Origin of the sequence: Halomonas saccharevitans (assembly GCF_900116405.1) — a bacterium.
Lineage (GTDB): Bacteria > Pseudomonadota > Gammaproteobacteria > Pseudomonadales > Halomonadaceae > Halomonas > Halomonas saccharevitans.
Genome location: NZ_FPAQ01000003.1, coordinates 1 through 55,021, shown reverse-complemented (window position 1 = coordinate 55,021; position 55,021 = coordinate 1). Strand labels below are relative to the sequence as shown.

Here is a 55,021-nt window from a genome sequence, read left to right as displayed (position 1 = left end):
TGGCCGTCGACCACTTCCGCTACTTCGCCGGCTGCATCCGCGCCCAGGAAGGGACCGCCGCGGACATCGACGCCAACACCGTGGCCTACCACTTCCACGAGCCGCTGGGGGTGGTGGGGCAGATCATCCCCTGGAACTTCCCGCTGCTGATGGCCGTCTGGAAGCTGGCGCCGGCGCTGGCGGCGGGCAACTGCGTGGTGCTCAAGCCCGCCGAGCAGACCCCGGCCTCGATCCTCAAGCTGATGGAGCTGGTCGGCGACCTGCTGCCGCCCGGCGTGCTCAACGTCGTCAACGGCTACGGCGCCGAGGCCGGCCAGGCGCTGGCGACCAGCAAGCGCATCGCCAAGATCGCCTTCACCGGCTCCACACCGGTGGGCGCGCACATCCTCAAGTGCGCCGCCGAGAACATCATCCCCTCCACGGTGGAGCTGGGCGGCAAGTCGCCGAACATCTACTTCGCCGACATCATGAAGGCCGAGCCGGCCTTCATCGACAAGGCCGCCGAGGGTCTGGTGCTGGCCTTCTTCAACCAGGGCGAGGTGTGCACCTGCCCCTCTCGCGCCCTGATCCAGGAGAGCATGTACGACGACTTCATGGCCAAGGTCATGGAGAAGGTGGGGCAGATCAAGCGCGGCAACCCGCTGGATACCGACGTCCAGGTCGGCGCCCAGGCCTCCCAGGAGCAGTTCGACAAGATCATGTCCTACATGGACATCGCCCGCGAGGAGGGCGCCGAGTTCCTGACCGGCGGCAAGCCCGAGACCCTGGATCCGGCCATCAACAACGGCTATTACATCCAGCCGACCCTGCTCAAGGGCCACAACAGCATGCGCGTCTTCCAGGAGGAGATCTTCGGCCCGGTGGTAGCGGTGACCACCTTCAAGGACGAGGAAGAGGCGCTGGCCATCGCCAACGACACCGAGTTCGGCCTCGGCGCGGGCGTCTGGAGTCGCGACATGAACGTCGCCTTCCGCATGGGCCGCGGCATCCAGGCCGGCCGCGTCTGGACCAACTGCTATCACCAGTATCCCGCCCACGCCGCCTTCGGCGGCTACAAGAAGTCCGGCGTCGGCCGCGAGACCCATAAGGTGGCCCTCGAGCACTACCAGCAGACCAAGAACCTGCTGGTGAGCTACGACATTAATCCGCTGGGCTTCTTCTGATCGGCCTTTACTGATCGTCTGTACTGATGGCCTGTACGGATGATTTAAGCCTGGCAGAGGCCTCGGCGATAACCGAGCAGGTAGTTTGGCGCGACGCGAGTCGCGCCTTTTTTTCGTCGCTCGCTACACGCCCCGCCCGCTTTTGCGTCATCATCACTCGCCCCGCTTCCGACCGGACGATACGGCGATGACCGACCTCGAAGACTCCGATCTCCACCAGGCGCGCCTGCAGCGGGCGGCGTCGCTGATCCGGCAGAGCGGGGCGCGGCGGGTCCTCGATCTCGGCTGCGGCTCCGGGGGTCTGCTGCAGTACCTGCTGCGCGACGAGCAGTTCGAGCGGGTGGTCGGCCTGGAGCTCAGTGGCGAGCTGCTCGCCCAGGCCAAGCTGAGACTTTCGACCCTGCCGGCCGCCCGTGCGGGGCGCCTCGAGCTGATCTGCGGCTCCTATGCCGAGGCCCACCCGGCGCTGGTCGGCTTCGAGGCCGCGGCCATGGTCGAGACTATCGAGCACGTGCCTTCCGAGTCGCTCTCCCGGGTCGAGCGGGCGGTCTTCGCCGGCCTGCGCCCCAGGCTGCTGGTGATGACCACTCCCAATGGCGAGTACAACCCGCTTTACGGCCTGGCGCCCGGCGAGTTTCGCGATCCCGATCACAAGTTCGAGTGGGGCCGGGCGCGCTTTCGCGACTGGGGGCAGGGCGTCGCCCGTCGCAACGGCTACCGGGTGCGCTTCTCGGGGGTCGGCGAACTCGACCCCCACCTCGGCCAGCCGACCCAGGTGGCGCTGTTCACACGCACTCCGCCCCAGACCGAGTGAGCGCGGTCACCACTCACGGGCACTAGCCAGACCTCACTATAGCTATAGCGGCGAGGGGCGGGGCGCGCCGTGATCCGCCCAGGCGTCCTCGCTCTCCGCCGGCGCGCAAGCGGCGGCTTCCGGCTCGCCCTCGAGGTCGAGTTCCAGCTGCTCGGCCTCGTTGGCGGCCTCCTCGGCCCAGGTGGTGCCCAGCGCCGCGCTACCCGCCGGCATGGCGACATAGTGGCCGTGGGTCTCCGAGGCATGGCCCGGATAGCGCACCAGGCAGTAGAGGCCGACGGCGACAAGCAGGGCATGGATCGCCGCCATGTCCCACATGAAGCCGCCGGGGCCGAGCCACTCCATCAGCAGGCCGGTGCTGACCGGGCCGAGGGTGGCGCCGATGCCCAGCGCCAGCACCAGGCTGCTGCTGGCCGCGATCACCTGGCTCGAGGTCAGGTCGTCGTTGGCAGTCGCCAGGCACAGCGAGTAGAGGGTCAGGCTGGTGCCGCCCAGCGCCGCCCCCAGCAATATCCTCAGCAGCGGCGCGTCGGCGTCTACCGTCAGGCCGGCCAGCGCCAGCAGGGTGGCCAGCCCGGCCACCACCACGATCACCTTCTGGCGGTCGGTCTTGTCCGACAGCTTGCCCAGCGGCCACTGCAGGAGCGCCCCGCCGAGGATGAAGGCGCCCATGAAGGCGGCGACCTCGTCCACCGCCATGCCCGAGCGGGTGGCATAGACCGCGCCCATGCCGAACACGGTGCCGTTGGCGATGCCGGTGAGCAGGCAGCCGATGGTGCCCAGCGGCGAGAGGCGGCACAGCCGCAGCAAGCTCATGGACTCGGGCTGGCTGGTATCCGGCTGCGGGGTATGGCTCAAGAGTATCGGCACCAGCGCCAGCGACACCAGGATCGACACCAGCAGGAAGAGGATCACGCCGCTGGGATCGGCCAGGTTGAGCATCAGCTGCCCGCCGCCCATTCCGAGGTAGCTGATCACCATGTAGAAGGCCAGCAGGCGGCCGCGCAGCTGGTTGGAGGCGTAGCCGTTGAGCCAGCTCTCGGTCACCACATAGAGGCCGGCGTAGGCGAAGCCGGTCACCAGGCGCATGCCGGCCCAGATCCAGGGGTCGATGACCATCACATGGACCAGGATGGCGATCGAGGTGATCGAGGCCAGTGCGGCGAAGACGCGGATATGGCCGACCTCACGCAGCTTGCGCGGGGTCAGGGTCGAGCCCGCCAGGAAGCCCACGAAGTACGAGGACATGATGAAGCCGGTGGCGGTATTGCCGAAGGCCTCCTCGGCGGCGCGCATGCCCAGCAGGCTGCCCATCAGGCCGTTGCCGAGCATCAGCAGGCCGACGCCCAGCAGCAGCGCCCAGAGGCTCCAGGCGGCGGAGGCGGTAGTGGTGCCGGGGCGGGGGGCCGTGATCGCCATGGGTGGCTCCTGACGAAAGAAAAAGTGGGGCTTGTCGATTCGGCGCCTGACGCGGCGCAGGCAGGTAAAATAGGGCTCCAGTGCTATGCTGACAAACGCGATTTGCTACATCGATGCACAAGAAAAACTAAGGGTCATCCATGCGCCGACTCCCACCCCTCAACGGCCTTCGCGCCTTCGAGGCCGCCGCTCGCCACGAGAGCTTTGCCGCCGCCGGCACGGAGCTTCACGTCACCGCCTCGGCGGTCAGTCAGCAGGTCCGTGCCCTGGAGGCCTGGCTGGAGGTGGCGCTGTTCGCCCGTCACGCCCGCGGGCTCGAACTGACCGAGGCGGGTGAGCGCTACCTGCCGGAGCTCAGCGAGGCCTTCGATCGGCTGGAGCAGGCCACCCGCGTGCTGCAGAGTCGCGAGGCCGGCCAGGTGCTGACCCTCAACGTCACGCCGTCGCTGGGCACGCAATGGCTGGTGCCGCGGCTCTGGGAGTTCAACGCCCGCCATCCCGAGGTCGACGTGCGCATCGGCGCTACCGAGCGCAACGTCGACCTGCGCCGTGAAGACGTCGATCTCGCGGTGCGCCTGGGGCCGTCGCGGGAGGCGGGCGTAGTGTCTGAGCTGCTGCTGCGCGAGACCCTGGCGCCGGTGTGCGCGCCGGCCCTGCTCGAGGGCGAGGCGCCACTGACCGAGCCGGCCGACCTCGGCCGCCAGCGGCTGCTGCACATCTTCGACCCGCACCCCGGTCCCCGGGTGACCGGCTGGCGCGAGTGGCTGGCGATGGCCGGCGCACCCCAGGTGGACGCCCGCTCGGGGCCGCGCTTCAGCGTCTGGTACCTGGCGATCATGGAGGCGGTGGCCGGGCGGGGCGTGGCGCTGGGCCCCTTCAGCCTGGTCCGCGAGGAGCTCCGGGCGGGGCGGCTGGTGGCCCCCTTCGAGCCCTGGCTGCCGGCCGGCGTCGACTATTATCTGGCCTACCGGGCCGATGCCCTGGGCAATCCCGCCCTGGCGGCCTGTCGCGACTGGCTGCACGAGCTCTGTGCCCGGGAGTGAGCGGCTGGCCGCAGCCGGCCATCAACAGCGGCGCCCGGCACGAGGCCGGGCGCGATATCGGTGGGACGAGGCAGGTTCAGTCGTCGCAGGTAGGTTCAGTCGTTGAGAGACGCTCCCTGGCCGCTGCCCTTGCCGCCGTCGCGGCCATGTTTCTCCATGCCATGGCGACGGCGCGGTTCGATCGCCTCGCGCATCTCTGCGAGCTGCTCGTCGCTGAGGATTCGACTGAGCGCTTCCTGATGCGCCTCGCGCAGCTCGCGCATCGCCTCGCGACGCTCCTCACGTGAATCGAACTCGCGGGCGCGCAGCGCCTGCATGTCGGTATAGATCGCCTCGCGGACCTCGCGAAGCGTCTCGCGTTCGGTGTCCGAGAGCTGCCAAGTGTCGACCAGCGCGGTCAGGCGCTGCTGCATGGCCTCGCGATGCGCCTGGCGCCTTTCGTTACGCCACTCTTGACGCTGCTCTTCATAAAGTGCCTGGCGCGCCGTGGCCAGGGCCTCGCGCTGCTCGTCATCGAGGATCTCGTCTATGCGCTGGCGGTGCGTCTCACGCAGTTCACGAACCGCCTCGCGGTGCTCGGTGCGGGCGGCCTCCAGGGCCTCGCGGGTCTCGTCGTCGATGCCGGCGCGCTCGAAGAGGGCGCGGCGGTGGTCGTCAGGGTGACCGCGGTGGTGTCGGCCGTGATCGCCCGAGCGATGGCCTTCGAGATGGCTTCCGTGATGACCGTCGTGATGGTCGGCGTGAGGGGGGGCATGGTGCCCGCCCCGGTCGCCGGAGGAGGCGAGAGCCGAGGGCGAGACGGAGGCGACGGCCGTGACCAGGAGGGAAAGGGCCAGCAGCGAAGGGGCCAGCAGGGGACGGGTGGGCGAGCGTTTCATCATGGCAGGACTCCTTGGGGACCCGGGCGGGTCGGGATGACGGTGCCAGTCTCGTCGCTCGATGTGCAGCCGGCATGCAGCGACGGTGCAAAAGCCGTGAATCCGCCGGCTTCTCCATTCTAGCGTTCCTCCGGCGCTCTCTCCTCCAGCGCTCCTACTGCACTTCTCCTGCGCTCTACCCTGTAGCGCGCCTCCGGCGCTTACTCCTCCGGCTGATACTTGTAGCCCACGCCGTAGACCGAGCGGATCACCTCGCGTTCCGGCCAGGTCTCGGCGATCTTGCGGCGCAGCTTCTTGACGTGGCTGTCCACGGTGCGCTCGGAGACAATGCGGTGGTCGCGGTACATGTGATCCATCAGCTGCTCGCGGGCGAAGATGCGCCCGGGCGACTGCATCATCACCTTGAGCAGCTGGAACTCCACCGCGGTCAGCCCCAGGTCACGGCCGTCGGCCAGCGCCCGCCAGCCCTCCTCGTCGAGGACCAGGTCGCTGCCGGTGCCGGCGGCGGGATCCTGGGCCGCCCGGCTGCGCCGCAGCACGGCCTTGATCCGCGCCACGACCTCGCGGGGACTGAAGGGCTTGCAGATGTAGTCGTCGGCACCCAGCTCCAGGCCGAGCAGGCGGTCGACCTCCTCGACCCGCGCGGTGAGCATGACGATGGCGATGTCGGGCCAGCGCTGGCGCACCTCCCGGCACAGCGTCAGGCCGTCGGTGCCCGGCAGCATCAGGTCGAGCAGGATCAGCTCGGGGCGCGTCGCGCGGCCGTCGAGCCAGGGCAGCACGGCATCGCCGTGGGCCAGGTGGTGGCTGGTGAAGCCGCTGCCCTGGAGGTAGTCGGCGACCAGGCGGGCGATCTTGGGTTCGTCCTCGACGATCAGGATCTGAGCCGGATCGGCGTCATGGTTACTCATGCGGCGTCCTCCCTGGACGAATGGTCCTGGATGGCGGTGAAGGTCAGGGTCCAGCATAGCCCGCCGAGCGCGGAGGGCGAGGCCTCCATGTGGGCGCCGTGGGCGCGAGCCAGGGCGGTGGCGATCGAGAGCCCCAGGCCGCTGCCGCCGCTGGCGCGATTGCGCGACCCCTCGACTCGGTAGAGTCGCTCGGTGAGCCGCGGCAGGTCGGCCTCGGGCACCCCGGGAGCGCTGTCCTCCCAGGTCACTCGCACCTGGCCATCGCGACAGGCCAGGCGCACGCGCAGCCGCCCCGGCGAGCGGGTGTAGGCGCAGGTATTGTCGATCAGGTTGTTCCACAGCTGGCGCAGGCGCTGGACGTCGCCGCGGATCCAGGCCGGCCCGTCGACCTCGCGCTCCAGGCGGATGCCGCTGTCGTCGAGCCAGCCCGCGGCCTCATCGAGGCGCGAGGCGAGGCTCTCGGCCAGGTCCAGCGGGGCCAGCTGGACCTCCAGGGCGCCGGCATCGCTCTGGGAGAGCAACCGCAGATCGGCGACCAGGCGCTCGAGCTGGCCCACCTCCTGGGCCAGCGAGTGCAGGTTGTCGGCGTCCAGCGCGCGGATGCCGTCCTGCATCGCCTCGATCTCGCCGCGCAGCACGGCGAGCGGCGTGCGCAGCTCGTGGGCGATGTCCGAGACCCATCGGTTGCGCGCCTCACGGCTGGCCTCCAGGGTCGCCGCCAGGACGTTGAAGTCGTGGGCCAGGCTCGCCAGCTCGTCGCGGCCGTGTTCGGCCAGGCGGGTGCTGTAGTCGCCCTCGGTGAGGCGCCGGGTGGCCCGGGCCATGCCGCGGGTGCGCCGCCCCAGCCACCAGGAGAGGCCGCCGGCCAGCAGCAGCGAGGCCAGCCCCAGGGCGGCGACGATGATGCCCAGGTTGCGCTGCTGGCGGGAGAGGAAGATGCGATCCATGCGCGCCATCAGCTGCTGGGGCGGCCGGTAGCCGAGCATGCCGACCTCCTCGCCGTCGCTCTCGATGGGCAGCCAGCGAAGTTCCGCCGCCTCCTGGTCGCCGTCCGGGGGCAGGCCGATCACCGGCAGGCCGCCGGCGTCGTGGAGCACGAAGTCCTTGGGATCGCCCAGGCGCCGCTCGATGCCCTCCGGCGGCGGCGTGTCGCCGGGCCACAGCTGACGGCGCACCAGTCGGTGCCAGGCGCGCGGCGACTGGCGCAGCCACTGCCAGTCGTCGCGGCTCGCCCACTCCTCGGCGAGCCCCTCGGCCAGGGTCTCGGCGCGACGGGTCTGGGTCTTGTCGAGGTACTCGATGAAGCCCTGATCGAGGCTGCGCGAGACGGCCAGGAACACCAGCCCCGAAATGGCCACGTTGACCACCAGGATGATCGCGAACAGTTTGATGCCGAGTCGCGAGACGGCCGGGCGGGGGAGGCGAGGCGCGCGCATGGGCAGGCTCCGAAAGCGAGGGGCGGCGAGAGAGGCAGCGAGAGTATCGATCATTCTCGCCGCGCGGCGTGCAGCCTTCGTTCAGGCTCTGTGCAGCCAATGTGCAGGTTGTCGAAAGCCTCGCGCACGCGGCGGCAAGGCCGCCCGTGGCTCACAGCGTGAGCAAAAACAGGATCAGCGGTGGCGAGAGCAGCGAGAGGATGAAGCCCGAGACCACGGCCACCGGCACGCAGGCGACGCCGCCGTGCTGCTGGATCACCGGCAGGGTGAAGTCCATGGAGGTGGCGCCGCCGTAGCCGATGGCCAGCGCCGCGTGGCGGCGGATCACCAGCGGGATCAGCACGAAGGCGAGCAGCTCCCGGGCCAGGTCGTTGAAGAAGGCCACGCCGCCCAGCAGTGGGCCGAGCTGGTCGCCGATCAGGATGCCGGAGAGCGAGTACCAGCCGAAGCCGGCCGCCATGGCAAGGCCCTCGTTCCAGGCGAGATCCAGCAGCGGCGCGGCGAGCAGGCCGCCGAGCAGCGAGCTGGCGCCCAGGGTCAGGGCGATGGCCAGGCCGAAGCGGTTGAGCACGATCTGGCGCAAGGGCATGCCGGAGTTGCGCAGCTGGCAGCCGATCAGCGCCAGAAGCGCGTAGAGCACCCACTCCGCCAGGCGCTCGGCGAGCGCGAACAGGCCGCTGCCGGTCAGCCACTCCAGCAGCAGGCCGATCACCACGCCGGCTACCACCACTGCCACCAGCGCCAGCGAGCCTAGCATGGCGGCGAGCTTGCTGGTGGGCGCCCCGGCCACCACCGTGGAGGTGCCGGCGGTATGGCCCAGTCGACGCGACAGCCACCACAGGGCGGTCAGGTTGCAGGTCGAGATCACCGCGAACAGCAGCAGTGCCTGGCTCCCCAGGCGAGAGAGCTGGCCGCCCAGGTCGTCGAGCCCGGCGAGGCTCACGCCCATCAGCAGCAGGATCACGTAGATCGAGGCGTTGACGCCGTGATTGATCGGCGTCATCCATCGGGGATCGCGGACCCGGACCAGGTAGCCCAGCACCAGGGGCAACAGCACGATCAGCAGACCGCTCAGCATCGAGACTCCCTTCCCGTCGTGGTCGCCGGCGGCGACCGAAAGCCGCCCACTCTAGTCAATTTCCCTTCGGGGAGGAAGCGCGCTCAGCGCGGGGGCAGGTCGAGCTCGCTCAGCGACAGGCGGCTGCGCCGCTCGCCGTCGCGGTGATACTCCATGGCGAGCAGCAGGCCGGGCACGCCGGGGTGGAAGCTGAAGCGCAGTTGTCGATCCGGCTCGTCGGGCTCGATGACCTCTACTCGCACGGCCTCGAAGTTGCCGGCCGGCAGCGAGAGCGCGGTGCGCGGCAGCAGCCGGTACTCGACCAGGGTCTCGCGACCGCGATGGTCGAGGTAGCGAAGCCGGCAGGGGGCGGTGCACTCTGCGGCCGTGGCGCGTCGTGACAGCTCGAACAGCGCCGCCTGGCGGTCGGGCAGCCGGGCCAGAGCCTCGTGGTCGAGGGCGTAGCGCTTGCCGACGCCCAGCAGTGAATAGCCGCTGGCGTAGTGCAGCGAGCGCACGGTCTCGCCGGCGAGGAAGCGGCTGCGCTCGCGGCCCTGGGCCAGCGTGATGTCGGCACGCATATCGCTCAGCCACTGGGTCCCGTCGCGGGAGAGACGATGCTCGATGGTGGCGTTCGGCCAGCCGTCGACTTCCAGGTGATAGCGGGCCTCGAAGGGGCGCGGCTCGGCGGCGAGCACGCCGCCGCCGGCCAGCAACAGAAAGGGCAGCAGTACGAGCAGCAGGGCGCGGCGATATCGTGGCAGTGAGGACATGTTGACGCTCCAGGGCGCTCGGTCGGCAGGGATGAGAGTCCAGGCGAGCCGTGGGGTTCCCGAGGCGAGCGCCAATGCGCCTCGGCGGTGCCCGGCGGGGCTGCTAGGCTTGCGGTGAAGTGCGGCGTCTGTCGCATCACTGACCGCGAGCCCGCGTCCAGGGGCTCACCCCAACGAGGAGATTCCCATGGCCAGACTCTTGCTGATCGCCGGCGACTACGTCGAGGACTACGAGATCATGGTGCCCTTCCAGGCCCTGCAGGCCATGGGGCACACGGTCGATGCCGTCTGTCCCGACAAGCGCGAGGGCGACAAGGTGCGCACCGCCATCCACGACTTCGAGGGCGACCAGACCTACTCCGAGAAGCCCGGCCACGACTTCGTCCTCAACGCCACCTTCGCCGAGGTGAGCGCCGAGGACTACGACGGCCTGGTCGTGCCCGGCGGGCGCGCCCCGGAATACCTGCGTCTCGATGAGCGCGTGCTGGAGGTGGTTCGACACTTCTTCGAGAACGACAAGCCGACGGCGGCCATCTGCCATGGCGCCCAGCTGCTGGCGGCGGCGGTGCCGCTCGAGGGTTTTCGCGTCTCGGCCTACCCCGCCTGTGCGCCGGAGGTGCGCCTGGCCGGCGGCGACTTCGCCGAGATCGCCGTCGATCAGGCCGTCACCAGTGGTATGCTGGTCTCCGCACCGGCCTGGCCGGCCCACCCGGCCTGGCTGAAGCAGTTCGCCGCCCTGTTGGACTGACCGAATCCGGCGGGGTTTGACGCCACTAGACGACTGGTCTATTCTTTGCCGTATGAAGACGCAAGCCACCCGTGACAAGCTGATCCAGATCGGCGCCGAGCTGATCGCCGAGCAGGGCTTCAACGCCACCGGCATCAACGCGGTGCTGAGCCGGGCCGGAGTCCCCAAGGGCTCCTTCTACCATTACTTCTCGAGCAAGGAAGATTTCGGCCTGGCCGTGATCGACGCCTTCGCCGAGCAGTATGATGCCCGCCTGGTGGCCATCCTCCAGGCGCCGGATCAGCCGCCACTGGCGCGCCTACGCCGTTACTTCGAGGCCGGCCGGATCGACATGCACTCCTGCGATCACGCACGGGGCTGTCTGATCGGCAACCTCGGTCAGGAACTCTCCTCGCGCAGCGAGGCGTTTCGCGCGCGGCTCGATCAGGTGTTTCGCCAGTGGGAACGGCACCTGGTGGTGTGCCTCGAGGAGGCCCGCGCGGCCGGTGAGGTGGCCGAGGACCTCGATGCCGAGCGCCTTGCCGGCTTCATCCTGGCCGGCTGGCAGGGCGCCATGCTGCGCGCCAAGACCACCAAGTCGCTGGCGCCCATGGAGGCCTTCGAGCAGGTACTGTTCCACGAGCTGCTGGGCCGTGAGGTGGAACCTCGGAAGACGGCCGCCGGCGCGGCCCCCGAGACGCCCTAGCCCAGCGAGGTCGTCGTCCTGGCGCGCATCATGACGACGGCCTCTCGATCCAATCATTTACCCCGTTTCTAGTAGACTGGTCTATAAGACCTGTACCGCAGAACGAATGCACAGGAGTTGCATCGATGTCCGAGATTCAAGGCAAGGTCGTGATCATTACCGGGGCCAGCAGCGGCCTCGGCGAAGCCGCCGCGCATCGTCTGGCCAAGGCCGGTGCCAAGCTGGTGCTCGGCGCCCGCCGCGAGGAGCGCCTGCAGTCCTTGCGTGACGACATCGTCGAGCAGGGCGGCGAGGCGATTTACCGGGTCACCGACGTGACCGACCGCGAGCAGGTCGAGGCCCTGGCCGAGGCCGCCAAAGAGGCCTACGGCCGCATCGACGTGCTGATCAACAACGCCGGCCTGATGCCGCTGTCGCCGCTCGACCAGCTCAAGGTCGACGAGTGGGAGCAGATGGTCGACGTCAACATCAAGGGGGTGCTCTACGGCGTCGCCGCGGTGCTGCCGACCATGCGCGAGCAGCATGCCGGCCATATCATCAACCTCTCCTCGGTGGCCGGCCACGTGGTCTTCCCCTCCGCCGCTGTCTACTGCGCCACCAAGTACGCGGTCAAGGCGCTCTCCGAGGGCATCCGCCAGGAGGGCGGCGAGGAGATCCGCTCCACAAACATCTCGCCGGGTGCGGTGGCCACCGAGCTCACCTCTACCATCACCGATGACGAGACCGCCAAGGGTGTGAATGAGCTCTATGAGATGGCCATCGACGCCGATGCCATCGCCCGGGCGATCGTCTACGCCATCGAGCAGCCGGCCGATGTCGACGTCAACGAGCTGATCATCCGGCCGACCAAGCAGCCGCTCTAAGCGGTACGCTCGGCGGGCACGCCGCCCGCCGAACGATCGGCTTCATGAGCGATGTTAATGAGCCAGGGCACGGTGCGAAGCGCCGTGCCCTGGTTTTTTCGTGAGTGCCTTGTGTGAGTGCCTTGTGTGAGTATTTTGCGTCAGCGCTTTGCTTAAGTGCCTGGCGTGGGCTCGTCGATCTGATGCGTGGCGTGAGAAGGACGCTGTTATCCGGCCGGCCGTTCAGGAGCGCGACTGCAGGCGCTCGAGGCCCGGGCTCAGCATGACCGGGTAGTCGCTCTCGCCCGCCTCGAGGCGCCTGACGTCCGCGGAGAAGCGGGGCAGGGCGTCGGCGACCCGCTCCCGGGCCTCGTCGGCGCGGGCCATCTCGGCTTCGACCAGGCGGCCGGCCTTCACCAGAGGGCGCAGCAGCGGCTCGCCGGCCGCGACCGGCTCGTCGCGCAGGGCGATCATGTCGCCGAGGTAGTGGCCCTGCTCGTCCCGGCGGCGATAGAGCTGCTTGGGGCAGGGCAGGTTGATCTTGCCCGGCGAGTGCTTGATGCGCGGCTCGCCCGCGTAGGCCACCAGCTTGTAGGAAAGATCGATCACCGGCGCGTCCGCCGATACCCCCATCTGGGTGCCTACGCCAAAGGCGTCGATGGGCGCCCCCGCCTCGAGCAGCGCCTCAATCTGGACCTCGTCGAGGCCGCTACTGGCGACGATCTGCACCTCGTCATGGCCGGCGGCGTCGAGCAGTCGGCGCGCGCCCCGGGCCAGCTCGGCCAGGTCGCCGGAGTCGAGCCGGATGGCCTTCACCGCGAGTGCCGGCTCCTCGCCCATCAGCTCGATCACCTTCTGCACCCCTTCCAGGGTGTCGTGAGTATCGACCAACAGGGTGGTGCGGGGATAGTGGCGGGCGAAGGCGCGAAAGGCCTCCCGCTCGCTGTCGTGGGCCAGCACGTAGCTGTGGGCCATGGTGCCGTTGAGGGCCAGGTCGTGGCGCAGGCCGCCGAGCACGTTGCTGGTGCCGGCAAGCCCCGCGGTGCGGTAGGCGCGAACCCCACGCACCGCGGCATCGATGCCGTGCATGCGCCGCATGCCGAAATCCACCACCGGCCGGCCCCGCGCCGCCATCACGATGCGTACCGCCTTGGACGCCAGCACCGTCTCCAGCTGCACCAGGTTCATCGCCAGGCTCTCGAGAAGCTGGGCCTGGGCGATGGGCGCCTCCACCTCCATCAGCGGCTCTTTGGCGAACACCGGCGTGCCCTCGGGCAGGGTCCAGATATCCCCCTCGAAGCGCCAGTTGGCCAGCCAGTCGAGAAAACCGTCCTCGAAGAGCCCGGTGTCGGCCAGGCGCGAAAGGGCGGTGTCGCCGAAGCTCAGCCGGCTGAGCAGCGCGGCGGCGTGCTGCTGGCCACAGGCGAGCATGAAGCGACGCTCGGGGGGCAGCCGACGGAAGAACAGGCTGAAGGTAGCGACCCCGTCCATGGCCTCCTTCCAGTAGGCCTGGGTCATGGTCAGCTGGTAGAGGTCGGTGAGCAGGGCCAGCTCGTCCTCGCCTACCGTCAGCGGGAGCAGTTCGCTCATGGGCGCACCTCGACGCCGGCATCGATCAGCGCGTTGCGGGCGTCGTCCACGGCGTTAGGATCCACCGCGGCGCTGAGGGATTCGAGCAGGCACACGGCGAAGTCCGCCCGGCGGGCGTCTAGCGCCGTGGCCTTGACGCAGACGTCCAGCGCCAGGCCGCACACGATCACCCGCTCGATGCCCTTTTCGCGCAGATAGCCGGCCAGGCCCGTGCCGTCGAAGGCGGAGTAGGCGTCGGCATCGAAGGCCGTGGCCTTGCTGACGCGCACCGTCTCGGCGGGCAGGGCGAGGCCGGGATGGAAGGCTGCCCCTTCGGTGTCCTGCACGCAGTGCACCGGCCAGGGGCCGCCGCGATAGTCGAAGCTTACGTGATCGACGGGATGCCAGTCCCGCGAGGCAACGACCAGGGCGCCCGCCGCCTGGGCCGCCTCGATCTCGGCGTTGATGGCGGGAACCAGGGCCGCGCCGCCGTTCACGGCCAGGGCGCCGCCCTCGCAGAAGTCGTTCTGCATGTCCACGACGAGCAGCGCGTCGCGGGGATCATAGTGCTCGTTAACGCTCATCACGCACCTCCCGGGAGGTCGTTGGGTGTCCCTCCACAGGGTAGGGGCTGCGTCGCGGTTGTTGTAGGGCCGGTCGGCCCCGGCCCCGGCCCCATCAGCCACTCAATAGCCGGCCTGGGGGTCGACGGTATCGGTCGGCGCCCCGGCCTCGAAGGCACGCAGCGCCTCGGCCACTTGGTCGAGCGCCTCTGCGAGCGGCGTGGGGCCGGCCATGTGGGGGGTGATCCAGACGCGCGGGTGCGACCAGAGCGGGCTCGCCTCGGGAAGCGGTTCCTCGGGGAAGGCGTCGAGCAGCGCGCCGCGCAGTCGGCCCGTCACCCCGCCCTCACCGTCGTCTTCCCCCAGGGCATCGAGCAGCGCCGCCTCATCGATCAGGGTGCCGCGGCCTGGATTGATCAGGCTCGCCCCCTCGGGAAGCCGCGCCAGGGCGGCGGCATCGATGATGTGGTGCGTTGAGGGGGTGTCGGGCAGCAGCAGCACCAGGCTCTTGACCCGCTCGAGCAGCGCCTCGAGGCCGGCGTCGCCGTGGTGGCAGTGGATGCCGGGCAGCGACTTGGGCGAGCGACTCCAGCCATGCACCGGGAAGCCGTCGGCGGCCACCATGGCGGCCACCTTGGCGCCGATGGCGCCCAGCCCCAGCACGCCCACCGGCCAGTCGGCCTTGTCGACCACCGCGTGTTCCCGCCACTGGCGGCGTGCCTGCTGGTGGCGATAGCGGTCGAAGTCGCGCTGGAAGTGCAGCAGGCCGTAGCGCACGTAGTCGCCGATCAGCTCGGCCATGCCGGCATCGCGCAGCTTGACGATCGGCACGTCCCGGGGGAGTCCCGGGTTGTTCAGCAGGGCATCGACCCCGGCGCCGAGGTTGACGATGCCCTTGAGCGCTACCGGCTCGCCGAGCAGCTCGGCGGAGGGCTTCCACACGGCGAGATAGTCCGCGCGACGACGCTGCTCGGTCGGGGCCGCGCTGGTGATCACCTCGGCCTCGGGCAGCCTTGTAGCCAGGGCGTCTCGCCACTGCTCGGCGTCGTCGATATGGACCAGCACTCGCATAGTGACCTCCGGGGGAAGATGGACGTTGGCGTCCATCTTCCCGGTTTCGCCGGCGCGGGAAAAGCCCCTGTCAGGCCGGCGTCGCGCGGCGAGTGTGGTGGGCGTTCGTCGGGGGCGTGTCCGCATGAGTCGGGGTCGACGCCTTCTGCTCGCCGTGCGCCTCGTGCTGGGCGGCGACCCGGAAGCGGGCGACCCGCTCGGCAAGCTCGGCGGCCTGGGTCTCGAGGGTCGCCGCCGAGGCGTTGGTAGCCTGTACCAGGCCGGCGTTCTGCTGGGTGGTCGAATCGAGTTCGGCCACCGCCGTGCCGATCTGCGCCAGGCCATCTGACTGCTCGCGGGTGGCCGCCCCGATGCGCATCACCTCCTCGCCGAGGCGCTCGATGCTGTGGGTGGTCTCGGTCATGCTGACGCCGCTCTGCTCCACCTGGCGGGCGCACTCGCCGAGTTGGCGGCGCGTGCCCTCCAGCAGCTGGCGTATCTCGCTGGCGGCATCGGCGCTGCGGCTGGCCAGGGCCCGCACCTCGGTCGCCACCACGGCGAAGCCGCGTCCCTTCTCGCCGGCCCGTGCGGCCTCCACCGAGGCATTGAGCGCCAGGATGTTGGTCTGGAAGGCGATGGTGTCGATGGTCGCGATGATGGTGTCCATGCGCCCGGCATCGGCGACCACGGCCTGGATCAGCGATACGCTGCGAGTCACGCTGTCGCGGCTGTCCCGGGCCTGGGTCGTGGCGCTCTCGGCTAGGCCGTCAGCCTCGCGCGTGCTCTGCGCGTTCTGCGATACCGAACTGGTGATCTCCTCCATGCTGGCGGCGCTCTGCTGCAGGGCGCTGGCCTGCTGCTCGGTCCGCGCCGCCAGATCCTGGCCGCCCCGGGCGATCTCCTCGGCACTGCGGTGAACGGCGGCGCCGGTCTGGCGGATCGAGGCGACCAGACTGCCCAGTGAGTCGGTCATCTGGCGCAGTGCGCCGAGCAGGCGAGCGGTTTCGTCGCGCCCCTCGACCTCGATGGTCTCGCTGAGATCGCCCTTGGCGACTCGCTCGGTGACCGCCAGCGCCTGGCTCAGCGGGCGCACGATGCTTCGGGTGATCGATAGCGAGAGAGCGACGGCCATTGCCAGGGCCAGACCGGCGAAGACCAGCAAGCCGGTGAGGGCGCTGCGGTGGCGATCGACGATGCTGGTCTCGGCGTCGACCATCTGGGCCTCGGCGCGCTCGCCGATGGCGTTGGCGGTGTCCTTGAGGTCGTAGACCGCGGCCTTGTGGGCCGAAAAGGCGCGGTTGGCGGCGATGGTGGTGGCGAAGTCGCCTGACAGGAGTCGGCGATAGGTGTCATCGAAGCCGGCAGCGTATTTATCAAGAGCCTCTTCGGCCTTTCGATAGAGCTCGCCGAGTTCAGGGGTGGGAGCCAAGTCGATGCCGGCTTCCAGGGTGCCGGCGAGGTGCTCGCGCGCCCCGCGCCACTTGTCGTGGTACTCCGCGACCTTCTCGGCATCGCGCAGGTTGATGAAGGCGTCCTTCTCGTAGCGGCGCAGTTGCAGGGCAAGCCGCTGGACCCTCGAGGCGTTGAGGGCAATGGCGGTATCGACCTCAAGAGTCTCGACGGCGGTGGTCTTGACCTGTGACAGGCCGCGGATGCCGACGCCGACGGCGGCCAGCAGCAGTAGGACGATAAGCGCGAAGGCAAGGGCGAGCCGTGCGCCGATGGAGAAGCGTTGCAGCATGGGGCAGAACCTTGGATGACGGATGACGCCGCTTTATCGGCCGGCGCGCGTCGTTTCTTAAACCCATGTTTTCTAATGTTTTAACGGCTCCATCGGTGAAGGCGCACGTCATCGTTTGGGGAGGCGCGGGGGACTCGGTCACGCACGCCAACCCGGGCACGCTCGCAGCAGGTCTCCGGGAGGCCGCGGAGCGGAATCTTAGCCCCCGAAGAAATGCTTGACCGCCTACCATGGGTTGGCAGTAACCTGCTCTTAGATAAGCGATCGACTGCGCGGCGCGACCCCGGCCCGTGACCGGGATGGCCCTCGGCAGTGCGCGGCACCCCGGCCCGGCCTTCTCGACGCAGAGAGGGCCGATTTGTTGATGATGCGATGACGAGTGGATTCATGATTCAGGTTTCTCTGCCCTTCACTCGTGAAGAATATGCGACACGCCTGTGGAAGGTGCGCGCCGAGATGGCCAGCCGCGGTATCGACGTGCTGATCGTCAGCGACCCCTCCAACATGGCCTGGTTGACCGGCTATGACGGCTGGTCCTTCTATGTGCATCAGTGCGTGCTGGTCGGCCTGGAAGGGGAGCCGGTGTGGTATGGCCGACGGATGGATGCCAACGGGGCCCTGCGTACCTGCTGGATCGACCCGGACAACATCACCTACTACCCGGATTACTACGTCCAGAATCCGGACATGCACCCCATGGACTATCTCGCCCAGACCATCCTGCCCGACCGGGGCTGGCATGAGGGCGTGGTGGGCATGGAGATGGACAACTACTACTTCTCGGCCAAGGCCTACCAGAGTCTGCTGCGCGAGCTGCCTCATGCGCGCTTCATGGACGCCAACTCGCTGGTCAACTGGTGCCGGGCGATCAAGTCGCCCCAGGAGATCGAGTACATGCGGGTGGCCGCAAAGATCGTCGAGGGCATGCACACGCGCATCCTCGAGGTGATCGAGCCGGGCCTGCCCAAGAGCCAGCTGGTCTCGGAGATCTACCGGGTGGCCATCGAGGGCTGGCGCGACGACCAGGGCAAGATCTACGGCGGTGACTACCCCGCCATCGTGCCCATGCTGCCTACCGGCTCGGATGCCGCCGCCCCGCACCTGACCTGGGACGATTCGCCGTTCCGCGAGGGCGAAGGCACCTTCTTCGAGATCGCCGGGGTGTTCAAGCGCTATCACGCCCCGATGTCGCGCACCGTCTTCCTGGGCAAGCCGCCGAAGGAGTTCGTGCGCGCCGAGTCGGCGCTGCTCGAGGGCATCGAGAACGGCCTGGCGGTGGCCAGGCCCGGCAATCGCACCGCGGATATCGCCATGGCGCTGGGCTCGGCCATGGACAAATACGGCTTCGACCGCGGCGGCGCCCGCTGCGGCTATCCCATCGGCATCAGCTACCCGCCGGACTGGGGCGAGCGCACCATGAGTCTGCGCCCCTCGGACGAGACCATCCTGCAGCCGGGCATGACTTTCCACTTCATGCCGGGCCTGTGGGAGGACGACTGGGGCCTGGAGATTACCGAGAGCATCCTGATCACCGAGACCGGCTGCGAGACCCTGGCCGATTTCCCGCGCCAGCTGTTCGTGCGCTGAGTTCAACTTACCGCCCAAGGAGGGGCGCGGGGACAAACCGAAGAGGAGGTCTTTTGCCAGGGATGGCAAAAGTAGCGTACAGGGAGGTATCCACAGCGCCTCCTCGCAGGTTTGTCGCCGCAACGGCCCCGCGTCGAGGCTTCACCCAGAAGGGAATCTCGGCCAACCCCTAGAAGAAGATGGAGATCACCCTATGACCAAGCGCCCCAGCCCGATTTCCGCCACCGTCGACTTCGACGCGGATGGCGTGCAGCACGGCTTCCTGAAGCTGCCGATCTCCAACGACGAGTCGGCCTGGGGAGCGGTGATGATCCCGATCACCGTGGTCAAGAACGGCGAGGGTCCCACGGCGCTGCTGACCGGCGGCAACCACGGCGACGAGTACGAGGGCATCACCGCGCTGATGAAACTCGCCAGCTCCCTCGAGGCGAAAGACGTGCAGGGTCGGGTGATCATCGTGCCGATGATGAACGTGCCGGCGGCGATGGCCGGCCGGCGCACCTCGCCGATGGACGGAGGCAACCTCAACCGCAGCTTCCCCGGCGACCCGGACGGCAGCGTGACCGAGAAGATCGCCGACTACTTCACCCGGGTGATGGTGCCGATGAGCGACGTGGTGCTCGACCTGCACTCCGGTGGGCGCACCCTGGACATCATCCCGTTTGGCGCCTCCCACGTGCTGGAGAACGCCGACCAGCAGCGCCGGGCGCTGGAGGGGGCCAAGGCCTTCGGGGCGCCCTACGCCATGATCATGTTCGAGCTCGATGCGGCGGCGCTGTTCGATACCGTGGTGGAGCGCCAGGGCAAGATCTTCGTGGCCACCGAGCTCGGCGGCGGCGGCACCTCCACGCCGGAGAGCCTGGCGATCACCGAGCGCGGCGTGCGCAACTTCCTGATCCAGTACGGGCTGATCGAGGGGCAGGTGGAGATGCCCGCCGAGCCCCAGGTTTATCTCGATATGCCCGATGCCAGCTGCTATGTGCAGAGCGAGCATTCCGGCCTGCTGGAGCTGACCCTGGCGCTGGGTGAGGCGGTGGAGCAGGGCCAGGTGATCGCCCGGGTCTACGACATGACCCGCAGCGGCACGCCGCCGGTGGAGTACCGCGCCGAGCGCAGCGGCATCCTCGCCGCGCGGCGCTTTCCGGCGCAGGTCAACATGGGGGATACCATTGCGGTGATCGCCGAGGTGGTCGAGTCGCTGGCATGAAGCTCGATCGCTACGATCTGAAGATCCTCGAGATACTCTCCCGCGATGGGCGGATCACCAAGTCGAAGCTGGCCGAGGCGATCAATCTCTCGGTCAGCCCCTGCTGGGAACGGGTACGGCGGCTCGAGAAGGCCGGCATCATCGAGGGCTACGCGGCGCGCATCAATCCCGATGCGCTCGTCAAGCGCACCCCGGTATGGGTGCAGATCGAGCTCAAGGCGCACAATGCCGAGAGCTTCGCCCGCTTCGAGGCCCTGGTTCACGCCACCCCCGAGGTCACTGAATGCGTGGCCGTCGGCGGGGGCGTCGACTACCTGATCAAGTTCGAGACCGACTCCATCGACGCCTACCAGCGCCTCATGGATGCCTGGCTGACCGGCGAGGCCGGCATCGAACGCTACTTCACCTACATCGTCACCAAGGCGGTGAAGCGTCCCTCCCCGGGGTTCTGCCCCGACGATCTCGCCTGATCTTCTCTCGCGTCAGAGCGCAATCGCAGCGTTGATGTGACATCGCCTTGTGTGTCATAAGCTGAACTTGGTGGGTGGGCGTTTGCCCACCCGACCGGGCGATCCTGCCGGCACGCGATCGTTGGTGTCGGTTCGGGTTCGAAAGTGCCCCGGAAGTGTTCAAGATCGCCTGACGCAGAGAGCTCCTATGTCCTATTTCACGATTGCCGGGGTGCAGATGCACGCCCTGCACCACGGTGACAACACCGAGGCCATGCGCCATCGGATCGACGTGCTGATGGGCCGCTTCCCTCAGGTACAGATGGTCCTGTTCAGCGAACTGATGCCCCTGGGGGCATCGCCCCATCATGCGCAACCGCTGCCCAGCGGTGCCGAGGCGCTGTTCTGCCAGATCGCCGAGCAGCATCGCATCTGGCTGATCCCCGGCTCGATGTTCGAGCATACCGAAGACGGCATCTTCAACACCCTCTCGGTGATCAATCCCCACGGCCAGGTGGTGTCTCGCTTTCGCAAGATGTTTCCCTTCCGCCCCTATGAGGCGGGCGTGGAGGGCGGCAGCGAGTTCGTTGTCTTCGACGTGCCCAACGTGGCGCGCTTCGGGGTCTCGATCTGCTACGACATGTGGTTCCCCGAGACCACCCGCACCCTGGCCGCCATGGGCGCCGAGGTGATCCTGCACCCGACCATGACCGACACCATCGACCGCGACATCGAGCTATCGATCGCGCGCACCAATGCGGCGGTCAACCAGTGCTACTTCTTCGACATCAATGGCGCCGGCGCCCTTGGCAACGGACGCTCCATCGTGGTGGGGCCCTCCGGCGACGTGATCCATCAGGCGGGCACCGGCGAGGAGGTCATGCCCATCGAGGTCGACATCAGCCGGGTGCGCCGCGAGCGCGAGACCGGCCTGCGCGGCCTGGGCCAGCCGTTGAAGAGCTTCCGCGACCGCGCGGTAGACTTCTCGCTGTATCGCAGCGAGACCGGCTCGAGCCCATTCCTCGATACCCTGGGCCCGCTGGCCAAGCCGGTCCGAGCCAACGTCGAGGAGTACTGACCCTCGCCCGCGGGCGGTGCCTCGAAGACGACTGGAGGTCTCATGCTGGAGTACCTGTCTCGACTGCTGCGCCGCCTGTTCGGCCATTCCCCCGCGGACACTTCCCCGTCACTGGCGCCCGGCGCCTCTTCCGTACCCGATGGAGCGACCACGATGAGCAAAATAACAACCATTGCCGATGTACGCCGCCACTTCCTCAATAACAAGGAGCCGATCTACTTCATCTCGGCCACCAACTTCAACCTGCTGGGCATCGGCGACTGGGTGGGCAACTTCCGCCACATCAACTACATCGATTGCTTCGAGGGTCAGCAGCGCAACGTCTTCGTGCCCAAGGAGAAGTTCCCCCGCGACTTCGAGAGCATCGAGGACATCAACAACTACCTCCTCGAGCACAAGGAGGTCATCGACTTCATCCAGTCGCGCGCCGACGGCGAGAATGCCGGCGTGGCGGCCTTCCTGATGTTCGACGAGCACACCGAGGAGGTCTGCGAGCAGCTCGGCCTCAAGGTGGCCTTCCCGCCGGCCAAGCTGCGCTCGCGCATGGACAACAAGATCGAGACCGTGCGCATCGGCAACAAGGCTGGCGTGCCCAGCGTGCCCAACGTGCTGGCCCGGGTGGGCAGCTACCAGGAGCTGTGCGAGGTCAGCAAGGAGCTCGGCGACGACCTGGTGGTGCAGACCGCCTTCGGCGACTCCGGCCACACCACCTTCTTCATTTCCAATGAAGACGACTACTACAAGCACGCCGAGGAGATCGAGGCCGAGTCCGAGGTCAAGATCATGAAGCGCATCAACTGCCGCGGCTCGGCCATCGAGGCCTGTGCCACCCGCTGCGGCACCGTGGTGGGCCCGCTGATGACCGAGCTGGTCGGCTTCAAGACGCTGACACCCTACAAGGGGGGCTGGTGCGGCAACGAGATGTTCGCTGGCGCCTTCGATCAGTCGGTTCGCGACAAGGCTCGCGAGTACACCTTTCAGTTCGGCGAGGCGCTGCGCGAGGAGGGCTATCGCGGCTACTTCGAGCTCGACTTCCTGATCGACATGGACAATGGCGAGGTCTATCTCGGTGAGCTCAATCCACGAGTCACCGGCGCCAGCTCGCTGACCAACGTGGCGGCCTTCGCCCACTCCGACATCCCGCTGTTCCTGTTCCACCTGCTGGAGTTCTCCGACGTCGACTTCGACCTCGACATCAACGAGATCAACGAGCGCTGGGCGCATCCCGAGAGCGTCGACAGCTGGAGCCAGCTGGTCATCAAACACACCGACGAGAGCGTCGACCTGCTGACCCAGGCGCCGCGCACCGGGGTCTGGAAGATGGCCGGCGACGGCAGCATCGGCTACCACCACTATAACTATCACCCCCATGCCGCCGAGGACGAGAGCGAGGGCTTCTTCCTGCGCATCAGCGGGGCCGGCGACTTCCGCTACGAGGGCGCCGATCTCGGCATCCTGATCACCCGCGGACGCCTGATGGACGACGACTTTCAGCTCAACGACCGCGCCAAGGCGTGGATCGACGGCATCCGCGGGCAGTACACGGGGCAGTCGCTCCAGGATCCGGTGGTGGAAGAGGTGGCCGTCAGCCACGCCGTCGGCGGCGGCAACTTCAAGATCCTGTGAATACCGGGATCGGTTCCCCTTCGTCGCGGGAGGTGCCGCCGGGCGACATGAACAAGATGCTCGATTTCCGCACCGTGCACGAGGAGACGGCGGGGCCGCGCTGGCAGGGGCTGTTCGCGTACCACTGGCCGGCCTACGAGCAGTGGTACTTGAGCGAAGGGGAGCGCGAGCGACCGGGGTATCTCGCCTGCTACAACGCGCTGCGACAGCACATGCCGGAGCTGCTCGATACCTACCGGGCGCTCTGCACGCTGACCGGCGGTGGCGATCTCGCCGCGCGCTTTTTGAGCCTCTACCAGCCGCCGCCCTACATCACCGGCTGCTCCCAGGCGGTGCTGGCGAGTCCCACCTCGACGCTGCTGGCGCGCAACTACGACTACCCCCCGGAGCTCTGCGAGGGGACCATCCTCTATACCCGCTGGAACGAGCGGCGGGTGATCGCCATGACCGACTGTCTGTGGGGCGTGCTCGACGGCATGAATGACCGAGGGCTCGCCGTATCGCTGGCCTTCGGCGGGCGCAAGTCGGTAGGCCAGGGCTTCGGCGCGCCGATCATCCTGCGCTACCTGCTGGAGTTCTGCGACAGCGTGCCCGAGGCCGCCGAGGTGCTGGCGCGCATCCCCACCCACATGGCCTACAACATCACCGTGGCCGACGCCGCCGGGCGCTACGTCACGGCGATGATCGGCCCGGACCGTCGTGCCAGCATCCGGCGGGTGCCGGTGGCGACCAATCACCAGAAGAAGATCGAGTGGTATGCCCATGCGCTCGCCTCGGAGACGCTGATCCGCGAGCGTCAGCTGTCGATCCTGGTGGACGACGAGACCACCACCGAGGAGCGGCTGATCGCCGCCTTCTCGTCGCCGCCGCTTTTTCGCCACGACTATCGCCGCGGGCTGGGCACGGTCTATACCGCGGTCTATCGCCCCACGACGGGGCGCGCGCAATTTCACTGGCCCGGCCTGACTCTCGATCTGGGCTTCGATCACTTCCCCGAGGAGCGGATCACCGTGCGCTACGGGGCGCGCGGCCTGCATGCCGGCTGATCCCGGCCCGCTCGCCGCCGCCTCGTGGCGGCGCCGCGTTTCAATAACAACGAACCTGGATGGGTGTTGCCATGCAAGAGTTGACGCAAACCGAGACGCCCTACACCGCCCTGGGCTTCTACCACAAGATCTCCCAGCTGCGTGCCGACACCTGGAATGCGCTGAAGCGCGATCTGGGGCAGCTGGTGCGCCTGGAGGACGAGGGCCGGGCCAAGAATCTGATCAAGGCGGTCGACGTCAAGCTGACGCGGCTCGAGATCATCGAGGACTACCACGCCTTCCCCTCCAAGGAGGATTTTCGTCATCTCTGGGCGCTCTTCGACCGCGAGGAGTACGGGCTGCTGGAGAAGGTGGTCAAGCGCCTGGTGCGGGCGCTGATCAGCGAGTCCTACCGGCGGCGCCAGGTGGATCTCTCCGAGACCGATGCCGATGCCGAGGACCTAGAGACCCTGGATGCCCTGGCGCAGCTGCGGCGTGGCCATCCCGCCTCCAACAGCTCGGCCCAGCCCTACTTCGAGCTGCTGATCGTCGACAACCTCTCGGCCCCGGAGGAGGAGGTCGTCCGCGAGGCCTTCCACAACATGCGCCGCCCGGAAGATCGCTTCGTCTATGACGTGGTCACGGTGCGCAGCTTCGAGGACGCGCTGATCGCGGTGCTGGTCAATCCCAACATCCAGGCCTGCCTGATCCGCTACGAGTTTCCCTACAAGTCGAAATACAACCTCAGTGCCCTGCGCAGTTACCTCGAGGGGATCTCCGAGCAGTCCCTGGCGTACCAGTCCGAGGCCGAGCGCAGCATCCTGCTCAGCTCGATGATCCACGAGCTGCGTCCCGAGATCGATCAGTTCCTGGTCACCAGCGGCGACGTGGAGGCCACGGCCAGCCGCGACATCCGTCACTTCAATCGCATCTTCTACCGCGAGACGGACTACATCGAGCAGCATCACACCATCTTGCGGGCCATCGACAATCGCTACCGCACGCCCTTCTTCGACGCCCTGCGCGAGTACAGCAAGAAGCCGACCGGGGTCTTCCATGCCATGCCCATCTCGCGGGGTAAGTCGGTCACCCGCTCCCACTGGGCCGGGCAGATGATCGACTTTTACGGCATCAACATCTTCCTCGCCGAGACCTCGGCCACCTCCGGCGGGCTCGACTCCCTGCTGCAGCCCTACGGGCCGATCAAGAAGGCTCAGGAGTATGCCGCCCGGGCCTTCGGCTCGCGCCAGACCTTCTTCGTCACCAACGGCACCTCCACCGCCAACAAGATCGTGGTGCAGGCGCTGGTCAAGCCCCGCGACATCGTGCTGATCGACCGCGACTGCCACAAGTCGCACCACTACGGCATGGTGCTGGCCGGTGCCCACGTCAGCTACCTCGACTCCTATCCCCTCGACGACTACTCCATGTACGGCGCCGTGCCGCTGCACGAGATCAAGAAGACGCTGCTCGGCTACAAGCGCTCGGGCCAGCTCCACAAGGTCAAGATGCTGCTGCTGACCAACTGCACCTTCGACGGCGTGGTCTACAACGTGCGGCGGGTGATGGAGGAGTGCCTGGCGATCAAGCCTGATTTGGTCTTCCTCTGGGACGAGGCCTGGTTCGCCTTCGCTGGCTTCAACCCGACCTATCGACCGCGCACGGCCATGCATGCCGCCCGCACCCTGCGTGATCGCTACCGCAGCGCCGCCTACCGCGAGGAGTACGACGCCTGGAAGGCGGAGTTCGACGCCCTCGACCCCGACGACGATGCCACCTGGCTCGAGCGGCGCCTGAAGCCCGATCCCGACACGGTGCGCATCCGCGCCTATGCCACCCACTCCACCCACAAGACCCTGACCTCGCTGCGCCAGGGCTCGATGATCCATATCTGGGATCAGGACTACCGTCAGAAGGTCGAGGCGCCGTTCCACGAGGCCTACATGACCCATACCTCGACCTCGCCGAACTACCAGATCATCGCCTCGCTGGACGTGGGGCGGATGCAGGCCGAGATGGAGGGCTTCGAGCTGGTGCATGCCCAGGTCGAGGCCGCGCTGACGCTGCGCGAGCAGCTCTATACGCATCCGCTGCTGCAGAAGTATTTCCGGGTGCTGATCAACAAGGACATGGTGCCGCTTCAGTACCGGGAATCAGGGGTCGAGACCTTCTACGATCCGGTCACCGGCTGGAACAAGATGGAGGAGGCCTGGGCCAATGATGAGTTCGTCGTCGACCCCAGCCGCATCACTATCGCCATCGGTACCACGGGCATCGACGGCGATACCTTCAAGAACGAATACCTGATGAACAAGTACGGCATCCAGATCAACAAGACCTCGCGCAATACCGTGCTGTTCATGACCAACATCGGCACCTCGCGGGGCGCTATCGCCTACCTGCTCGACGTGCTGATCAAGTTGGCCAAGGAGTTCGAGTACCGCTGGGAGGAGAGCAGCCGTCCCGAGCGCAAGATTATCGAGAATCGCGTCCACTCGCTGACCTGTGAGCTGCCGCCGCTGCCGGACTTCAGCCGCTTCCACGACGCCTTCCGCCCCGAGGCCGAGGGCGCCACGCCGGAGGGGGACATCCGCCGCGCTTACTTCCTGAGCTATGACGAGGAGAACACCGAGTACCTGCGCTTCGACAACGGCGAGCTGCAGGCACAGATGCGCGACGGCCGCGACGTGGTCTCGGCGAGTTTCGTGATTCCCTATCCGCCGGGCTTCCCGGTGCTGGTCCCCGGCCAGGTGGTCAGCGAGGAGATCCTCTACTTCCTGCAGGCCCTGGACGTCACCGAGATCCACGGCTACCGGCCCGAACTCGGCCTGCTGGTGTTCACCGAGGAGGCCCTCAGCGACCCGCCGCTGGGCTGAGCCACGGGGCTGAATGACGTAGCAACAGAAAAAACCGCATCTTCCCGGCGCAGGACAAAAAATCCTGCGCCTCTCGTCCGGCCCAACGAAAAATCCCGTCCCGCCATATCCCTTACCCTGTACCCATCGAGCCGACCTGATCGTGTGAACAGGCGGCTCGTCCGTTTCTTCGTTTTCTCGGCGCCCAGAGCCGCGCCGGAACCATTTTCTCGGCGCCTAGAACCGCGCCGGAACCATTTTCTCGGCGCCCAGAACCGCGCCGGAACATTGCCGGCGCTGACACACGCCGGCGCGTCAGGGGAGGTAGCGCATGACTCTGTCCAACAAGCTCAGCGATCCGCGTCTGTTCCGTCAGTACGCCTACGTGGACGGCAAGTGGACCCACGGCGACGGCAACCGCGAGGAGGCCGTGTTCGACCCGGCCACCGGCGAGACCCTCGGCCATATCCCCTGGCTGGAGCCCCACCAGATCACCGCCAGCGTGGACGCCGCCGAGGCCGCCTTCGTGCACTGGCGCGCCCTGCGCGCCGACGAGCGCTGCGAGCGCCTGCTCGCCTGGTACGACCTGCTGCAGGCCAACCGCGAGGATCTCGCGCTGCTGATGACCCTTGAGCAGGGCAAGCCGCTGCCCGATGCCCGGGGTGAGGTGGAGTACGGGGCGAGCTTCGTGCGCTGGTTCGCCGAGGAGGGCAAACGCACCTTCGGCGAGACGATCCCCAGCCACATCCCCAATGCGGCGCTCGGCACCCTCAAGGAGCCGGTGGGCATCGCCGCGCTGATCACGCCCTGGAACTTCCCGCTGGCGATGATCACCCGCAAGGCCGCTGCCGCCATGGCCGCCGGCTGCACGGTGATCGTCAAGCCCGCCGGCGAGACCCCGTTCTCGGCGCTGGCACTGGCGGAGCTTGCCGAGCGGGCCGGTATCCCGGCCGGGGTGTTCAATGTGGTGCTGGGCGACCCGCCCGAGGTGTCGCGGATCCTGTGCGGCGAGGATCGCGTCAAGGCGCTCTCCTTCACCGGCTCCACCCGAGTCGGCCGGCTGCTGCTGGAGCAGTGCGCCAACACCGTGAAGCGCGTCTCGCTGGAGCTGGGCGGCAATGCCCCCTTCATCGTCGGGCCGGACATGGACCCCAAGGAGGCGGCCTTCGCCGCGGTGGCGGCCAAGTTCCAGACCGCCGGGCAGGACTGCCTGGCCGCGGACCGCATCCTGGTCCACGAGTCGATCCATGACGCGTTCGTCGCGCACTTCGCTGAGCGCATGGCGGCGCTGACGGTGGGCAACGGCCAGGAAGGCGAGATCGACCTGGGCCCGCTGATCCATCGCCAGGCGGTGGAGAAGGCCGCGGCCATCGTCGACGACGCCATCTCCAAGGGCGCGACGATGGTGGCCGGCGACCAGAGCCAGGCCCCCGGCGAGAACTTCTTCATGCCGGTGCTGCTGACGGGCGTGACCCGCGACATGAAGCTCTGGCACGAGGAGAGCTTCGCGCCGGTGGCCGGGATCACCGCCTACGCGGACGACGATCAGGTCATCGAGATGGCTAACGACACCGAGTACGGCCTGGCGGCTTATCTCTACACCCACGACATCCGCCGCATCTGGAAGGTCCTGCGGGCCCTGGAGTTCGGCATGGTCTCGGTGAACTCGGTGAAGATGACCGGCCCCCCGGTGCCCTTCGGCGGCGTCAAGCACTCCGGCCTCGGCCGCGAGGGCGGGGTGACCGGCATCGACGAGTACCTGGAGACCAAGTATTACTGCCTCGGCGCCCTGGGCTCCGTGTCCGGGAGCTAGCTTTCGAGACAGCGCCGGGATGTGCCAGCGAGCGATATTTACCCGAGGGCGCTGAGGCAAGCGCCGCGGCGCGCGGCGATCGACAAGGATGTCGATCGAGGGTCGGCAAGAGGGACCTTGATCCGACCCGACGCGCAGGCCGCAAGCGAAGCCTCAGGGTTTCGTCCTCGGGCATCGCGAGATGGTGCATGACGGCGATGCCAACCAGCATTCGAATTCGATGAACATCCTTCCCGGCAGGAGCCGGGGAGCCTGACATGAGCAGAGGAAACACATGAACCAGCAGCACCGGGACCTGATCGAGCGCGACCGCAAGGTGACCTTCCACGCCTCCACCCACCTGCGCGACTTCGCCCACGGCGATGCGCCGGGCCGGGTGATCACCGGCGGCCAGGGCATCCACATCGTCGACAAGGATGGCCGCGAGTTCATCGACGGCTTCGCCGGCCTGTACTGCGTCAATATCGGCTACGGCCGGACCGAGGTGGCCGAGGCCATCTATGAGCAGGCCCTGAAGATGTCCTACTACCACACCTACGTGGGGCACTCCAACGAGCCGCAGATCGCGCTCTCCGAGAAGATCCTAGAGCTCGCCGGCCCCGGCATGTCCAAGGTCTACTACGGCATGTCGGGCAGTGACGCCAACGAGACTCAGCTGAAGACCGTGCGCTACTACAACAACGTGCGCGGCCTGCCGCAGAAGAAGAAGGTGATCTCGCGGATGCGCGGCTACCACGGCTCCGGCATCGCCTCGGGCTCGCTGACCGGCCTCAAGGCGTTCCACGATAACTTCGACCTGCCCATCGACACCATCCGCCACACCGAGGCGCCGTTCTACTACCAGCGGGCCGCGGAGCTCGAGGGCATGACCGAGCGCGAGTTCTCGAAGCACTGCGCGACTAGGCTCGAGGAGATGATCCTCGCCGAGGGCCCGGACACCGTGGCCGCCTTCATCGGCGAGCCGGTGCTCGGCACTGGCGGCATCGTGCCGCCGCCGGAGGGCTACTGGACCGAGATCCAGGCGGTGCTGGCCAAGTACGACGTGCTGCTGATCGCCGACGAGGTGGTCTGCGGCTTCGGGCGCATCGGCGCCGACTTCGGCAGCCACTTCTACGGCATCAAGCCCGACCTCATCACCATCGCCAAGGGCCTGACCAGCGCCTACCAGCCGCTCTCCGGGGTGATCGTCGGCGACCGCGTGTGGAAGGTCCTGGAGCAGGGGACCGGCGAGTACGGCCCGATCGGTCACGGCTGGACCTACTCCGGGCATGCCCTCGGCTGCGCCGCGGGGCTCGCCAACCTGGCGATCATCGAGCGCGAGGGGCTGACCCAAAACGCCGCCGAGACCGGCGCCTACCTGCAGCAGCGGATGCAGGCCGCCTTCGGCGACCACCCCATCGTCGGCAACGTGCGCGGCGTGGGCATGCTGGCGGCGCTGGAGTTCGCCGCCGATCCTGCTCGTCGCCAGGACTTCGATCCCACGCTCAAGGTCGGCCCGCGCATCGCCGCCGCGGCGATGCAGGAGAACCTGATCGCCCGCGCCATGCCCCAGGGCGACATCCTGGGCTTCGCGCCGCCGCTGACCACCAGCCGCGAGGAGGTCGACGAGATCGTCGCTCGGGCCCGTCGCGCCGTGGACGCGGTGCTCGACGAGCTGGTCCGCGAGGGCGCCGTCAGGGGCATGGCCGCCACCGTCGCCTGACGGCGCACCCGTCGCCGGCCCCGCCAGGGGCCGGCGTTGCTCCGCACTGATTCTCGCCGCTGCCGGCTCGTCCTGGCGCGGCTTTTGGCCGGCTGAGCCCGGCCCTCGCGCCGACTTGTCGCGGCGTGCGTCCTGGCGCACGCTGGGAGCGTTCACCGATGGAAGGAGCAAGGAGATGGCAACGGTACTGGCCTTCGACGTCTACGGGACCCTGATCGACACCCATGGCGTGGTCGCCGAGCTCGAGCAGCGTCTCGCCGGGCAGGACCGCTCGGAGCTGGCTCCCGAGTTCTCGCGCCGCTGGCGCGACAAGCAGCTGGAGTACAGCTTCCGCCGGGGCCTGATGGGGGCCTACGTCGACTTCGCCCGCTGCACCCGCGAGGCGCTGGAGTTCACCGATCGCGCCCTGCAGACGCGTTTCTCGGAGACCGACAAGGAGCACCTGATGGGCGTCTATGAGCGCCTGCCGGCCTTCCCGGAAGCCGCGGCCGCACTGGATCGTCTCGTCGCGGCGGGGGTGAGCTGCGTGGCCTTCTCCAATGGCAGCCGCGAGGCGGTCGAGAGGCTGCTCGCGCAGGCCGGGATTCGCGAGCGCTTCGATGACGTGGTCAGCGTCGACGAGATAAAGCGCTTCAAGCCCGACCCGGCGGTCTACGCCCACCTGCGCTATCGGCTGGAGAGCGAGCCCGGCGACACCTGGCTGATCTCCAGCAACGCCTTCGACGTGATCGGTGCGCGTCACGCCGGCCTGCATGCCGCCTGGGTGCGGCGCAGCCCGGATGCGCCCTTCGATCCCTGGGGGATCGATCCGGACTTTACCGTGGCCGACCTCGACGCCCTGGCCGAGCGGCTGGCCTGAGCCGCCGCGTAACGCGGCGATGAGTCCCTCATGACGACGCCCTGGCCGGTCAACCGGCCAGGGCGTCGTCGTATCGGGCCGAGGCACGTAGCACGGCTCTTCGCCATGGCGTCGCCTTGCGGCCATCAATGAGTCGATCGTTCCAGAAATCGAGGCGCGACGGATCGCCTGGTGGTGGCTATCTCTGTAAGGAGCGCCTGGCAGCGACGACAGAGTGCCCATGTCCCCCACGCGATGGCCGCACAGGAGAATCCGAGCATGACGGAGCCACATTCGCCGAGACGTTTCTGGCTGGGTGGCCAGCGGGCCGCGGAACAGGATCGCTTCTTCCGCGAGGCCCTGGAGCCCCTGGGATGGCAGGTCGGGGACGAGCATGACTGGGACGCCGGCTGGATCACCGGCATGCCGGAGGCCAGGCAGTTCCGGCGGGTCTCGCCGACGCGCACCCTGAATCACTTCCCGGGCAATGCGGCGCTCACCGTCAAGAGTCGCCTGCACGAGAGCCTCTCCACCCTGCGCGAGCGCATCCACGAGAGCCACGGGCCCGAGCATGGACTCGCCCGGCGGCTGGCCTTCTTTCCCCGCGCCTATGTGATGCCCGGTGACTACCACGCGCTGCAGCAGGCCGCCCGGGATCACCCCGAGCAGCGCTGGATCCTCAAGCCCACCAACGCCTCAAAGGGCAAGGGCATACGGCTGCTTAAGGATGTCGGCGAGGCGCCCCTCGCCCGGGACTGGCTGGTGCAGGAGTACCTGGCCAACCCCCACACCATCCGCGGCCACAAGTATGTGCTGCGCCTCTATGTGCTGATCAGCTCGCTTGCGCCGCTGCGTGTCTATCTCTACCGCCAGGGCTTCGCCAAGCTGGCCTCGGAGCCCTGGGATCCCGACGATGCCGACAACCCCTACAGCCAGCTGACCAATCCGGATATCAATGCCCTGAACGACCGCGCCGAGGTGCCGGTGGAGTTCATCGACTTCGATCGCTACCGCCAGTGGCTCAAGGATCAGAGGCATGACGACGAGGCCCTGTTCGCCCGCATCGAGGACCTGGTGGCGCTGACCGTGATCTCCGCCGTGGATGCCATGCGCGCTCGCACGGCTGAGGCCGCCGCCGACCCGCGCGGCTGCTACGAGCTGCTGGGGCTCGACTGCCTGGTGGATGACACCCTCAAGCCGTGGATACTCGAGTGCAACCTGAGTCCGTCGCTTGGCATCTGCGCCGCCCCGGAGTCGGGCGGGCGGGTCGAGGAGGCCGTCAAGGGCGGTCTGGTTCGGGACCTGGTAACGCTCATCGACATTCCCGGCCGAGCGGCAAGAAAGGTATCGACCGAGGCGGCAAGCGAGGAGGCTGACCAGGCGCCGGGGGCGGCCGCGGCGCTGGTCGCCGAGGCCGAGGCGGAGCGGGCCCGCGCCGGCGGCTTCCGGCGGCTGCTGCCGGCCGTCGATCCCGAGTGCTACCTGCCGTACTTCACGCTGCCGAGCCTGGCCGACCGGCGGCTGGCCGAGGGGCTCGCCGGGCGTTCGCTGCCGGCCCCGCGTATTGCGCGCCGCCACGTCTCTGAGATCGTCGACGAGGAGCGCCTCGCCCTCTACGACACGCGACGGGGCGATCTCTACCGGCCCAACGACACGGCGGCGCTGATCTGGCTGCTGGCGACCGAGGGGCTCGATCTCGACGCCATCGTCGAGGCGTTGGCGAGCGCCACGGCCGGGGGGGAAGAAGAGAGACCGGACGCGCACGGTACCGATCACGAGAGCCTGCGCCGGAAGGTCTGGCTCACCCTGCACGACTGGTGCCGCGGCGGCCTGCTTCGCCAGGCGGGCGAGCGGGACGCCGCGGACGCGCCGGCCGCCGAGGCCGACACGCCGGCACCCGAGACGCCCTCCGTCGAGCGCCTATTCGCGCTGCGTCTGGCGGGGCAGGAGTGGGCGCTGTCGGTGGCGAGCCCCCCGGCCATCGCGCGGCTCGCGGCCGGCTTCGGCACGCGGCTGACACCCCTCGCCGACGAGGTGGCGAGTCGACTGCCGCGGCTTCGGGTGCTGCGCGAGACGGTGGGCTACGCCCTGGCCGATGCCGATCGGCTGCTGGCCTCTCGGCTGACGCTGGCCCAGCTGGCTCCCGCGCTGACGACGCACCTGCTGCGCCGAGTCGCGAGCCCCGACCGTCCGGTGATCGATGCGCCCCTGCTGGTGATGCCCGACGAAACTGCGGTGCTCTGTCTGCTTCCCGAGGGCGCGCCGCGCCGCCGCCTGCTCGCGCGGTTGCGCGAGGCCGGCGGAGGCCGGCCGACCCGCGGCGTGCGCCTGGACCTCGCTGACCCGGCGCGGGCCGAGCCCCTAGATCTCCCCCTGGCGGACGCCGCCGACGAGCCGGCGAGCGCGCGGACCGCCTCGAGGATGCCGGCCGGCGTGACCCTGCGCGGCGTGCTGCTGCCGGGCGGCGAGCACGTCCAGGAGCCCCTGGCCCCGGTTGCCATGCTGGAGGCCCTGGGTGCGCTGCTGCCGCACTGCCTGGCTGGGGAAGGGCAGATGCTGGAGGGTCACGGCGTGACGGCCCTTGGCGACTGGCTTTCCACCCTGGCCCTGAGCGCCATCCCGACAGACAGCGAGAGCGAGACAGAAGCGACACAAACAGGGAGCGAGGCGCAGGGGCCGTCGTCCGCGTCCCTGGCCGCTTGGATGGCCACCCACATCGCTCCCGAAGCCCAGGTCTCCCGCCCCGCCGCGGCGGGTCAGTAGCCGGGCACGAGCATACGGCGCTGCCGCTGCCGCGGCAGCGCCGATGACGGGGCCGGTCCTCCGGACCGGTCCAGGGCATGACGCCACGCACGGCGTGTCGAGCATGCCATTCGAGCGCGGACGTCGAGCGTGGATAGCGAGCGCGCGTTGACGGGACGTGTCGAGACTGCCAATCGAGGAGGTCAGAACCATGACACTGCACGACGAGAAACGTCGCAACCTGCTGGGCCGGCTCGGCCGCCAGCTCGGCTCCACGGCGCCGGCACTGCTGCTGGTGGCGAGCGGAGCGGCCTTCCAGGCCGTGGCCAGCGAGCCCGCCGAGGGGCCGGGCGCCTCCAGCGGCTTCACCAGCGGCCAGGAGGCGCCCCTGATGCTGGCCGAGGCGCATGCCGAGGCCGAAGGAGAGGCCGAAGGAGAGGCCGAGGGTGAACCCGAAGAGGAAGCCGAGGGGGAAGCAGAAGCCGAGGCCGAGGGGTGATCTCGCCATCGCCCCTTCCCTGAGAGGCCGGGCCGTCGCCACGGGTGACGGCCCCGGCTTCCTCCCCGCTTTCGGGCGGGCCCAACACGGACCCGACAGGACAGCCACCATGCCGATTCCCGCAACCTTGCCATCGCGAACCGCCCCGGGCCTCATCGAGGAGAACCGGATGGCGCTGGCCCAGCTCAATAGCCTGCTCGACGACCTGGCCCCCGAGGCCTATCGCCGAGTCTTCGGCGTCCATGGGCGTCACACCCTCGGCAAGCATGTTCGCCATATCATCGACCACTATGAGGCGCTGATCGACGGGCTCGAGGCGGGCGCCGAGACCCTCGACTACGAGCAGCGTCGTCGCGACCCGGCCCTCGAAGCCCGGCCCGACGAGGCCGCCCGGCGTCTGGCCGCCCTCGATACCTGGCTCTCGTCGCTTCAGGGCCAGGCGTCGCCCGAGCGCCTGACCCTGCGCCATTGCCAGGACGCCGACGCGCCGGCCTCCGATCGCGTCGCGGACGATGAGGCGCGCCTCGCCCTGCCGTCCAGCCTGGCCCGTGAACTGGCCTTCCTGGCCAGCCATACCGTGCATCACATGGCGATCATCGGCCTGCTGGCCGAGCAGATCGGCATCGCCCTGCCGGCATCGTTCGGCGTTCACCCCTCCACCCTGCGCCACTGGCAGCGGGAAGCGGCGACCGCACCCGGCGCGCCATCCCCTTCGTCTGCTATGTTGCCATCGTGGTCGGCACCCTGATCTGGCGCTATGGCGATCTGCTTTCGTCGCTATCGACTGAGCGCGTCAGGGGCAGGAGGGCGGCGTGGGCGAGGCGGAGAAGGCCAGGTGGGTGAACCAGGCCGTGGCATCGACGCCGGCGTTGTCGCCGTCGCTCATCAGGGCCAGGCCATCGATGCGGGTCGCTCGACTGCCGAAGAGTCGCCGGTAGTCCGCGCCGACGTCGCGCACCTCCGCCACCCATTCGCCCACCCGGGCGTCGCCGCTCTGCAGCGCCAGCAGCTGAGCGCGGTCGGTGAAGGCGTTGGGCCAGGCGCTGCCGGCCGGCTGGCTCGAGGCCCAGACGTAGTTCACCGACTCCACCTGCCAGGGCAGCAGCCCCGTCTTTCGAGCCACGTAGACCCTGGCCGGGTAGTCGTCCCCCGACTTCTTCGTCTCGTCGAGCCCCTCGTGCACCTCCGAGACTCGCCAGCACCACTGCAGGTACGGCGTCTCGCCGAGGTCGATCTCGCGCTCCAGGTATTTCGCCGAGGCCTGTCGGCGGGCGCGGGCCCGGAGCGCCTGCGTGCCGTCCAGTTCGACGACCCGGTACTCGGTCTCGCCCGCGAAGACGCGGGTCGACCAGCCGCGGATCTCCTCCGGCGAGAAGTGCAGGGCTTCGTCGGCGAGGCTCTGGCCGGCCCCGACCAGGGTCGGTCCGGCGCAGAGCGCGGCCAGTATCAGACGGCGGGTGGAAAGGGGGTGTCGCGTCATCGCACGTTCACTCCTGGAATCGGGGGGCGAACTCGAGGCCGCGGAGGCTTGTCAGGACCGCGAGCCTCGACCACGCTGAGCGGATCGATACCCCACCAGCATACGGCAAGAGGAGCGATATCATGCGTAGAGCGTTGCTTGGGGCGGCCCTGAGCCTGCTCATGGCCGTAGTGCCGGTCGCGCAGGCGGCGTCGCACGGCATCATGCATCTCGAGTCGGACGACGCCATCGAGCGCGTCGATCAGCGGCTGCGCGAGGCGATCAAGGCGCGGGGGCTGACCCTGATGAGCGTCGTCGACCACGCGGCCAACGCCCAGCGCGTGGAGCGCTCGCTGCCGGCGACCCGGACCTTCATCTTCGGCAACCCGGCGGTGGGCACGCCGATGATGCAGTGCCAGGGCAGCGTGGCGCTGGACCTGCCGCAGAAGATGGTGGTGAGGGAGACCGATCAGGGCGTTCGGCTGGAGTGGAATTCTCCCCACTACCTGGCCGAGCGCCACGCCCTGGATGAGTGCGGGTTGCCCCTGGAGAAGATCGCCGGCGTGCTCGAGGGCCTGGCCGGCGCCGCCGCGGGCCGGTGACTCATGCCGACGGCTCGTCGTCGTCTTGCTCGGGGTCGTAGTGCCGGCCGACGCCGTGGAGTAGCGTGAACTGCCGGTCGCACTCCCGGCAGGCGCTGCACATGGCGAGGTGCAGCCGCAGCGTGAATTTCTCCTGGAAGCTGAGCGAGCGGTCCTGGCGCAGCGACATCAGGCGAGTCGCTTCCTTGCACATCATCATGAGGCGTCTCCCTCGAGCCAGCCCCGCTCGATGCAGGCGCGCAGCCTCAACCGGGCGCGATGCAGCATCACCCAGCAGTTGTTCTCCTTGATGCCGAGCTCCCGGCAGATCTCCTCGGTGGAGAGCCCCATCAGCTCGCGCAGGGAGAAGATTCGCGCGGCGCTGTCCGGCAGGGCGATCATGCAGGCGTCGAAGACCTGCCAGAAGCGTTCAGTCTCGAAGGCGGCCTCGGGCTCTCCCCAGCTCTGCGGACGGGCCTCCTGCTGCCAGCGGCCGTTCTGCTGGAACTGCCGGTCGATCGCCTCGTCGTCGTTCTCGTCCGCCAGCGGCTGCCAGCGGCCCTGGCGCTTCTGGGCGCGCATGGTGTCGAGGATCTTGTACTTGAGGATGCCGAAGACCCAGGTCTCGTAGCCGGAGCGTCCGGCGAAGCTGTCGTTCTTCTCGATGGCAGACATCATGGCCTCCTGAACGGCATCCTCTGCCTGGCTTCGATCACGCAAGTGCATGAGGGCGAAGGAGACCAGGCGCGGCCTTACCGAGGCGAGCCGCTCCAGCCTGTGTGCTTTTTCGTCCATCGGTGAGCCCCCGTTCCCGCTGTCGTTGTTGTGCGCGCTGCGGGAAAAGTCTAGCAGCTTAGATTAGCTGTTGAGTATGGACTCTCCGCTGGGTCGCGGCCCCACGGCGTTCCTTACAGGGCGCGCGCCCGACGGCGAGGCCTCACTCTCAATCAACCAGACGCTCATCGAGACCGTCATCGAGCCGGTCATCGAGCCGGTGGTCAAACAAGCAGACGCCGAGCGAGTCGCCGAGGCGGGCCAGCCGTTCGAGGTCCTCCGGCCGGTCGACGTCCCAGAGTCGCGCCGGGCAGGCCAGTCGCCAGCCCATTTCCTCGGCGCGCGCGCGGGTCTGGGCCATGACGCGCTCCGTGCCCCAGTCGATGGCGCTGAACAGGCGGCGTTCGGCGCGCCTTGTGCCGACCAGCGCGTAGCCGCCATCCTCGGCCGGCACGAAGACGCCGTCGGCATCGCTCAGCGTCGCCCGGCAGCGCTGCAGCAGCGCCGGGGTCAGCGCCGGACAGTCGCTGCCGATCAGAAGCCCCGGTGCGTCCATGGCCGCGAGGGCCTGGTGCATGCGCGCGCCCAGATCGCCCTCGGGCTGGGCGCGTAGCGCGATGCCGTGGCGGTCGGCCAGCTCCCGGAACAGCGGGTGATCGTGCTGAAGTGCCGTCCACAGGGTGATGCGGTCAGGCGAGGTCGCCGCCAGGGCGGTGGCCAGCGCATGGCGCAGCAGCCGCTCGTGGAGCCGGCAGGCGCCCTTGGCGCCGAGGGCCGGAATCAGCCGGGTCTTGGCGCGGCCGGGAATCGGCGCCTTGGCGAGTATCGCCAGGGGAAAGGTGTCGCGGACGTCAGCGCACATGGCGATATGCCCGGGCCAGGTCGTCGGGGGAGGCGCCCCGCCAGTAGCGCCAGCGCAGCCGCCACATCAGCAGGATGGTCCGCCAGGCGCCGCCCTGCTCCCAGCGCCGTCCCGAGGTCGTCACCTTCTCGCGCAGGCAGGCGGGCCTCGAGAGCCGCTTGAGCCGTCGTGACATCTCGATGTCCTCCATCAGCGGCTGATCGGGAAAGCCGCCCGCGCCCGCGAAAGCCTCACGGGTCATGAACAGGCCCTGGTCGCCGGTAGCGATGCCCGTGCAGCGCGAGCGTTGGTTCATGGCGAAGGCGATCACGGGCAGCAGCGGATGGCGGCCGGCCAGCCGCACGTCGAAGCGCCCCCAGTCGCGCCCCTCGACCAGCGCCGCGGCGATCGCGGCCTCTGCCCCCGGCGGCAGGACGGTGTCGGCATGCAGGAAGAGTAGCGCTTGGCCCCGGGCCTCCCGGGCGCCGGCATTCATCTGCCGGGCGCGGCCGGGCGCGCTCTCGATCACCCGCGAGGCCAGCGGGCGCGCCCGGGCCAGGGTCGCGTCGCGGCTGCCGCCGTCGACGACCAGGAGCTCCGCGCCGCTGGCGCGCCGGGGCGCGAGGCGGGTGAGCTGCGCCTCGATGATGGCCGCTTCATTGAGGGTCGGAACGATGATGCTGAGCCGCGGCCTCGCCGGCATGTCGTCTCTCCTGGGGATCGTTAAGGCACTCTCGCCGCGCCTGAGTCGGAGCGGAAGCCGCCAGCTTACAGTCTATCGCGCGCGTAAGGTCGTCGGGCACCGCGCGACAGAGGGATAAGGCCGTCCGCGTCCCGGCGGCGACGGCATTCGCGGCGCGTCGGCATCCGCCGCGCAGGGAGGTGATTCATGTCCCGGTGGCGTCTTTTCCCGCTCCTGCTGTGCGTCGGCTGGCTTGGGCTTCTCCCGGTAGCGGCGGGCGCGTCGCTGCCCACCCTGGAGGCGCCCACCGTGCCCCTGGCGTACTCCCTGCAAGAGTTTCGCCAGGCGGTGCGCTCCGGCGGCCCCGGCAAGGACGGCATTCCCTCCATCGACCGGCCCCGCTTTCAATCGGTGGCGGCGGCCGATGCGCTGCTCGCGGCGAACGACCGGATCATCGGCCTCTACCTCGACGGCGAGGCCCGCGCCTACCCGCAGCGCATCCTGGTGTGGCACGAGATCGTCAACGACAGCGTGGCCGGCCGGCCCCTGAGCATCACCTACTGCCCGCTGACCGGCAGCGCCCTGGGCTTTCATCGCGGCGACGCCGAGCTGGGCGTCTCCGGGCGGCTGGTGAACAGCAACCTGGTCATGTACGACCGCATCACCGGCAGCGAGGTGCCGCAGATGCTCGGCGTGGCCATCGACGGTCCCCTGGCGGGACAGGGGCTCGACGAGTTGAGGGTCGTCTGGACCACCTGGGGCGCCTGGAAGGCGCGCCACCCGGACACCCGCGTGCTCAGCCGCGAGACCGGCCACGTGCGCAACTATCGACGCGACCCCTACGGCGGCTACGCCCCCCGACGCGGCTATTACCGCCCGCAGAGCGGCCGGCTCTTCCCGGTCATGGCGGAGAGCCGACGCCTGCCGCCCAAGGCCAGCGTGCTGGGGTTTCGCACCCGCCAGGGCGCGGCCGCCGTGACCCGCGAGGCGCTGCGCCGTGAGGCGGTGATCGAGCTTGCGCTTGGCGACAGCCACTACACGGTGATCCGCGATGCCGGCCTGGATACCGGCTGGGTGTTTCACAATCCTCGGCGCGTCGCGATCCGCGTCGATGAGCTGACCTTCGGCCCGGCGGGTGTCAGCGGCGGCGGTACCGAGGCGCTCGAGCCGATCAATGCCTTCGAGGCCATGTGGTTCGCCTGGGCGGCCTTCTATCCCGAGACCCTGCTCTACGGGGCGCCGGAGGACGCACCATGACCGCGCTCGCCGCCCTGCGCGACGCGCTGGTCGGGCGCCCCCGGGACGCGGCGCTCGTCGGAGGCGTCGGGCTTGCCTATGCCGGGCTCTATCTTTGGGTGATCGGCGATCTCGGCCCCGGCGGTGGCGGGGGGCTCGCCGCGCGCTTCCCCGCCTGGGAGCGGGTCTGGCAGGCGCGCGGCCCCCTCTATTTCGAGCCGGTGGGGCTGATCGAGGCGGGCCCCTGGATCTGGACCTTCAGTCCGCTCAATACCCTGCTGGGCCTGGTGCTGGGCTGGCGGCTGCGCCACGGCACGCGCCACTGCCCCTGGCGCGCCCCGGGCGGCCCGCTGCTGGCCGCGCTGCCGGCCCTGCTCGCCGGCGGCGCCTGCTGCGCGCCGATGGTGCTGATCTGGCTGGGGCTGCCGCTGGCCGGGGTCCTGATCCCGGTGCTCCCCTGGCTGCTGCCGCTGGCGGCGCTGCTGCTGCTGGCCAGCCTCGGCATGCTGGCCAGGCGGCTGGCCGCCTCCACCTCATGAGCGACGGGAGGGCGAGCGGAATGTCGAGCATGCTCGATCGATGCGGTCACGGCCTCGGGGGCTGGCTCTCCTGCCCGAGGCCCTGGCATTGCCCCCAGCAGCCCGTCGAGGAGGACATCCAGGCGTGTCTCGAGCCCGGTGATGTCCTGCTGGTCGAGGGCTCCTCGCGGATCAGCACGGTGATCAAGTACCTGACGCAGTCGACCTGGTCGCATGCCGCCCTCTACGTGGGCGAGGGCAGTTTCGTCGAGGCGGACCTGTCGGAGGGAGTGCGCGTGGTGGGCTTCGAGGCGTTCGACGGCCATGCGCTGCGCATCTGTCGCCCGGTGGGGCTGGGCCCGGCGGAGATCGACCGGCTGATCGCCTTCGTCTGCGCCCGCGTGGGTCACCGCTATGACCTGCGCAACCTCCTCGACCTGGCCCGCTATCTCCTGCCCCTGCCGCCCGTGCCGACGCCCTGGCGTCGGCACATGCTGGGACTCGGCAGCGGTGATCCGACCCGCGCCATCTGCTCGACCCTGATCGCCGAGGCCTTCCAGTCGGTTCGCTACCCGATCCTGCCGATCCCCGTGGCGGGCCGTTCGCGGGTGTTCCGGCGTCGCCACCATAGCCTCTTCACCCCGCGGGACTTCGATCTCTCCCCCTGGTTCGAGGTCGTTAAGCCGCGGCTCGTCGGCGGCTTCGATCCCCACGCCCTGGCGTGGCAGGAGTCGACCTGAACGCGATACGGCCCAGGACATACGCTCGAGCACGATACGCTCCAGGGCGACGCGATTCAGGAGGAGAGCTCGATCACCCGCCCGCCGGCCGCCTCGGCGTCCTCGCGGTCGTGAGTCACCAGCAGGCTGGGCAGGCCGGCCTCGCGCAGGCGGTCGAACACCAGCCGGCGCATCGCCTGGCGCAGGTGGGTGTCGAGCTTCGAGAAAGGCTCGTCGAGCAGCACCGCGCAGGGCGCCGAGAGCAGCAGGCGCATCAGCGCGACGCGCGCCTTCTGGCCGCCGGAGAGCGTGGCCGGGTCGCGCTCGCCGAAGCCGGCCAGCCCGATGTGCGCGAGGGCCTGATCGACCCGGGCGGCCTTGTCGGCGCCGGCTCTGGGCATACCGAAGCGCAAGTTGCCGGCCACCGAGAGGTGGGGAAAGAGCAGCGGGTCCTGGAACAGCAGGCCGATGCCGCGGCGCTCGGCGGGCAGGGCGGTGATGTCGCGGCCGTCCAGCAGCACCCGACCGCTGGCCTGGAACTCCGGGGCCAGGAAGCCGGCTAGGTAGGCGAGCAGGGTCGACTTGCCCGAGCCGGAGGGGCCCATGACGGTGAGCACCTCGCCCGGGGCGATGGGGGTGTCGAGCGAGACCAGGGTCTTGCCACTGAGCTGTATCCGGACGTCGCGAAGTTCGAGTCGATGGGGCGTGGTCATGGGGCTCCCTGCATGCCGCGGCGGTTGGACCATAGCAACTTCGGCAGGCCGATGGCGATCACGAAGCCCACCAGCGGCAGGCAGGCCTGGACCAGCGCCCAGACCCCGATCACCCGACGGTTGCCGCCGGCGGCCAGCGAGACCGCCTCCGTGGTGACGGTGGTGACCCGTCCCGCGCCCAGCAGCTGGGTGGGCAGGTACTGGCCGATGCTCACCGCCAGGCCCACCGCACAGGCGGTGAGCAGGGGGGCCAGCAGCATCGGCAGGCGGACCCGCCAGAAGACGGCATTGCGCGAGGCGCCGAGCGTCAGGGCCAGCCGCGTCCAGCGCGGGTCGATCCGCCGGTAGGCCTCCGAGAGCGACAGGAAGACGTAGGGCAGCACGAACAGCAGGTGGCCGAAGATGATCAGACCGTGGGTCGGGCGGGTGCCGAGCTGCTCCATCACCACCACCAGGCCGAAGAGGAAGGCGATCTGCGGCACGATCAGCGGCAGGTAGAGCAGCCACAGCGCCTTCGAGGCGGTGCGTCCGGTGCGCTGCTCGTTCTCCAGCGCCGCCAGCACCAGCACCGCGGCGAGCAGGGTCGCGCCGAGCGCGATCAGCGCCGTCGAGGCGAGCGGCCCGCCGAGGGCGGGCAGCGCCTGGGCCCAGTGATCCGGCGTCACGCTCCGGGGCAGGGCCTCGGGAAACCGCCAGAACCCCGCCACCGAGGTGATCGCGAGGCCGCCGAGCCCGGCGAAGGCGACCCCCGTGGCGAGCAGGATCCAGAGCTTGCCGGTGAGGTGCAGGCTCGTCTCGCCGCGACGCCTGCCGCCGCGGGCGATCCAGGCCTTCATCAGGCTGGCCATGAGCCGCTCCAGTCCCCACCAGGCGAGCAGCGCCGTGGCGGTAACGCCGAGCTGCAGGATCGCGCCGGCCGAGGCGAGGAAGCGCTGGTCGAGGTCGGGGTCGCTGAACCAGGTGAGGATCGATACGGCCAGCGTCGGGGGCAGGGTCGGGCCGAGGATCATCGCCACGTCCACCACCGAGGAGGCATAGGCGACGACCGCGAACACCGGCAGGCGGATCAGCGGGTAGAGGGCCGGCGCCACCACCTTGAGCCAGGCGATGGCCGGGCGGTAGCCCAGCGAGCGGGCCATGGCCACGCGGCGCTCGGCGTCGAGCTGGGGCAGCGCCGCCAGGCTCATCAGCAGCAGAAAGGGCACCTCCTTGATGACGAGCCCGGCGATCAGCGAGAGCCCCCAGGGATCCTGGACGATCAGCAGATCCGGCGGGCGCTCCCAACCGGTCATCGACGGCGAGGCCAGCCGCGCGAGCAGCCCCGAGGGGGCGATCAGAAAGGCCAGCCCGAAGGCCGCGGCGGCGTGGGGAATGGAGAGCAGCGGCGAGACCAGGCGCCGGATCCAGCGGTCGAGACGGCTGCCGCTCGCCGCGGCCAGGTAGAGCAGCACCACCGAAAGCGAGATGGCGGTGGCGACCAGGCCGCCGGCGAGGCTGATGGCCACCGAACGCCCGATGCCCGGCTGGGCGGCCAGCGCCCGCCAGGGGGCCAGCGAGAAGGCCTCGCCGCCGAGCGCCGGCAGGTAGCCGAAGGCCGGCAGCAGGGCCATGGCGAGGCCCGCCAGGATCGGCGCGACCAGCAGGGTGACGATCAGCATGGGGGCGAGGCGCAGCATCATCGGGCCGGCCCCGTCTCGCCCGTTCGCGGGGCGCTAGCGCAGGCCATCATTGTCCGACGTAGCGGTCCTGCCAGGCGTCCTGCAGCGCCGTCATCCAGCTGGGGTGCGGCTCGGGCAGGGTGCGCTCGAGGGCGCCCGCCGGCAGCATCGCCGGGTTCGCCTGGTCCAGTGCGAACCGCGCCCGGTCCTCCGCCGGCAGCTGGGCGACGTCGAGCACGGTGCGATCGCCCCAGACGTCGAGATCCTGCTTGGTCGCCTGGGCCTCGGGGGAGAGCAGGTAGTCGGCGACGACCATGGCGCCGGCCTGGTGGGGCGAGTTGTAGGGGATGGCCACGAAGTGCACGTTGCCGAGGGTGCCGCTTGCCGGCACGTAGCTGCGGGTGCTTTCCGGCAGCTCGTAGTCGGCCACCGCCGCGGCCGGCTCCGAGGGGATGAAGGTGAAGGCCAGCGTGAGCGCGCCGTCGCCCATCAGGCTGCGCAGCTCAGGGCCGCTGGCGGGAAACTGGCGGCCGCTTCGCCACAGGTGGGGGTGCAGGGCGTCCAGGTAGTCCCACAGCGGGGCGGTGACGGCGGCGAAGTCGCTCTTTTCGACCGGCGCGTAGAGCGCCTCATCCCGGTCGGTAAGCTCGATCAGCGCCTGCTTGAGGAAGGTGCTGCCGGTGAAGTCGGGAATCCGCGGGTAGGTGAAGCGCCCCGGGTTGGCCTGAGCCCAGTCGAGCAGTTCATGAATGCTCTGGGGGGGCGTGTCGAGGGCGTCGCTGTCTTCAAGGCGCTCATGGCTGTCCCCGCGGAACGCGTCACTGTCATAGTAGTAGGTGATCTGCGCCCGGCCCCAGGGGGACTCGTAGCCCTCGGTGGGCAGGGTGAAGTCGGTGACCACCTCAGGATTGTCCGCCGGGCGGGTCAGGGCGAAGTTCGGCAGCGCGCGGGCAAAGGGGCCGAACAGCAGGTCGCTCTCCTTCATGGCGGCGAAGTTCTCGCCGTTGATCCAGATCAGATCGACGTTGCCGGCGTCGTCGTTGCCGGCCTGCTTCTCCGCCAGCACCCGGGAGACCGCCTCGGCGGTATTGCCCACTTTCACGTGCTCGAGGTCGATGCCGAAGCGCTCGTCGACGCGCCCGGCCACCCAGTCGATATAGTCGTTGGTGCGCTGATCGCCGGCCCAGGCGTACCAGTAGACCGTCTGGCCGCGGGCTTCCTCGAGCACGGCCGGCCAGTCGGCCGGGTCGGGGGCGGCCGACAGGCCCGTGCTGGTCAGCAGGGCCGGCAGCAGGGCGGCGAGCCGTGGGACTGATCGGGGAGCCGGCCGGGGAGACAGAGCGCGCATCGTGGAGTTCCTCGTAGTGAAGGTAAAAGGGGCGTGATCAAGGGGGCGTCAGGGCGACAGGTGGCGCTGCAGTTCGCGATGCTCGCGGCGCACGTGCTCGATGGCGGCCACCGAGAGGTAGTGATCGACGCGGTCGCGCACGTGGGCGATCAGGGCGTCGTCGCTCAACTCCTCGGACCAGTCCTCGCCGTGTCGCTGCGAATCCTGTTCGCGCCGGTGGCTGGCCCGCCACTTGGCGCACCAGGTCAGCGACCAGAGCCACATGGCGCGCCGGCACGCCAGTAGGGTGTCGACGTCTCCCGCGAGGTCCATGGCATCGATCCAGTGGCGATAGAAGGCGGCCACCTCGGCGGGGGTCAGCTCGGCGCGACTCGTCAGGTCCCAGGTGGTGGAGGTATAGAGGCTGGCGTGGGCCAGGTCGAAGCCGACCAGGCCGTAGCGGCACTTCTCCAGGTCCACCAGCACCGCTCGACCGGTCTCGGTGATCAGGAAGTTTCCGGGGTGGGCATCGAAGCTGATCAGCCGGGTCTCGGCGCCGGGTCCCGGCGGCAATTGCCGGGGCAGGGCGGCTAGCTCGGCCTCGATCAGGCGGCGGGCATCGTTCGCGAGGTCGGCCTGCTCGAGGAAGCGGGCCTGTTCGCCCACCTCCTCGAGCATCGCGGCCCAGGGATCGGCGGGGGAGAGCAGCGGCGCGCGCGCCTCGGCGTCCGGCACCGCCAGCCCGTGGAGGCTGGCCAGCGCCTCGGCGAGGCGGGGCAGGTCCTCGGGCAGGCGCGCCGGGCGGCCGCGAACGGCGCTGACCAGGAGCCCGCCGCGGGGCAGCTCCGGGCCCGGTGGCAGCAGGCCGTATAGCGCGGGGGCGTGGCCGCCGCGGCTGGCGCGGGTGAAGCAGGCCGCCTGGTAGGCGAGGTTGGCGGCGGGGTCGAGTCGCATCTGGCTCTGCTTCGGCAGTCGCGCCACCCAGTCGTCCCGTTCCCGCTCGAGCCACAGGTGATGATGGGCGAGGCCCGTGTCGGCCATCGGGTGCAGGGCCGCGATACCCGCGTCGAGGCCTGCGCGGGCCAGCGCCGCGGCCAGCGGCTCGCAGAGGGTCGACGGGGCCCGCGGCGTGTCGGGGCGAGAGGCGGTGTCCGGCATGACGTTCCTTGATCGGGGACGATGGTCATCGATGGTCGCATAGGGGCGAGCTTCCTTACACGGCCCTCCAGTGCGGCGGCTGTAAGCCCGCGCCGCCCGGGGCGACACAACGGTAGCGCGGATGCCCCGTTGGCGTCTGCGCCGCGTCTCGAACACGCACCGCGGAGGGTGAGATCATGTCACAGCACGACGAACAACGCCGCAGGCTGCTGGGCCGCCTGAGTCGACAACTGGCCTACACGGCCCCGCTGCTGGCGCTGGTGGCCGGCGGCGCCGCACTGCAGGCGGCTCCGGGCGGCGCTCCGCCGGGCGACGATCCGGGCGCGGCGGCCTTCACAAACGCGGACGAGGCACCCCTGCTGCTGGCCAGCAATCATACGGAGGGAGAGGCCGAAGCCGAAGCCGAGGCCGAGGCAGAAGGTGAAGCCGAGGCAGAAGGTGAAGCCGAGGCAGAGGGTGAAGCAGAGGGGGAAGCAGAGGGTGAAGCCGAGGGAGGCCCCGCCGCCGCGGTCGCCAGGCCCGATGACTACGCGCCGGCCTACAACGAGAGCGGCGACAATACCGAGGAGATGCTGGCCCGCGGCGAGGCGCTCTATTACGACACCTCCCTGAGCAGCAACGGCCTGGCCTGCGCGAGCTGTCACGGCAGCGATGGGCAGGACACCGGCTACCAGGCGACCTTCCAGCAGCCCTTCCCCCACCGGGTGGCGATGGCCGACAACCAGTTCGGCATGTCGGAGGTCCACGCCGACGAGATGGTGCAGATCTGCATGGTCGCCCCGATGGCCGCCGAGCCGCTGGCCTGGGGCGGCGAGGAGCTGACCTCGCTGGCGGCCTACGTGGTGGAGGTGCAGAAGCGCGTGGCCGGCGAGCCCCACGATCTCTGAGCACTGCTCTGGGCACTTCCCTCGTCTAGGCACTTCTCTGAGCGTCAGGCTCCTCGAGCCCCGGGCCATCCTCCAGGCCAACGTCGCCATCGGCTCGCCGGTGGGTGTTCCCACGGGGCGGCGACGAAAAAGGGCGCCACCGTTGCCGATGGCGCCAAACGAGTCAGCATGAAAGACATGCTCGGGGAGTCGGCGGCTCGTCGCCGCCGCAAATCGCATCGGCCTCAGGCCAGGCGCTGGCCGGAGACGCTCGGATGGTAGAGCGGCTGGACGCTGTTGCCGTCCGGGTCCTTGCAGTAGAGGCTGCGCCCGCCGTCGCCATGATCGTGGGCGCCGCGGGTCACCTCGACACCCTGATCGCGCAGGAACGCCTCCCAGGCGTCCACGTCCTCACGGGCATCGACCACGAAGCCGAAGTGATCGAGGCGCTGTGGATCGCCGCCGGTGGGCGCCTTGGCGCGGGAGAGCGAGACGTTGTCGTTGCCTAGGGTCAGGTAGACCAGGTTCTCGTGGGCCCGGCGCAGCACCGCCAGGCCCAGGATGTCCACGTAGAAACGTTCGCAGGCCTCGAGGTCCTGGACCTGCAGGGCGATATGGCGCATGCCGTTGAACGGGGCGGGACGTTGCATGGGACCTCCTCGACGGGACGGGGCTTAATGAATATTATTGGAAAATGTTTCCATAATTACGTTCATTCCACAACCCATGCCACCACTTATCTCCACCAACCAAGAGAGCCTGCCATGTATTGCATCATCGTTCAGACCCGCCTGAAGCCGGGCACCCGGGCCCGTTTCCTCGAGGCCATGCTGCCCAACGCCGAGGCCTCGGTGCGCGACGAGCCGGGCTGCCTGGTCTTCGACGTGCTCGAGGATCGCGACACCCCGGACCTCTTCCACCTCTACGAGATCTACGCCGACCAAGAGGCCCTGGCGGCCCACAAGGAAACCGCGCACTACCAGGCCAGCCGCGCGGTGGTCAACGAGCTGATCGCCGAGCAGTCGGTGATTCGTGCCGACGTGCTGGCGACGAATCCCGGGGCGCGCGGCGAGGCCTGAACGAATCCCGTCGCCCGGTATCACAGGAATAATCTGATATGCCGAGGCGAGGGGTCATGATGCCGAATCGACCGGATGCCAAACGTCGAGTCCTCTTCTGGCTAAGCCTGGTATGCCTGGCGCTGGGCGCCCTGCTCGCCTGGCAGGCCCAGGCTCAGAAGGCCCAGCCGGAGGCGGGACTTGCCATGGTGATGACCATCGACGATGCCATCGGGCCGGCCATCGGCGACTACTTCCAGCGCGGCCTGGAACTGGCCGAGGAGCGCGAGGCCGAGCTCGTCGTGGTGCAGATGGACACCCCCGGTGGGCTCGACGCCTCGATGCGCGCGATGATTCGCGCCATGCTCACCTCCCCCGTGCCGGTCGCCCTCTACGTCTCGCCGGCCGGGGCCCGGGCCGCCAGCGCCGGCACCTACCTGCTCTACGCCAGCCACGTGGCAGCCATGGCGCCGGCCACCCACCTCGGCTCGGCCACCCCCGTGCAGCTCGGCGGGGGCGGCGGGCTGCCGGGTCTGAGCGAGTCTGAACCTGAGACTGAACCTGAATCCGAGCCCGTGCCGGAATCGCAGGGGGCCGTGCAGGAAGCCGCCGACGGCGAGGCGTCCCAGGGCGAGTCGACGCAAGACGCAGGCAGCGCCCGCCAGGACGAGAGCGCACAGGAGCCCGCCAAGCGCCGCGGCGAGACGGCCATGGAGCGCAAGGTGCTGGAGGATGCCGTCGCCTATATCCGCTCGCTGGCCGAGCGCCACGGCCGCAATGCCGACTGGGCCGAGCGGGCGGTGCGCGAGGCGGTTAACCTCACCGCCCGGGAGGCGCTCGAGCAGAACGTCATCGAGGTGGTGGCCAGCGACCTGGACGACCTGCTCGCCCAGCTCGACGGGCGCAGCGTGGTAATGGACGACGGGGAGCGCACCCTTTCCACCGCGGAGCTGGTCGTCGAGCGCTTCGATCCGGACTGGCGCACCGAGCTGCTGGCCGTGATCACCAACCCCAACGTCGCCTACTTCCTGATGATCATCGGCTTCTACGGGCTGATCTTCGAGCTCTCTAACCCGGGCAGCCTGGTGCCGGGCACCATCGGTATCATCTCGCTGCTGCTGGCGCTGTTCGCCTTCCAGGTGCTGCCGGTCAACTACGCCGGACTGGCGCTGATCCTGGTGGGACTGGGGCTGATCGTGGGCGAGGCAATGATGCCCAGTTTCGGCATTCTCGGCATCGGCGGCATCGTCGCCTTCGTGATCGGATCGGTGATACTGATGGACGCGGATACCCTGAACATCTCGCTGCCGATGATCGGCGGCATCGCGCTGCTCGCGGCGGGCCTGATGTTGTGGGTCATGACCCGCTTCATCGGCCTGCGGCGTCGCCCGCCGCGCATCGGCCAGGAGGAGCTGGTCGGCAGCGAGGCGCTGGTCCTCGAGGATTTCACCGACCAGGGCCACGTGCGGCTGATGGGCGAGCGTTGGCGGGCGCGCAGCCCCGAACCGCTCGCCCGCGGGCAGTTGGTCCGCGTCACCGCGGTCGACGGTCTGACTCTGGAGGTCGAACCGCTGGCCTCATCGTCCTGAGGCCCACCCGGCACGGTCGATGATCCGCATCGTCCGGCCCAACCAAGGAGCCGACACCATGCTGCTTTCCTACCTCGTTCCGGTCGTCCTGCTGATCATGCTGCTGGCGGCCTCGATCCGCATCCTGCCCGAGTACAAGCGCGGGGTGGTGTTCTTCCTCGGCCGCTTCCAGGCGGTCAAGGGGCCGGGCCTGCTGATCATCATCCCCGGCATCCAGAAGATGGTGGTGGTCGACCTACGGGTGATCACCATGGACGTCCCGGAGCAGGACGTCATCTCCCAGGACAACGTCACCGTCAAGGTCAACGCGGTGCTCTACTTCCGGGTAGTGGATCCGGAGAAGGCGATCATCCAGGTGGAGAATTTCGTCAACGCCACTAGCCAGCTGGCCCAGACCACGCTGCGCTCGGTGCTCGGCAAGCACGACCTGGACGAGATGCTCTCCGAGCGTGACAAGCTCAATGACGACATCCAGGAGATCATCGACAGCTCCGCCGAGAGCTGGGGCATCAAGGTGGCCAACGTGGAGATCAAGCACGTTGACCTCGACGAGAGCATGATTCGCGCCATCGCCCGCCAGGCCGAGGCCGAGCGCGAGCGCCGCGCCAAGGTGATCCACGCCGAGGGCGAGCTGCAGGCCTCGCAGAAGCTGGTCGAGGCGGCACACGTGTTGTCTGCCAACCCCGCGGCACTTCAACTGCGCTACCTGCAGACCATGGCGGATATGGGCAGCAAGAACTCCACCGTCGTCTTTCCGATGCCCATGGACCTGCTGGAGGCCTTCAAGCACATGAAGGCCTCGCCTGCCGCCCAGGCGCGCACCGACGGCGACGCGGGCGACGCCTCCTGAGTCCTATCGGCGCCTCTGTGAAGATCCGCGGGGGCGCCGAAGGACCGGCCAGGGCTATCGCAGTTGGCAACATCGCTCAAGGCTTTCCCGGCGACAGGCCTTCGAGGGGGCGCTGTGAATACCTCCCTGTACGCTACCTCCGCCTTCCCTGGCCTCCGGACCCTTCTTCGACCTGTCCCCGGCGCCTTTCGCTTTCGAGGCCGAGTTAACTGCGATAGCCCTGAAGTACCGGCGGGCTCGGATGCACCCCTGCCCCATCTCTGCTAGACTCCCGCGCTCTTGTTGGGTGCATTGATTCGACTCTTCGTCCGATGAGGCCCCCACCGATGCCGAGCAAGGGAAACGACAGCACGTGATGACTCCCCTGGCAGGGCTGGCCACGCCGCCCTAGCGCACCCTTCCTATCTCCCGGCGATGCCGCCGTCACCGGTGCGTCATCGCTCGACATCACGATGATGTCGCGGGCGCCCCTGCGCGCGCGCCGGCGGTTTCCGCCCTCTCCTGAATGTGCCATCGCGACAGCGCCACCGCGGCGCGGGGTAAGGCATGCGCACGCCAGGATCCCGACGCCTCACGGCCCAACCATCACCCCCTGACTGGACCGCAGTATGTACGAAAAAATGAAACTGAGTTGGTTCTCCAACCTTAAGGGCGACACGCTTTCGGGCATCGTCGTCGCCCTGGCGCTGATTCCCGAGGCGATCGCCTTCTCCATCATCGCCGGAGTCGACCCCAAGGTCGGCCTCTACGCCTCCTTTGCCATCTGCGTGATCATCGCCTTTGCCGGCGGGCGCTCCGGCATGATCTCCGCGGCCACCGGGGCCATGGCGCTGTTGATGGTCACCCTGGTCAAGGAGCACGGCCTGCAGTACCTGCTGGCCGCCACCCTGCTGACCGGCGTCTTCCAGATACTGGCGGGGTATCTCAGGCTCGCCGAGCTGATGCGCTTCGTGTCGCGCTCGGTGGTGACGGGCTTCGTCAACGCCCTGGCGATCCTGATCTTCATGGCCCAGCTACCCGAGCTCACCGGCGTGACCTGGCATGTGTATGCCATGACGGCGGCGGGGTTGGCGATCATCTACGGCTTCCCCTACCTGCCGAAGGTGGGCAAGCTGCTGCCTTCGCCGCTGGTCTGCATCCTGGTGCTGACTGCGGTCTACATGCTCACCGGCATGGAGATCCGAAGCGTCGGCGACATGGGCGAGCTGCCCGACACCCTGCCGGTGTTCCTGTGGCCCGAGGTCCCGCTCAATCTCGAGACGCTGATGATCATCCTGCCCTACTCGCTGATGCTGGCCGTGGTGGGCCTGCTGGAGTCGATGATGACCGCCACCATCGTTGACGACCTGACCGACACCCAGAGCGACAAGAACCGCGAGTGCAAGGGACAGGGCATCGCCAACCTCGGCGCCGGTCTGCTCGGCGGCATGGCGGGCTGCGCAATGATTGGCCAGTCGGTGATCAACATCAAGTCCGGTGGTCGCCGTCGCCTGTCGACCCTGATCGCCGGCGTGGCGCTGCTGATGATGGTGGTGTTCCTGTCCGACTGGGTCTCCCAGATTCCCATGGCCGCTTTGGTGGCGGTGATGATCATGGTCTCCATCGGCACCTTCAGCTGGAGCTCCATCAAGGACCTCAAGAAGCACCCGATGAGCACCAACATGGTGATGGTGGCCACCGTGGTGGTGACCGTGGGCACCCATAACCTGGCGATCGGCGTCTTCGTCGGCGTGCTGCTCGCCGCCATGAACTTCGCCAACAAGGTCGGCAACATCCTCTACATCGGCAGCGAGGAGGCCGACGAGGGCAATGCGCGGGTCTATACGGTCGTGGGCCAGGTGTTCTTCGCCTCTTCCGAGCGGTTCAGTAACGCCTTCGACTTCAAGGAGACGGTGGAGAAGGTCACCATCGACCTCTCACGCGCCCACTTCTGGGACATCACCGCCGTCCAGGCGCTGGACCGTATCGTGATCAAGTTCCGTCGCGAGGGCACCGAGGTAGAGATGATCGGCCTCAACGAGGCGAGCGCCACCATCGTCGACCGCTACGCGGTGCACGACGACCCGGAAGCCGTCGAGAAGCTGATGGGCGGCCATTGACCTGCCGGACGGATGATGTAGAAGGTGAAGAGATGATCATAAACGCCAGCTTCAGGACAAGACGATGACAGAACAGGTGATGGCCGCCATCGACGGCTCGCAGTTTTCCGAAGGGGTGTGCGACTACGCCGCCTGGGCCAGCCTGGCGCTGGATGCGCCGCTGACTTTCCTGCACGTGGTCGACAACCATCCCCAGACCGCCGAGGCGGACCTCTCCGGGAATATTGGGCTCGGGGCCAGGGAGCACCTGCTCGAGGAGCTCTCCCACCTGGATGAGCAGCGCGCCAAGGTGGCCCAGGAGCAGGGCCGGCTGATGCTCAAGGCGGCCAAGGAGCGGGCCCTCGAGGACGGCGTGGCGGACCCCGCCACCCGCCAGCGCAACGGCACCCTGGTGGAGACCCTGACCGAGCTCGAGAACGACATGCGCCTGCTGGTGATCGGCAAGCGCGGCGAGGGCGCTCATCAGGCCAGCGACCACCTCGGCTCCAACCTGGAGCGGGTGGTGCGCACTCTGCACCGGCCGATCCTGATGGCGCCGGAGACCTTCACGCGCCCCGAGCGTGTGATGATCGCCTTCGACGGCAGCAAGACCACCCGCAAGGGGGTCGAGATGCTAGCCAAGAGCCCGCTGTTCAACGGCATCACCTGCCACGTGGTCATCGTCGGCGCCGAGACCGGCGACAATCGTTCGCAGCTCGAGTGGGCGCTCTCGACCCTGCGCGAGGCCGGTCACGAGGCCGAGGGGGCGATCCGTGCGGGCGACGTCGAGGAGACCCTGCGCGGCTACCAGCAGGAGCACAGCATCGACCTGTTGGTGATGGGCGCCTACGGCCACTCGCGGGTGCGCCACCTGCTGGTCGGCAGCACTACCACCACCATGCTGCGTCGCACCAGCCTGCCGGTACTGCTGCTGCGCTGATCGCGCGCCTCCCCGCCCGACACGACGACGCCGGCCCTTGGGCCGGCGTCGTCGTCTCAGCCCCTGGAGGGTCTCACCCCGGGATCGCGTCGCAGCCCCGGGCCTCGGGACTCGCCAGCACCCCCTGGGCCAGCATCCAGCCGATGACCAGGAAGGCCAGCATGCCGACCAGCACCAAGGTGAAGGAGGCGCCGAGATCTAGCGCCACGCCCAGCAGCGCCGGGGCGATGCCGGTAGAGAAGACCATGGCGGCGCTCAGGGTGGCGCGCACCGTGCCCAGGTGATCGGCGCCCCACAGGCGCACCAGCAGGCTGGTGGCGATGGACTCCTGGGCCCCCATGGCGAGCCCGCCGCCGACCATCAGCGCCCAGATACCGAAGTGGCCGCCGAAGGTGATGGCCAGCGCCAGGGCCAGGGCGAACGGCAGCAGGTAGAGCCGGGCCAGGCGAACCGGCCCCAGGCGGTCGACCCAGCGTCCGCCCAGCAGGGCGCCAGGCAGCTTGGCGATGCCCATGCCGGTCAGGGCCAGGGCATAGACGGCGAGCGAGCTGCCCAGGTCCTCGGTCATGCGCGCCTGGTAAATGAAGAGCCCAGTCATGGTCACCGGCAGGATCATCAGCAGCGGTAGCAGCTGCCAGAAGCGCGCCTCGCGGAAGGGGCGTGGCCCGCCGCGGCGCTCCCCGCGCACCGGACGCGTGCCGGGCGCCGCCGGCCAGGGGCCGCGCAGCAGCAGTGGCACCCAAAGCAGCGCCAGGACCAGTGCGAACAGCCACCACAGCTGCCGCCAGCCCAGCCACACCAGCAGAGTCGCGATCACCGGGGGCAGCAGCGTCTCGCCCAGCATGATGCCCATGCCGGTGAGGCCCAGGGCGCGGCCCCGCAGGCTCTCGAACTCGCGGCCGGCCAGGGTGTTGCCCAGATGGGTCATCATGCCCTGGCCGCACAGGCGCACCAGGCCCAGCCCCAGCACCCCCAGGAGCCACCAGGGCGAGAGGGTGAGCAGCGCGACCCCGGTGAGCAGGGCGCCGAGCACCGCCAGGGCGAACCGCCGCGGCGCCACCCAGTCGATCAGCGGGCCGAAACGCAGCATGGCGAAGCCGGCCGCCAGGGTGACCAGGGCATAGGCGGTGCCGAACTGGCCGGCGCTTAAGCCCAGCCGGGCCGAGATCGGCGCCTGGAAGAGCCCGATGAAGAAGCTCTGACCCAGGCTCGAGGAGAACATCGCCAGAAAGGCGATGCTCAGCAGCCCGCGATGATCCCGCAGCAGGATGCGATAGCCCATGATGACCTCCCGGGGTGACATGGATTGAGCGGCATGGAGTGGATGGCAGGAGCGAGATGGCGCGCCCGAGGTGGCGTCGCGGGCACGACGGGAGTGCGATGGCCCGGCCGCAGTGGCAAGATGGGGCCGTCGCGGCCGCGACACCCGAAGCGCCCTAGGGTAGCAGCTGAGCGCTCAGGGTGGCGGGCGTGAGCGACGCGAACCAGGGCTATCGCTGAGGTGCGCTGGGGGCAAGCCGACGAGGAGGTCCTGGTATGGATTGACCTGTCAAGGGCTCGGTTGTCTCTTCAGTGCATGCGGTTGTCCTCAATGCCTACGGGTCAGGAAGCGAGGGGCTATCAGCGACGGTGGATCTCTCTGGTATTCGTGGGTTGGGTACCGACCTGTCATCACTTCGTCGCGGAGCTACCCTGCTCTACGCTCGAGGGTCACCCTGCCCCGGAGGGCGGGAGCCTCATAGGACCGCCAGGGGTTCTCCTACCGGCCCGACGCTCCCTGACCCGCAGGCACTGGGACACTGCCGTCATGTCGTGGCCCGGCTGCCGTGTGGCTTGCCCATTGCCTCGCAGGCGAGGGCCC

The 55,021-nt window shown here is 68.8% G+C and carries 50 protein-coding genes (1 of these 50 cut by a window edge); 29 read left to right on the top strand and 21 right to left on the bottom strand.

All coding sequences use genetic code 11. The features are described 5' to 3' along the window. Both exaC and BM388_RS02300 read left to right on the top strand, forming a co-directional pair. A protein-coding gene (gene exaC / locus BM388_RS02305; RefSeq protein WP_089846795.1) for an acetaldehyde dehydrogenase ExaC crosses the window boundary here: on the top strand, positions 1-1,163 show its 3' portion. The gene continues 358 nt to the left of window position 1, outside the view; 1,163 of the gene's 1,521 nt are visible here — the last part of the coding sequence; the start codon falls outside the window, past its left edge; it ends in the stop codon at positions 1,161-1,163. Positions 1,164-1,350: 187 nt separating this feature from the next. Continuing rightward, entirely contained in the window at positions 1,351-1,977 is a 627-nt protein-coding gene (locus BM388_RS02300) for a methyltransferase domain-containing protein (protein WP_089846793.1), read from the top strand. Positions 1,978-2,019: 42 nt separating this feature from the next. Here the strand turns inward: BM388_RS02300 and BM388_RS02295 are convergent, their stop codons facing one another. Continuing rightward, positions 2,020-3,396, bottom strand: coding sequence for an MFS transporter (locus BM388_RS02295; protein WP_175535020.1), 1,377 nt, complete (start codon positions 3,394-3,396; stop codon positions 2,020-2,022). A gap of 140 nt (positions 3,397-3,536) precedes the next feature. Between BM388_RS02295 and gcvA the strand changes: the two genes are divergently transcribed. Then, the gene (gene gcvA / locus BM388_RS02290) at positions 3,537-4,439 is read left to right on the top strand and encodes a transcriptional regulator GcvA (RefSeq protein WP_089846791.1); all 903 of its coding nucleotides are present in this window, start codon (positions 3,537-3,539) and stop codon (positions 4,437-4,439) included. A 95-nt stretch (positions 4,440-4,534) separates the two neighbouring features. Here the strand turns inward: gcvA and BM388_RS02285 are convergent, their stop codons facing one another. The 5 genes from BM388_RS02285 to BM388_RS02265 all read right to left on the bottom strand — a co-directional run bounded on the left by BM388_RS02285 (position 4,535) and on the right by BM388_RS02265 (position 9,494). Beyond that, positions 4,535-5,320, bottom strand: a complete 786-nt coding sequence (locus tag BM388_RS02285; protein WP_089846789.1) for a hypothetical protein — start codon at positions 5,318-5,320, stop codon at positions 4,535-4,537. A gap of 197 nt (positions 5,321-5,517) precedes the next feature. Next, positions 5,518-6,228: a response regulator gene (locus BM388_RS02280; RefSeq protein ID WP_089846787.1), complete on the bottom strand. Its 711-nt coding sequence runs from the start codon at positions 6,226-6,228 to the stop codon at positions 5,518-5,520. Then, a complete protein-coding gene (locus BM388_RS02275; protein WP_089846785.1) occupies positions 6,225-7,664 on the bottom strand; it encodes an ATP-binding protein in 1,440 nt (479 codons plus the stop codon). The genes BM388_RS02280 and BM388_RS02275 overlap by 4 nt, the downstream gene beginning before the upstream one ends. Before the next feature lie 151 nt (positions 7,665-7,815). Further along, positions 7,816-8,742 (bottom strand): LysO family transporter, encoded by a 927-nt coding sequence (locus tag BM388_RS02270; protein WP_089846783.1) that lies wholly within the window; start codon positions 8,740-8,742, stop codon positions 7,816-7,818. An 83-nt stretch (positions 8,743-8,825) separates the two neighbouring features. Then, positions 8,826-9,494, bottom strand: a complete 669-nt coding sequence (locus BM388_RS02265) for a hypothetical protein (protein WP_089846781.1) — start codon at positions 9,492-9,494, stop codon at positions 8,826-8,828. A 187-nt stretch (positions 9,495-9,681) separates the two neighbouring features. Between BM388_RS02265 and BM388_RS02260 the strand changes: the two genes are divergently transcribed. From BM388_RS02260 to BM388_RS02250, 3 genes are all read left to right on the top strand, one after another. Continuing rightward, positions 9,682-10,242: a DJ-1/PfpI family protein gene (locus tag BM388_RS02260; protein ID WP_089846779.1), complete on the top strand. Its 561-nt coding sequence runs from the start codon at positions 9,682-9,684 to the stop codon at positions 10,240-10,242. A gap of 52 nt (positions 10,243-10,294) precedes the next feature. Further along, complete coding sequence (locus BM388_RS02255) at positions 10,295-10,927, top strand: TetR/AcrR family transcriptional regulator (protein ID WP_089846777.1); 633 nt, start codon at positions 10,295-10,297, stop codon at positions 10,925-10,927. A gap of 125 nt (positions 10,928-11,052) precedes the next feature. Further along, positions 11,053-11,790, top strand: a complete 738-nt coding sequence (locus BM388_RS02250; protein WP_089846775.1) for an SDR family oxidoreductase — start codon at positions 11,053-11,055, stop codon at positions 11,788-11,790. 222 nt (positions 11,791-12,012) lie between these two features. Here the strand turns inward: BM388_RS02250 and BM388_RS02245 are convergent, their stop codons facing one another. The 4 genes from BM388_RS02245 to BM388_RS02230 form a co-directional block, all read right to left on the bottom strand. Continuing rightward, a complete protein-coding gene (locus BM388_RS02245; protein ID WP_089846773.1) occupies positions 12,013-13,359 on the bottom strand; it encodes a nicotinate phosphoribosyltransferase in 1,347 nt (448 codons plus the stop codon). Next, complete coding sequence (locus BM388_RS02240) at positions 13,356-13,922, bottom strand: nicotinamidase (RefSeq protein WP_089846771.1); 567 nt, start codon at positions 13,920-13,922, stop codon at positions 13,356-13,358. The genes BM388_RS02245 and BM388_RS02240 overlap by 4 nt, the downstream gene beginning before the upstream one ends. Positions 13,923-14,024: 102 nt before the next feature. Further along, positions 14,025-14,972 (bottom strand): 2-hydroxyacid dehydrogenase, encoded by a 948-nt coding sequence (locus BM388_RS02235; RefSeq protein WP_089846769.1) that lies wholly within the window; start codon positions 14,970-14,972, stop codon positions 14,025-14,027. A 70-nt stretch (positions 14,973-15,042) separates the two neighbouring features. Beyond that, on the bottom strand, positions 15,043-16,692 hold the full coding sequence (locus BM388_RS02230) for a methyl-accepting chemotaxis protein (protein ID WP_089846767.1): 1,650 nt from the start codon (positions 16,690-16,692) through the stop codon (positions 15,043-15,045). A 387-nt stretch (positions 16,693-17,079) separates the two neighbouring features. Here BM388_RS02230 and doeA point away from each other — a divergent pair, with 387 nt between their 5' ends. The 13 genes from doeA to BM388_RS17785 all read left to right on the top strand — a co-directional run bounded on the left by doeA (position 17,080) and on the right by BM388_RS17785 (position 34,861). Continuing rightward, positions 17,080-18,279, top strand: coding sequence for an ectoine hydrolase DoeA (doeA, locus tag BM388_RS02225; RefSeq protein WP_089846765.1), 1,200 nt, complete (start codon positions 17,080-17,082; stop codon positions 18,277-18,279). A 193-nt stretch (positions 18,280-18,472) separates the two neighbouring features. Next, positions 18,473-19,486 (top strand): N(2)-acetyl-L-2,4-diaminobutanoate deacetylase DoeB, encoded by a 1,014-nt coding sequence (doeB, locus tag BM388_RS02220; protein WP_089846763.1) that lies wholly within the window; start codon positions 18,473-18,475, stop codon positions 19,484-19,486. Further along, positions 19,483-19,956 (top strand): Lrp/AsnC family transcriptional regulator, encoded by a 474-nt coding sequence (locus tag BM388_RS02215; protein WP_089846762.1) that lies wholly within the window; start codon positions 19,483-19,485, stop codon positions 19,954-19,956. The genes doeB and BM388_RS02215 overlap by 4 nt, the downstream gene beginning before the upstream one ends. 187 nt (positions 19,957-20,143) lie before the next feature. Further along, positions 20,144-21,013, top strand: coding sequence for a carbon-nitrogen hydrolase family protein (locus BM388_RS02210; RefSeq protein WP_089846760.1), 870 nt, complete (start codon positions 20,144-20,146; stop codon positions 21,011-21,013). A gap of 153 nt (positions 21,014-21,166) precedes the next feature. Beyond that, positions 21,167-22,639, top strand: coding sequence for a biotin carboxylase (locus tag BM388_RS02205; RefSeq protein ID WP_089846758.1), 1,473 nt, complete (start codon positions 21,167-21,169; stop codon positions 22,637-22,639). A 47-nt stretch (positions 22,640-22,686) separates the two neighbouring features. Beyond that, positions 22,687-23,685: a C45 family autoproteolytic acyltransferase/hydrolase gene (locus tag BM388_RS02200; RefSeq protein ID WP_245781438.1), complete on the top strand. Its 999-nt coding sequence runs from the start codon at positions 22,687-22,689 to the stop codon at positions 23,683-23,685. 71 nt (positions 23,686-23,756) lie between these two features. Further along, positions 23,757-26,540, top strand: coding sequence for an aminotransferase class I/II-fold pyridoxal phosphate-dependent enzyme (locus BM388_RS02195; protein ID WP_089846756.1), 2,784 nt, complete (start codon positions 23,757-23,759; stop codon positions 26,538-26,540). A 310-nt stretch (positions 26,541-26,850) separates the two neighbouring features. Then, positions 26,851-28,332 carry an NAD-dependent succinate-semialdehyde dehydrogenase gene (locus tag BM388_RS02190; protein ID WP_089846754.1) on the top strand — a complete coding sequence of 494 codons (1,482 nt, stop codon included), beginning with the start codon at positions 26,851-26,853 and terminating at the stop codon, positions 28,330-28,332. Between the two features lie 274 nt (positions 28,333-28,606). Beyond that, the gene (locus tag BM388_RS02185; RefSeq protein WP_089846752.1) at positions 28,607-30,034 is read left to right on the top strand and encodes an aminotransferase; all 1,428 of its coding nucleotides are present in this window, start codon (positions 28,607-28,609) and stop codon (positions 30,032-30,034) included. Positions 30,035-30,209: 175 nt separating this feature from the next. After that, complete coding sequence (locus tag BM388_RS02180) at positions 30,210-30,893, top strand: haloacid dehalogenase type II (RefSeq protein ID WP_089846750.1); 684 nt, start codon at positions 30,210-30,212, stop codon at positions 30,891-30,893. A gap of 258 nt (positions 30,894-31,151) precedes the next feature. Then, positions 31,152-33,635, top strand: a complete 2,484-nt coding sequence (locus BM388_RS02175; protein WP_175535019.1) for a PqqD family peptide modification chaperone — start codon at positions 31,152-31,154, stop codon at positions 33,633-33,635. Between the two features lie 190 nt (positions 33,636-33,825). Then, positions 33,826-34,113 carry a hypothetical protein gene (locus tag BM388_RS17790; protein WP_089846746.1) on the top strand — a complete coding sequence of 96 codons (288 nt, stop codon included), beginning with the start codon at positions 33,826-33,828 and terminating at the stop codon, positions 34,111-34,113. 109 nt (positions 34,114-34,222) lie between these two features. Further along, positions 34,223-34,861 (top strand): DinB family protein, encoded by a 639-nt coding sequence (locus tag BM388_RS17785; RefSeq protein ID WP_175535018.1) that lies wholly within the window; start codon positions 34,223-34,225, stop codon positions 34,859-34,861. Between the two features lie 45 nt (positions 34,862-34,906). Here BM388_RS17785 and BM388_RS02160 read toward each other — a convergent pair whose 3' ends face one another. Beyond that, the gene (locus BM388_RS02160; protein ID WP_089846742.1) at positions 34,907-35,593 is read right to left on the bottom strand and encodes a DUF3047 domain-containing protein; all 687 of its coding nucleotides are present in this window, start codon (positions 35,591-35,593) and stop codon (positions 34,907-34,909) included. 122 nt (positions 35,594-35,715) lie between these two features. Here BM388_RS02160 and BM388_RS02155 point away from each other — a divergent pair, with 122 nt between their 5' ends. Continuing rightward, on the top strand, positions 35,716-36,174 hold the full coding sequence (locus BM388_RS02155; protein WP_245781437.1) for a DUF302 domain-containing protein: 459 nt from the start codon (positions 35,716-35,718) through the stop codon (positions 36,172-36,174). 1 nt (position 36,175) lies between these two features. Here BM388_RS02155 and BM388_RS02150 read toward each other — a convergent pair whose 3' ends face one another. From BM388_RS02150 to BM388_RS02135, 4 genes are all read right to left on the bottom strand, one after another. Then, a complete protein-coding gene (locus BM388_RS02150) occupies positions 36,176-36,373 on the bottom strand; it encodes a zf-HC2 domain-containing protein (RefSeq protein WP_089846738.1) in 198 nt (65 codons plus the stop codon). Next, a complete protein-coding gene (locus BM388_RS02145; protein WP_089846736.1) occupies positions 36,370-36,948 on the bottom strand; it encodes a sigma-70 family RNA polymerase sigma factor in 579 nt (192 codons plus the stop codon). The genes BM388_RS02150 and BM388_RS02145 overlap by 4 nt, the downstream gene beginning before the upstream one ends. A gap of 148 nt (positions 36,949-37,096) precedes the next feature. Continuing rightward, positions 37,097-37,789, bottom strand: coding sequence for a TIGR04282 family arsenosugar biosynthesis glycosyltransferase (locus tag BM388_RS02140; protein ID WP_089846734.1), 693 nt, complete (start codon positions 37,787-37,789; stop codon positions 37,097-37,099). Continuing rightward, a complete protein-coding gene (locus BM388_RS02135) occupies positions 37,779-38,471 on the bottom strand; it encodes a TIGR04283 family arsenosugar biosynthesis glycosyltransferase (protein WP_089846733.1) in 693 nt (230 codons plus the stop codon). The genes BM388_RS02140 and BM388_RS02135 overlap by 11 nt, the downstream gene beginning before the upstream one ends. 186 nt (positions 38,472-38,657) lie before the next feature. On the opposite strand from BM388_RS02135, the gene BM388_RS02130 reads away from it, so the two are divergent. Genes BM388_RS02130 through BM388_RS02120 form a run of 3 tightly spaced genes read left to right on the top strand, consistent with a single transcriptional unit; the run spans position 38,658 to position 40,944 of the window. Beyond that, the gene (locus BM388_RS02130) at positions 38,658-39,707 is read left to right on the top strand and encodes a DUF3179 domain-containing protein (RefSeq protein ID WP_089846729.1); all 1,050 of its coding nucleotides are present in this window, start codon (positions 38,658-38,660) and stop codon (positions 39,705-39,707) included. Further along, positions 39,704-40,225: a hypothetical protein gene (locus BM388_RS02125; protein WP_089846727.1), complete on the top strand. Its 522-nt coding sequence runs from the start codon at positions 39,704-39,706 to the stop codon at positions 40,223-40,225. Before BM388_RS02130 ends, BM388_RS02125 begins: the two co-directional genes overlap by 4 nt. Before the next feature lie 29 nt (positions 40,226-40,254). After that, positions 40,255-40,944, top strand: coding sequence for a C40 family peptidase (locus tag BM388_RS02120; protein WP_089847026.1), 690 nt, complete (start codon positions 40,255-40,257; stop codon positions 40,942-40,944). Positions 40,945-41,000: 56 nt separating this feature from the next. Here the strand turns inward: BM388_RS02120 and BM388_RS02115 are convergent, their stop codons facing one another. From BM388_RS02115 to BM388_RS02100, 4 genes are read right to left on the bottom strand one after another with little or no spacing between them, the layout of a single operon-like run. Continuing rightward, complete coding sequence (locus BM388_RS02115) at positions 41,001-41,636, bottom strand: ATP-binding cassette domain-containing protein (RefSeq protein WP_175535017.1); 636 nt, start codon at positions 41,634-41,636, stop codon at positions 41,001-41,003. Beyond that, entirely contained in the window at positions 41,633-43,312 is a 1,680-nt protein-coding gene (locus BM388_RS02110) for an ABC transporter permease (protein WP_089847024.1), read from the bottom strand. The genes BM388_RS02115 and BM388_RS02110 overlap by 4 nt, the downstream gene beginning before the upstream one ends. A 49-nt stretch (positions 43,313-43,361) precedes the next feature. Next, entirely contained in the window at positions 43,362-44,642 is a 1,281-nt protein-coding gene (locus tag BM388_RS02105; protein ID WP_089846723.1) for an ABC transporter substrate-binding protein, read from the bottom strand. A 48-nt stretch (positions 44,643-44,690) separates the two neighbouring features. Continuing rightward, complete coding sequence (locus BM388_RS02100) at positions 44,691-45,779, bottom strand: aminoglycoside phosphotransferase family protein (RefSeq protein ID WP_089846721.1); 1,089 nt, start codon at positions 45,777-45,779, stop codon at positions 44,691-44,693. Between the two features lie 176 nt (positions 45,780-45,955). Here BM388_RS02100 and BM388_RS02095 point away from each other — a divergent pair, with 176 nt between their 5' ends. Next, positions 45,956-46,666, top strand: a complete 711-nt coding sequence (locus BM388_RS02095) for a hypothetical protein (protein ID WP_089846719.1) — start codon at positions 45,956-45,958, stop codon at positions 46,664-46,666. 224 nt (positions 46,667-46,890) lie between these two features. Here BM388_RS02095 and BM388_RS02090 read toward each other — a convergent pair whose 3' ends face one another. Then, positions 46,891-47,295, bottom strand: coding sequence for a VOC family protein (locus tag BM388_RS02090; protein WP_089846717.1), 405 nt, complete (start codon positions 47,293-47,295; stop codon positions 46,891-46,893). A gap of 114 nt (positions 47,296-47,409) precedes the next feature. Between BM388_RS02090 and BM388_RS02085 the strand changes: the two genes are divergently transcribed. The 5 genes from BM388_RS02085 (at position 47,410) to BM388_RS02065 (ending at position 53,160) form a co-directional block, all read left to right on the top strand. Then, positions 47,410-47,724, top strand: coding sequence for a putative quinol monooxygenase (locus tag BM388_RS02085; RefSeq protein WP_089846716.1), 315 nt, complete (start codon positions 47,410-47,412; stop codon positions 47,722-47,724). Positions 47,725-47,780: 56 nt separating this feature from the next. Further along, on the top strand, positions 47,781-49,292 hold the full coding sequence (locus BM388_RS02080) for an NfeD family protein (RefSeq protein WP_245781436.1): 1,512 nt from the start codon (positions 47,781-47,783) through the stop codon (positions 49,290-49,292). A 58-nt stretch (positions 49,293-49,350) separates the two neighbouring features. Continuing rightward, positions 49,351-50,142, top strand: a complete 792-nt coding sequence (locus BM388_RS02075; protein WP_089846714.1) for a slipin family protein — start codon at positions 49,351-49,353, stop codon at positions 50,140-50,142. A 608-nt stretch (positions 50,143-50,750) separates the two neighbouring features. Then, complete coding sequence (locus BM388_RS02070) at positions 50,751-52,241, top strand: SulP family inorganic anion transporter (protein ID WP_089846712.1); 1,491 nt, start codon at positions 50,751-50,753, stop codon at positions 52,239-52,241. Positions 52,242-52,305: 64 nt separating this feature from the next. Beyond that, positions 52,306-53,160 (top strand): universal stress protein, encoded by an 855-nt coding sequence (locus BM388_RS02065; RefSeq protein ID WP_089846709.1) that lies wholly within the window; start codon positions 52,306-52,308, stop codon positions 53,158-53,160. Between the two features lie 73 nt (positions 53,161-53,233). On the opposite strand, the gene BM388_RS02060 is transcribed toward BM388_RS02065, so the two are convergent. Beyond that, a complete protein-coding gene (locus BM388_RS02060) occupies positions 53,234-54,442 on the bottom strand; it encodes an MFS transporter (RefSeq protein ID WP_089846705.1) in 1,209 nt (402 codons plus the stop codon). Between the last annotated feature and the right edge of the window lie 579 nt (positions 54,443-55,021).

What these genes read in the sequence shown, in the direction of transcription:
- BM388_RS02300 (WP_089846793.1), top strand. Translation starts at nt 1,351, where the DNA reads ATGACCGACCTCGAAGACTCCGATCTCCACCAGGCGCGCCTGCAGCGG.
- BM388_RS02295 (WP_175535020.1), bottom strand. Translation starts at nt 3,396, where the DNA reads ATGGCGATCACGGCCCCCCGCCCCGGCACCACTACCGCCTCCGCCGCC.
- gcvA (WP_089846791.1), top strand. Translation starts at nt 3,537, where the DNA reads ATGCGCCGACTCCCACCCCTCAACGGCCTTCGCGCCTTCGAGGCCGCC.
- BM388_RS02285 (WP_089846789.1), bottom strand. Translation starts at nt 5,320, where the DNA reads ATGATGAAACGCTCGCCCACCCGTCCCCTGCTGGCCCCTTCGCTGCTG.
- BM388_RS02280 (WP_089846787.1), bottom strand. Translation starts at nt 6,228, where the DNA reads ATGAGTAACCATGACGCCGATCCGGCTCAGATCCTGATCGTCGAGGAC.
- BM388_RS02275 (WP_089846785.1), bottom strand. Translation starts at nt 7,664, where the DNA reads ATGCGCGCGCCTCGCCTCCCCCGCCCGGCCGTCTCGCGACTCGGCATC.
- BM388_RS02270 (WP_089846783.1), bottom strand. Translation starts at nt 8,742, where the DNA reads ATGCTGAGCGGTCTGCTGATCGTGCTGTTGCCCCTGGTGCTGGGCTAC.
- BM388_RS02265 (WP_089846781.1), bottom strand. Translation starts at nt 9,494, where the DNA reads ATGTCCTCACTGCCACGATATCGCCGCGCCCTGCTGCTCGTACTGCTG.
- BM388_RS02260 (WP_089846779.1), top strand. Translation starts at nt 9,682, where the DNA reads ATGGCCAGACTCTTGCTGATCGCCGGCGACTACGTCGAGGACTACGAG.
- BM388_RS02255 (WP_089846777.1), top strand. Translation starts at nt 10,295, where the DNA reads ATGAAGACGCAAGCCACCCGTGACAAGCTGATCCAGATCGGCGCCGAG.
- BM388_RS02250 (WP_089846775.1), top strand. Translation starts at nt 11,053, where the DNA reads ATGTCCGAGATTCAAGGCAAGGTCGTGATCATTACCGGGGCCAGCAGC.
- BM388_RS02245 (WP_089846773.1), bottom strand. Translation starts at nt 13,359, where the DNA reads ATGAGCGAACTGCTCCCGCTGACGGTAGGCGAGGACGAGCTGGCCCTG.
- BM388_RS02240 (WP_089846771.1), bottom strand. Translation starts at nt 13,922, where the DNA reads ATGAGCGTTAACGAGCACTATGATCCCCGCGACGCGCTGCTCGTCGTG.
- BM388_RS02235 (WP_089846769.1), bottom strand. Translation starts at nt 14,972, where the DNA reads ATGCGAGTGCTGGTCCATATCGACGACGCCGAGCAGTGGCGAGACGCC.
- BM388_RS02230 (WP_089846767.1), bottom strand. Translation starts at nt 16,692, where the DNA reads ATGCTGCAACGCTTCTCCATCGGCGCACGGCTCGCCCTTGCCTTCGCG.
- doeA (WP_089846765.1), top strand. Translation starts at nt 17,080, where the DNA reads ATGATTCAGGTTTCTCTGCCCTTCACTCGTGAAGAATATGCGACACGC.
- doeB (WP_089846763.1), top strand. Translation starts at nt 18,473, where the DNA reads ATGACCAAGCGCCCCAGCCCGATTTCCGCCACCGTCGACTTCGACGCG.
- BM388_RS02215 (WP_089846762.1), top strand. Translation starts at nt 19,483, where the DNA reads ATGAAGCTCGATCGCTACGATCTGAAGATCCTCGAGATACTCTCCCGC.
- BM388_RS02210 (WP_089846760.1), top strand. Translation starts at nt 20,144, where the DNA reads ATGTCCTATTTCACGATTGCCGGGGTGCAGATGCACGCCCTGCACCAC.
- BM388_RS02205 (WP_089846758.1), top strand. Translation starts at nt 21,167, where the DNA reads ATGAGCAAAATAACAACCATTGCCGATGTACGCCGCCACTTCCTCAAT.
- BM388_RS02200 (WP_245781438.1), top strand. Translation starts at nt 22,687, where the DNA reads ATGAACAAGATGCTCGATTTCCGCACCGTGCACGAGGAGACGGCGGGG.
- BM388_RS02195 (WP_089846756.1), top strand. Translation starts at nt 23,757, where the DNA reads ATGCAAGAGTTGACGCAAACCGAGACGCCCTACACCGCCCTGGGCTTC.
- BM388_RS02190 (WP_089846754.1), top strand. Translation starts at nt 26,851, where the DNA reads ATGACTCTGTCCAACAAGCTCAGCGATCCGCGTCTGTTCCGTCAGTAC.
- BM388_RS02185 (WP_089846752.1), top strand. Translation starts at nt 28,607, where the DNA reads ATGAACCAGCAGCACCGGGACCTGATCGAGCGCGACCGCAAGGTGACC.
- BM388_RS02180 (WP_089846750.1), top strand. Translation starts at nt 30,210, where the DNA reads ATGGCAACGGTACTGGCCTTCGACGTCTACGGGACCCTGATCGACACC.
- BM388_RS02175 (WP_175535019.1), top strand. Translation starts at nt 31,152, where the DNA reads ATGACGGAGCCACATTCGCCGAGACGTTTCTGGCTGGGTGGCCAGCGG.
- BM388_RS17790 (WP_089846746.1), top strand. Translation starts at nt 33,826, where the DNA reads ATGACACTGCACGACGAGAAACGTCGCAACCTGCTGGGCCGGCTCGGC.
- BM388_RS17785 (WP_175535018.1), top strand. Translation starts at nt 34,223, where the DNA reads ATGCCGATTCCCGCAACCTTGCCATCGCGAACCGCCCCGGGCCTCATC.
- BM388_RS02160 (WP_089846742.1), bottom strand. Translation starts at nt 35,593, where the DNA reads ATGACGCGACACCCCCTTTCCACCCGCCGTCTGATACTGGCCGCGCTC.
- BM388_RS02155 (WP_245781437.1), top strand. Translation starts at nt 35,716, where the DNA reads ATGCGTAGAGCGTTGCTTGGGGCGGCCCTGAGCCTGCTCATGGCCGTA.
- BM388_RS02150 (WP_089846738.1), bottom strand. Translation starts at nt 36,373, where the DNA reads ATGATGATGTGCAAGGAAGCGACTCGCCTGATGTCGCTGCGCCAGGAC.
- BM388_RS02145 (WP_089846736.1), bottom strand. Translation starts at nt 36,948, where the DNA reads ATGGACGAAAAAGCACACAGGCTGGAGCGGCTCGCCTCGGTAAGGCCG.
- BM388_RS02140 (WP_089846734.1), bottom strand. Translation starts at nt 37,789, where the DNA reads ATGTGCGCTGACGTCCGCGACACCTTTCCCCTGGCGATACTCGCCAAG.
- BM388_RS02135 (WP_089846733.1), bottom strand. Translation starts at nt 38,471, where the DNA reads ATGCCGGCGAGGCCGCGGCTCAGCATCATCGTTCCGACCCTCAATGAA.
- BM388_RS02130 (WP_089846729.1), top strand. Translation starts at nt 38,658, where the DNA reads ATGTCCCGGTGGCGTCTTTTCCCGCTCCTGCTGTGCGTCGGCTGGCTT.
- BM388_RS02125 (WP_089846727.1), top strand. Translation starts at nt 39,704, where the DNA reads ATGACCGCGCTCGCCGCCCTGCGCGACGCGCTGGTCGGGCGCCCCCGG.
- BM388_RS02120 (WP_089847026.1), top strand. Translation starts at nt 40,255, where the DNA reads ATGCTCGATCGATGCGGTCACGGCCTCGGGGGCTGGCTCTCCTGCCCG.
- BM388_RS02115 (WP_175535017.1), bottom strand. Translation starts at nt 41,636, where the DNA reads ATGACCACGCCCCATCGACTCGAACTTCGCGACGTCCGGATACAGCTC.
- BM388_RS02110 (WP_089847024.1), bottom strand. Translation starts at nt 43,312, where the DNA reads ATGCTGCGCCTCGCCCCCATGCTGATCGTCACCCTGCTGGTCGCGCCG.
- BM388_RS02105 (WP_089846723.1), bottom strand. Translation starts at nt 44,642, where the DNA reads ATGCGCGCTCTGTCTCCCCGGCCGGCTCCCCGATCAGTCCCACGGCTC.
- BM388_RS02100 (WP_089846721.1), bottom strand. Translation starts at nt 45,779, where the DNA reads ATGCCGGACACCGCCTCTCGCCCCGACACGCCGCGGGCCCCGTCGACC.
- BM388_RS02095 (WP_089846719.1), top strand. Translation starts at nt 45,956, where the DNA reads ATGTCACAGCACGACGAACAACGCCGCAGGCTGCTGGGCCGCCTGAGT.
- BM388_RS02090 (WP_089846717.1), bottom strand. Translation starts at nt 47,295, where the DNA reads ATGCAACGTCCCGCCCCGTTCAACGGCATGCGCCATATCGCCCTGCAG.
- BM388_RS02085 (WP_089846716.1), top strand. Translation starts at nt 47,410, where the DNA reads ATGTATTGCATCATCGTTCAGACCCGCCTGAAGCCGGGCACCCGGGCC.
- BM388_RS02080 (WP_245781436.1), top strand. Translation starts at nt 47,781, where the DNA reads ATGATGCCGAATCGACCGGATGCCAAACGTCGAGTCCTCTTCTGGCTA.
- BM388_RS02075 (WP_089846714.1), top strand. Translation starts at nt 49,351, where the DNA reads ATGCTGCTTTCCTACCTCGTTCCGGTCGTCCTGCTGATCATGCTGCTG.
- BM388_RS02070 (WP_089846712.1), top strand. Translation starts at nt 50,751, where the DNA reads ATGTACGAAAAAATGAAACTGAGTTGGTTCTCCAACCTTAAGGGCGAC.
- BM388_RS02065 (WP_089846709.1), top strand. Translation starts at nt 52,306, where the DNA reads ATGACAGAACAGGTGATGGCCGCCATCGACGGCTCGCAGTTTTCCGAA.
- BM388_RS02060 (WP_089846705.1), bottom strand. Translation starts at nt 54,442, where the DNA reads ATGGGCTATCGCATCCTGCTGCGGGATCATCGCGGGCTGCTGAGCATC.